The organism is Thalassotalea sp. PLHSN55 (genome assembly GCF_052030545.1).
In the GTDB taxonomy this organism is placed as follows: Bacteria; Pseudomonadota; Gammaproteobacteria; order Enterobacterales; family Alteromonadaceae; genus CANMXU01.
This window is the reverse complement of record NZ_JBPDIH010000005.1, coordinates 57,672-115,342: the sequence shown is the minus strand read 5'-3', so window position 1 is coordinate 115,342 and position 57,671 is coordinate 57,672. Positions and strand designations below refer to the sequence as shown.

General features: G+C 39.7%; 47 protein-coding genes (2 of these 47 cut by a window edge). 32 read left to right on the top strand and 15 right to left on the bottom strand.

All coding sequences use genetic code 11. From position 1 onward, the window contains the following. On the bottom strand, positions 1 to 363 hold the start of the coding sequence (gene rlmA / locus ACRRSQ_RS11475; protein ID WP_440875883.1) for a 23S rRNA (guanine(745)-N(1))-methyltransferase. The gene continues 450 nt to the left of window position 1, outside the view; 363 of the gene's 813 nt are visible here — the first part of the coding sequence; it begins with the start codon at positions 361 to 363; its stop codon lies off the left edge, out of view. A gap of 287 nt (positions 364 to 650) precedes the next feature. On the opposite strand from rlmA, the gene ACRRSQ_RS11470 reads away from it, so the two are divergent. After that, complete coding sequence (locus ACRRSQ_RS11470) at positions 651 to 1,796, top strand: methyl-accepting chemotaxis protein (RefSeq protein ID WP_440875882.1); 1,146 nt, start codon at positions 651 to 653, stop codon at positions 1,794 to 1,796. A gap of 18 nt (positions 1,797 to 1,814) precedes the next feature. Beyond that, complete coding sequence (locus ACRRSQ_RS11465) at positions 1,815 to 2,651, top strand: nitrate- and nitrite sensing domain-containing protein (RefSeq protein WP_440875881.1); 837 nt, start codon at positions 1,815 to 1,817, stop codon at positions 2,649 to 2,651. Positions 2,652 to 2,775: 124 nt separating this feature from the next. Here ACRRSQ_RS11465 and ACRRSQ_RS11460 read toward each other — a convergent pair whose 3' ends face one another. The 3 genes from ACRRSQ_RS11460 to ACRRSQ_RS11450 all read right to left on the bottom strand — a co-directional run bounded on the left by ACRRSQ_RS11460 (position 2,776) and on the right by ACRRSQ_RS11450 (position 5,286). Beyond that, the gene (locus tag ACRRSQ_RS11460) at positions 2,776 to 3,207 is read right to left on the bottom strand and encodes a GNAT family N-acetyltransferase (protein WP_440875880.1); all 432 of its coding nucleotides are present in this window, start codon (positions 3,205 to 3,207) and stop codon (positions 2,776 to 2,778) included. Between the two features lie 638 nt (positions 3,208 to 3,845). Continuing rightward, on the bottom strand, positions 3,846 to 4,439 hold the full coding sequence (locus ACRRSQ_RS11455; protein ID WP_440875879.1) for an isochorismatase family protein: 594 nt from the start codon (positions 4,437 to 4,439) through the stop codon (positions 3,846 to 3,848). A gap of 13 nt (positions 4,440 to 4,452) precedes the next feature. Next, entirely contained in the window at positions 4,453 to 5,286 is an 834-nt protein-coding gene (locus ACRRSQ_RS11450) for a pirin family protein (protein WP_440876101.1), read from the bottom strand. Between the two features lie 105 nt (positions 5,287 to 5,391). Between ACRRSQ_RS11450 and ACRRSQ_RS11445 the strand changes: the two genes are divergently transcribed. Then, the gene (locus tag ACRRSQ_RS11445) at positions 5,392 to 6,288 is read left to right on the top strand and encodes a LysR family transcriptional regulator (protein WP_440875878.1); all 897 of its coding nucleotides are present in this window, start codon (positions 5,392 to 5,394) and stop codon (positions 6,286 to 6,288) included. Between the two features lie 211 nt (positions 6,289 to 6,499). Here the strand turns inward: ACRRSQ_RS11445 and ACRRSQ_RS11440 are convergent, their stop codons facing one another. From ACRRSQ_RS11440 to asnB, 8 genes are all read right to left on the bottom strand, one after another. Then, on the bottom strand, positions 6,500 to 7,144 hold the full coding sequence (locus ACRRSQ_RS11440) for a DsbA family oxidoreductase (RefSeq protein ID WP_440875877.1): 645 nt from the start codon (positions 7,142 to 7,144) through the stop codon (positions 6,500 to 6,502). Positions 7,145 to 7,265: 121 nt separating this feature from the next. Then, entirely contained in the window at positions 7,266 to 7,577 is a 312-nt protein-coding gene (locus ACRRSQ_RS11435; protein WP_440875876.1) for an EthD family reductase, read from the bottom strand. A 42-nt stretch (positions 7,578 to 7,619) separates the two neighbouring features. Beyond that, positions 7,620 to 8,420, bottom strand: a complete 801-nt coding sequence (locus ACRRSQ_RS11430) for an SDR family NAD(P)-dependent oxidoreductase (RefSeq protein WP_440875875.1) — start codon at positions 8,418 to 8,420, stop codon at positions 7,620 to 7,622. Positions 8,421 to 8,564: 144 nt separating this feature from the next. Further along, positions 8,565 to 9,386, bottom strand: coding sequence for a helix-turn-helix domain-containing protein (locus ACRRSQ_RS11425; protein WP_440875874.1), 822 nt, complete (start codon positions 9,384 to 9,386; stop codon positions 8,565 to 8,567). Between the two features lie 868 nt (positions 9,387 to 10,254). Next, the gene (locus ACRRSQ_RS11420; RefSeq protein ID WP_440875873.1) at positions 10,255 to 10,440 is read right to left on the bottom strand and encodes a hypothetical protein; all 186 of its coding nucleotides are present in this window, start codon (positions 10,438 to 10,440) and stop codon (positions 10,255 to 10,257) included. Between the two features lie 30 nt (positions 10,441 to 10,470). Further along, positions 10,471 to 11,337 (bottom strand): alpha/beta fold hydrolase, encoded by an 867-nt coding sequence (locus ACRRSQ_RS11415; RefSeq protein ID WP_440875872.1) that lies wholly within the window; start codon positions 11,335 to 11,337, stop codon positions 10,471 to 10,473. Between the two features lie 74 nt (positions 11,338 to 11,411). Then, complete coding sequence (locus ACRRSQ_RS11410) at positions 11,412 to 12,581, bottom strand: MerR family transcriptional regulator (protein WP_440875871.1); 1,170 nt, start codon at positions 12,579 to 12,581, stop codon at positions 11,412 to 11,414. Between the two features lie 260 nt (positions 12,582 to 12,841). Then, positions 12,842 to 14,515: an asparagine synthase B gene (asnB, locus tag ACRRSQ_RS11405; RefSeq protein ID WP_440875870.1), complete on the bottom strand. Its 1,674-nt coding sequence runs from the start codon at positions 14,513 to 14,515 to the stop codon at positions 12,842 to 12,844. Positions 14,516 to 14,942: 427 nt separating this feature from the next. On the opposite strand from asnB, the gene ACRRSQ_RS11400 reads away from it, so the two are divergent. From ACRRSQ_RS11400 to ACRRSQ_RS11380, 5 genes are all read left to right on the top strand, one after another. Beyond that, the gene (locus ACRRSQ_RS11400; RefSeq protein ID WP_440875869.1) at positions 14,943 to 15,743 is read left to right on the top strand and encodes an ABC transporter ATP-binding protein; all 801 of its coding nucleotides are present in this window, start codon (positions 14,943 to 14,945) and stop codon (positions 15,741 to 15,743) included. After that, positions 15,736 to 16,938, top strand: coding sequence for an ABC transporter permease (locus ACRRSQ_RS11395; protein ID WP_440875868.1), 1,203 nt, complete (start codon positions 15,736 to 15,738; stop codon positions 16,936 to 16,938). The genes ACRRSQ_RS11400 and ACRRSQ_RS11395 overlap by 8 nt, the downstream gene beginning before the upstream one ends. Positions 16,939 to 16,973: 35 nt before the next feature. Next, entirely contained in the window at positions 16,974 to 18,200 is a 1,227-nt protein-coding gene (locus tag ACRRSQ_RS11390) for a hypothetical protein (protein ID WP_440875867.1), read from the top strand. Positions 18,201 to 18,324: 124 nt separating this feature from the next. After that, positions 18,325 to 19,617 (top strand): guanine deaminase, encoded by a 1,293-nt coding sequence (gene guaD, locus ACRRSQ_RS11385; RefSeq protein WP_440875866.1) that lies wholly within the window; start codon positions 18,325 to 18,327, stop codon positions 19,615 to 19,617. A 144-nt stretch (positions 19,618 to 19,761) separates the two neighbouring features. After that, on the top strand, positions 19,762 to 20,388 hold the full coding sequence (locus ACRRSQ_RS11380) for a TetR/AcrR family transcriptional regulator (RefSeq protein WP_440875865.1): 627 nt from the start codon (positions 19,762 to 19,764) through the stop codon (positions 20,386 to 20,388). A 116-nt stretch (positions 20,389 to 20,504) separates the two neighbouring features. On the opposite strand, the gene ACRRSQ_RS11375 is transcribed toward ACRRSQ_RS11380, so the two are convergent. Continuing rightward, positions 20,505 to 21,626, bottom strand: coding sequence for a pyridoxal-phosphate-dependent aminotransferase family protein (locus ACRRSQ_RS11375; RefSeq protein WP_440875864.1), 1,122 nt, complete (start codon positions 21,624 to 21,626; stop codon positions 20,505 to 20,507). A gap of 186 nt (positions 21,627 to 21,812) precedes the next feature. On the opposite strand from ACRRSQ_RS11375, the gene ACRRSQ_RS11370 reads away from it, so the two are divergent. Together ACRRSQ_RS11370 and ACRRSQ_RS11365 are read left to right on the top strand one after the other, a co-directional pair. Beyond that, complete coding sequence (locus ACRRSQ_RS11370) at positions 21,813 to 22,625, top strand: hypothetical protein (RefSeq protein WP_440875863.1); 813 nt, start codon at positions 21,813 to 21,815, stop codon at positions 22,623 to 22,625. 135 nt (positions 22,626 to 22,760) lie between these two features. Next, positions 22,761 to 24,308 carry a hypothetical protein gene (locus ACRRSQ_RS11365; protein WP_440875862.1) on the top strand — a complete coding sequence of 516 codons (1,548 nt, stop codon included), beginning with the start codon at positions 22,761 to 22,763 and terminating at the stop codon, positions 24,306 to 24,308. Positions 24,309 to 24,597: 289 nt separating this feature from the next. On the opposite strand, the gene ACRRSQ_RS11360 is transcribed toward ACRRSQ_RS11365, so the two are convergent. Next, entirely contained in the window at positions 24,598 to 25,743 is a 1,146-nt protein-coding gene (locus ACRRSQ_RS11360) for an OprO/OprP family phosphate-selective porin (protein ID WP_440875861.1), read from the bottom strand. Positions 25,744 to 26,117: 374 nt separating this feature from the next. Here ACRRSQ_RS11360 and bluB point away from each other — a divergent pair, with 374 nt between their 5' ends. From bluB to ACRRSQ_RS11255, 21 genes are all read left to right on the top strand, one after another. Next, positions 26,118 to 26,789, top strand: a complete 672-nt coding sequence (bluB, locus tag ACRRSQ_RS11355) for a 5,6-dimethylbenzimidazole synthase (RefSeq protein ID WP_440875860.1) — start codon at positions 26,118 to 26,120, stop codon at positions 26,787 to 26,789. A 165-nt stretch (positions 26,790 to 26,954) separates the two neighbouring features. Further along, the gene (locus ACRRSQ_RS11350; RefSeq protein ID WP_440875859.1) at positions 26,955 to 28,427 is read left to right on the top strand and encodes a sulfatase-like hydrolase/transferase; all 1,473 of its coding nucleotides are present in this window, start codon (positions 26,955 to 26,957) and stop codon (positions 28,425 to 28,427) included. A gap of 602 nt (positions 28,428 to 29,029) precedes the next feature. Further along, positions 29,030 to 32,089, top strand: a complete 3,060-nt coding sequence (locus tag ACRRSQ_RS11345; protein ID WP_440875858.1) for a TonB-dependent receptor — start codon at positions 29,030 to 29,032, stop codon at positions 32,087 to 32,089. Between the two features lie 738 nt (positions 32,090 to 32,827). Beyond that, entirely contained in the window at positions 32,828 to 33,526 is a 699-nt protein-coding gene (locus tag ACRRSQ_RS11340; protein ID WP_440875857.1) for a HupE/UreJ family protein, read from the top strand. A gap of 20 nt (positions 33,527 to 33,546) precedes the next feature. After that, a complete protein-coding gene (locus ACRRSQ_RS11335; RefSeq protein WP_440876100.1) occupies positions 33,547 to 34,062 on the top strand; it encodes a hypothetical protein in 516 nt (171 codons plus the stop codon). Between the two features lie 15 nt (positions 34,063 to 34,077). After that, the gene (locus ACRRSQ_RS11330; protein ID WP_440875856.1) at positions 34,078 to 34,428 is read left to right on the top strand and encodes a DUF6488 family protein; all 351 of its coding nucleotides are present in this window, start codon (positions 34,078 to 34,080) and stop codon (positions 34,426 to 34,428) included. Positions 34,429 to 34,604: 176 nt separating this feature from the next. Then, on the top strand, positions 34,605 to 35,531 hold the full coding sequence (locus tag ACRRSQ_RS11325) for a DNA polymerase III subunit delta' (RefSeq protein ID WP_440875855.1): 927 nt from the start codon (positions 34,605 to 34,607) through the stop codon (positions 35,529 to 35,531). Between the two features lie 53 nt (positions 35,532 to 35,584). Beyond that, positions 35,585 to 35,911, top strand: coding sequence for a PilZ domain-containing protein (locus tag ACRRSQ_RS11320; RefSeq protein ID WP_440875854.1), 327 nt, complete (start codon positions 35,585 to 35,587; stop codon positions 35,909 to 35,911). Positions 35,912 to 35,983: 72 nt separating this feature from the next. Further along, positions 35,984 to 36,751: a TatD family hydrolase gene (locus ACRRSQ_RS11315; RefSeq protein WP_440875853.1), complete on the top strand. Its 768-nt coding sequence runs from the start codon at positions 35,984 to 35,986 to the stop codon at positions 36,749 to 36,751. 687 nt (positions 36,752 to 37,438) lie between these two features. Next, positions 37,439 to 38,668, top strand: a complete 1,230-nt coding sequence (locus ACRRSQ_RS11310; protein ID WP_440875852.1) for a nucleoside recognition domain-containing protein — start codon at positions 37,439 to 37,441, stop codon at positions 38,666 to 38,668. A gap of 186 nt (positions 38,669 to 38,854) precedes the next feature. Further along, entirely contained in the window at positions 38,855 to 39,535 is a 681-nt protein-coding gene (locus ACRRSQ_RS11305; RefSeq protein WP_440875851.1) for a GntR family transcriptional regulator, read from the top strand. A gap of 83 nt (positions 39,536 to 39,618) precedes the next feature. Continuing rightward, entirely contained in the window at positions 39,619 to 40,506 is an 888-nt protein-coding gene (prpB, locus tag ACRRSQ_RS11300; RefSeq protein WP_440875850.1) for a methylisocitrate lyase, read from the top strand. A 148-nt stretch (positions 40,507 to 40,654) separates the two neighbouring features. Next, positions 40,655 to 41,779 carry a bifunctional 2-methylcitrate synthase/citrate synthase gene (gene prpC / locus ACRRSQ_RS11295; protein WP_440875849.1) on the top strand — a complete coding sequence of 375 codons (1,125 nt, stop codon included), beginning with the start codon at positions 40,655 to 40,657 and terminating at the stop codon, positions 41,777 to 41,779. Positions 41,780 to 41,929: 150 nt separating this feature from the next. Then, on the top strand, positions 41,930 to 44,548 hold the full coding sequence (gene acnD, locus ACRRSQ_RS11290) for a Fe/S-dependent 2-methylisocitrate dehydratase AcnD (protein WP_440875848.1): 2,619 nt from the start codon (positions 41,930 to 41,932) through the stop codon (positions 44,546 to 44,548). A gap of 417 nt (positions 44,549 to 44,965) precedes the next feature. After that, positions 44,966 to 46,147, top strand: coding sequence for a 2-methylaconitate cis-trans isomerase PrpF (gene prpF, locus ACRRSQ_RS11285; protein WP_440876099.1), 1,182 nt, complete (start codon positions 44,966 to 44,968; stop codon positions 46,145 to 46,147). A gap of 132 nt (positions 46,148 to 46,279) precedes the next feature. Continuing rightward, positions 46,280 to 46,903, top strand: coding sequence for a hypothetical protein (locus tag ACRRSQ_RS11280; protein ID WP_440875847.1), 624 nt, complete (start codon positions 46,280 to 46,282; stop codon positions 46,901 to 46,903). Between the two features lie 91 nt (positions 46,904 to 46,994). Next, a complete protein-coding gene (locus tag ACRRSQ_RS11275; RefSeq protein WP_440875846.1) occupies positions 46,995 to 51,170 on the top strand; it encodes a thrombospondin type 3 repeat-containing protein in 4,176 nt (1,391 codons plus the stop codon). A 154-nt stretch (positions 51,171 to 51,324) separates the two neighbouring features. Further along, the gene (locus ACRRSQ_RS11270; protein ID WP_440875845.1) at positions 51,325 to 51,897 is read left to right on the top strand and encodes a tRNA-(ms[2]io[6]A)-hydroxylase; all 573 of its coding nucleotides are present in this window, start codon (positions 51,325 to 51,327) and stop codon (positions 51,895 to 51,897) included. A gap of 14 nt (positions 51,898 to 51,911) precedes the next feature. Continuing rightward, on the top strand, positions 51,912 to 53,144 hold the full coding sequence (locus ACRRSQ_RS11265; protein WP_440875844.1) for a hypothetical protein: 1,233 nt from the start codon (positions 51,912 to 51,914) through the stop codon (positions 53,142 to 53,144). Positions 53,145 to 53,767: 623 nt separating this feature from the next. After that, a complete protein-coding gene (locus ACRRSQ_RS11260; RefSeq protein ID WP_440875843.1) occupies positions 53,768 to 54,607 on the top strand; it encodes a peptidyl-prolyl cis-trans isomerase in 840 nt (279 codons plus the stop codon). A gap of 4 nt (positions 54,608 to 54,611) precedes the next feature. Continuing rightward, the gene (locus tag ACRRSQ_RS11255; protein WP_440875842.1) at positions 54,612 to 55,583 is read left to right on the top strand and encodes a HupE/UreJ family protein; all 972 of its coding nucleotides are present in this window, start codon (positions 54,612 to 54,614) and stop codon (positions 55,581 to 55,583) included. Between the two features lie 359 nt (positions 55,584 to 55,942). Here ACRRSQ_RS11255 and ACRRSQ_RS11250 read toward each other — a convergent pair whose 3' ends face one another. Then, positions 55,943 to 56,509 carry a bacteriohemerythrin gene (locus tag ACRRSQ_RS11250; protein WP_440875841.1) on the bottom strand — a complete coding sequence of 189 codons (567 nt, stop codon included), beginning with the start codon at positions 56,507 to 56,509 and terminating at the stop codon, positions 55,943 to 55,945. A 392-nt stretch (positions 56,510 to 56,901) separates the two neighbouring features. On the opposite strand from ACRRSQ_RS11250, the gene ACRRSQ_RS11245 reads away from it, so the two are divergent. Continuing rightward, on the top strand, positions 56,902 to 57,671 hold the 5' end (the start) of the coding sequence (locus tag ACRRSQ_RS11245) for a cytochrome D1 domain-containing protein (RefSeq protein ID WP_440875840.1). It continues 859 nt past the right edge of the window; 770 of the gene's 1,629 nt are visible here — the first part of the coding sequence; the start codon lies at positions 56,902 to 56,904; its stop codon lies beyond the right edge, outside the window.

The window sequence follows — 57,671 nt, the reverse complement described above, 5'->3', positions numbered from 1 at the left end:
TGCATTTTTTGCTATATCGACGCCATATACTGAATTTTCATCACTTTTGTGTTGATGAGTATAATAACCTTCACCACAGCCAGCATCTAAGATATTTGCACTTGGCAAACCAAACTCTTGGTAAAGCTCAACCAGTTTGTTTACCAGTGGTTGGTAAAACTGTTTTTCTAAAAATGCGCGACGGGCATTAACCATGGCTTTATTATCGCCCGGATCTTTTGAGTGTTTAAATTGCACCGGCAGTAAATTTACATAACCTTCTTTGGCTTTATCAAAGCAATGATTATTTTCACAGCGGAAACTAGGTGCTGCCAGTTGCAAAGGGGAACGACAAATAGGGCAAATATAATCAGGGTTTGGCATAGTATTCTCAATACAAAATAAACAAGGCTTAAATGTGGTCATGCCTTTAAGGCGCGCATTTTACCGTTTAATTTTAGTCACACCAAGTAAATCTTTTTATTCGCTGATGTGAATAGGTTTTAGTGGCTTTTGTACAATTCACCAAAGCAATGCAAGTTGTGCCTTTTTCCTTAATTTAGTGCAATTATTTTTAGAATGATAATTAATATTCATTATTTTACAATGAGTTATGGTTTTGGTTTGGCTTTTGCATTCTAGTTAGTAAATGGCGATTGAGGAATGTAAAAATGTTGACCTTGTTTTTTTCACCTGTTTATAGTTTGACTAAGTGGCTTGGGCTAAAAGTGACCAGCTTTTCAGCGCTTAGCCTATTGTTAATACTTATCGTGGCTAACTTTTATATTGATGCGCTTACTTTATTACCTTTATATGTGCTGCTTTGTTATTTTTTAATTGGAATTTTTTATACAGTTTCCGAGCAAATAAATAAAATTAACCAAGTGCTTACTAAAATTGATGTGCAAAACTTTGATCACCGAGAAGTGCATTTTAATCAAGTGATTAATACTAAGTTACTCAATCAATTATTAATTACTTTTCGTGAGTTAGGGCGAATTAATAACCAGCATGATGAAAAAAATAAAGAAGTAGAATACAGCGCACTGCAAGTGATCGAAATTTCAGAAAGCGTAAAAAATAATGTGCAAAAACAATCCGATGCTACAAACTCTACTGCAGCGGCAATCACACAAATGAGCCAGTCGTTAGTTGAAGTTAATCGTGAAATTAATAACGCTCATCAATCATCTACTCAAGCAGCTGATATCGCTAGCCAAGGTAAACAAACACTGACCTTACTTAATCAAGCTGTTGCTGATGTAAGTACGCTAGCAGAAGATACTCAACAGCGAATGGTGTCGTTAAATGGGCTGATCAAGGAAGTTGAAAACATCACCGAATCGATTCAACAAATATCGTCGCAAACCAATTTACTGGCGTTAAATGCCTCTATTGAAGCGGCGCGAGCCGGGCAATATGGCCGCGGTTTTGCCGTAGTTGCTGAAGAGGTTAGGGCACTAGCGGAACGAACCCATTCATCCACTAATTTAATTGTTAATAATATTGGTGACGTACTGACTGAAAGCGATGCTATTGTGCAGGCGATGAGCGATGTGGTTGAACAATCAAATTTGTCTCAACAAAAAGCCCACGAAGTTGATAATGGCTTTAATCATATCGCACAAGCAACGCAACAAGTGCAAGATCAAATGCACATTATTCGGGAAGTTTCTAAGCAGCAAACCATTGCCACGAATGAAATATCTGAACACATTGCTAAGGTAGTGATTGGCGCACAAGATAATGCCGAAATTGCCAAACAGTCAGAGTCGGTTGCTAAACACTTACGTCATTTAACGCAAATAAATGCTTAATAGAAGAGAGGGCTTGAAATGGAATTACTGATTATTTTCGTGGTGTTCGTTTTATTATGTGCGAGCTTTTATTTACTTTTTCACAAACCTAACAAAATAAAAAAACAGCAAAAATCGGGACTCGCTTTTATTATTTTGCTCAAAAAACTTATCGGCGCTGCTCAGCAACATCGTGGTTATACCGCTGCTTGGTTAAATGGCGACAAGCAGGTAACCAGTCAATTAAATCAATGTAAACAACAAATCGCGGCAGTGACCGCTCAGCTTTCTCAGTCGGATATAAAAAAGGGCGATCGCTGGATTGGTTTTTGTGATCACTGGCAACGGCTATTAAAATTTAATGAAAATACCTCGCCAGAAAACAGTTTTGAACAGCACAATATGATGATCCGAAATCTTGCCTATTTTTTGGAAGATACCGCTGAACAATATTACCTAACCGCTGACTATATTGAAGGCTTTGAACATATTGGTTATGTCTGGAATGAATTGTTGCTAGCCACTGAAAGCATTGGTCAGTCGAGAGCCTTAGGCGCAGGCGTTGCAGTAAAGAAGCATTGTTCAAGTGTTGAAAAAATTAGGCTTAATTTTTTAAGTCAAAATATTGAACAAGTGACAAACAATATATTGCAGCAATTATCCTATAAAGAAGAGAGCAAGGTGGCTCATCAGCAACTCGTCACTAATGCGAGTACACAAATGAATACCTTGGTATCGACCATAGTTACGCAGTTAGTATCAGCGCCAGATATCACTATTGAGCAACAAAGCTATTTTAATTTGGCAACCGACACCTTACAGCAGCTAAACCTAATATTTGAGCATCAGATTGAGCAAATAGACAGTATGTTGTGATAGGTCAAAGGTTTAGGTTAAGTGGCATAGACGAGAATAGCTTAGCGGAAAAAATATCGGAAATGCTTAAGATTATTAGCCTTGAGCATTTCTTCTGTCAGGATGGTTTATGTTAAACCGAGCCTTAAAGGCTCATATGCAGAATTGGAAATGGTTTACCCATATCATCAAGTGGTGACCTAGCGGTTACTGAAAATCCCATATGCTTATAAAAATCTACAGCCAGTGGGTTTTGTTCATTAACATCAACCTTAGTTACCGCGAGATTGTTTATAGCAAAGTTCAATAGCACCTTGCCAATACCTTTCCCTCGTTCAGCATTTAGAATGAAAAGCATTTCTACTTTATCTTCGTGAGTGCCAATAAAACCAAGTATTAAGCCATTATCGCTCTTAATACATTTTAAAGTCACCGCTGGAAAAGCTTGTTCCATGATAATGGGTTTAAAAAACTCAATATCTTCTTCTGTTATGAAGCTATGTGTAGCTCGCACTGAATCTTCCCAAACATTGAGCATTTCAGCATAATCTTTAGGAAACACATTTTCTACATTCATACTTTATTCTCAACAAATTGAATTAATATAATTGGATACAATGTGCAGTCGCGAATCGTCATTATAACGTAACATTGCCAAGATAATTGTAATTAACATCAATGATGAAATAATGCGAGGCAGAACTTAGCTCACTCACATTTCGGCTGCTGACATAGAACAGGCTATAGTCGGATCAAACTGAACTGCAGCAATGAGCTTTTAGGATATTAAGTTTGTATTTGCCCTAACTGGCAGTATAGCCATCAATGCGGTCATTGATATAAATCTGTTACTATGAATTCTTTGCGCCAAACAAGACACTTACTGGAATAGCTTTATTTAGTTCAGGTGCGCTTGTAGACGCATTACTTTTCAACTAAATTTCATGGCTTAATGTGCCTTAATCCTTTAACAACACATGGCAATATAAGATAAGAGATTATTGGCACTATAATAGCAAGGAGCACCATTAGCCTAGCTAGTTCATTCTCTGGCAAATATGGATTTAAAAGCTTTGGTAGAAAAAACACTAAAGGTAATAAAGAAAAGTAGGTAGCGATAGCCAATATATGCTTATTCGGAGTAACAGTATGCATTCATTTTTCCTGTATAAAAAAGTGCTGAGGTGAAAAATAGTTACCTCAACACCTATCGTCTTAATGTAATTTAGAAAGGATTTCTTCAAATAAAACCTGAATCAATTTACCACCGTTTTCACTGCTCCAGTCTTGCGCTAACTCCGCAATGAGCTGATTTGTAGAAGTTAGTGTGACACCATGACTTTCCATTCGTCTTAATGCCGTTTCATCTGCAAGTGTTGTTGGAGAACCAGAGCCATCTACAACAACTTGTACATTGTAACCTTCGCTAATAGCTGTTATTGCGGGATAGACAACACAAACGTCCGTGGTGATACCTGCGATAATAATGTTTTTACGACCTGTCGCTTTAACTGCGGCGGCAAAATTTTCATCCTTCATGCTATCTACCACACCTGCTCGAAGAATTCGGTTTTCATAAGCTTCAGGTACGGCTTGAATTAACTCTTCAAAAAGTGGCCCTTGAGCTTGGTCTTCCATGCTAGAAGTAAGTATTAATGGCATGCATGTTTCCTTTGCTGCACGCGCTAAAGCAACCGTATTTTTCTTTATTTCATCTAGTTCCAGTGAGCCAACCCAGCCCATTGTGCCGACCTGATGATCGATTAATAACATCACTGAGTTTTCTGGTGTAAAAGTAGTTGTTTTCATATTGATCTCTCTATTAAGATATTTGGCGAATGCCATTTGTATGCAGTTGTCTTATTTTTTGAACACCTGCGATTAAATTTGTATTACTGCTGTGAACTGACGCACCATTGCTGATAATGGGTTGTTTTAGTGGCGCACCTGTTACAACTAAAAATTCAGCATTTTGGTTTAATGCATTAACCGATATAAGTTCAGATCGGTTTTCATAGATGCCAAGCTCACCTACTGACAAGCGCACGCCGCCTGTTTCTATCACTCCTTTTCTGACATAAATAAATGCTGTGGTGTGTAATTCTTGGCTTGAATGAGACCATGTACTATCGGCCTCTAGCTTGATATGAAAATACGACATATCAACTGGCGGTTGAGCAGCACTCTTTTGTCCTTGATACTCTCCTGCAAGAACTTTGACGCTTGCACCATTCGTTTGAACTACTGGAATATCTTGTTCCTGTAATGTTGAATAGGTCACAGGACCCATTTCTAAGTCTTTTTCGGGTAATGCAACCCAAAGTTGAAATGCATCAGCATGTTTTTTATCAGGAAACACGGTTTCTTTGTGCAAAACTCCAGCCCCTGAGGACATTATTTGAATGCCACCAGCTTTTAATAGCCCACTATGGCCGCCAGTATCTTCATGCGCTATATCACCAACTTGAGGGTAGCTAATGGTGGCAACTCCTGAGTGACCGTGAAAGTCAAATCCAGCAGTACCTTCTACTTGAGGTAAATAAAAGTGGTCCCACAACACAAAAGGATTAAGCTCTTCTATATTTGTTGCTGCAACAAAGCTACTAACAGGGCCATGCTTTTTGCCATTTCTAATTTCTTTAATTTGTCTTGCCATCACATTTCATCCGTTTCAATTTCTATTGAAAAAGATTAACTCAAGACTTATTATTTAATTAGATGGTTTATTCGGGTTTGTTAATCCCATTTTTGAAGGTAAATTGTGAACCTTAATGATATCAAGGTCTTTGTAAGTGTTGTCGAAGCAGGTAGCTTTGCTGGGGCGAGCAATATATTAGCTATGCCATCAACAACGGTCAGTCGGAAGGTCGTTCAATTAGAAGCTAATCTAGGAGTAAAGTTACTCCATCGAAGCACACGAAAATTATCATTAACGGAAGAAGGTCAACACTATTTTCACTTATGTCAACAGCATCTCGTAGCGCTTGAGCAAGCAAACGAACTAATTATGCAAGCGCAAGCTGAACCAAAAGGAAAGGTTCGAATTTCATCACCTTTTGACTTTGCTATGCAATATGCACAGCCTTGGATTGCAGAGTTTTTAAAAAAATATCCAGAAATTAGCATTGAGTTGGATACCTCCGATAGCTATGTCAATATGGTGGAAGACAGAATTGATGTTGCGTTTCGCTCAGGCCAGTTGCAAGATTCTTCATTAATTGCAAGGCGAATAGGGCCAAAGCATAGCGTTTGCTGTGCAAGTCCAGAATTCTTGAATACAGTGGGACAAATCAAAGTTCCTGATGATTTGTCAAAACTTAACTGTCTAATTATGGGAAAATCACTACAGTCTAGTGACTGGCAATTTTTAAAGGGAGAAAAAAATTATCAAGTTAAGGTTTCTGGAAGGTATGCAACAATTAGTATGCATTTGGTTATCGAATCGGCTTTGAGCGGACTAGGTGTGGCTTACTTACCTATTGCGTTAGTTAAAAGTCACTTGGAAAGCGGCAGACTCGTACAAGTTTTGAATGACTATGAAACACCACAGTCCAATATGTTCATCATTTATCAATCTCATAAATACATGACCAAACCTATTAGACTTTTCATTGACCATATAATTGAAAAAGTCAGCCCTAAGGCTCCATGGAGTTAGTCATTAGCGTATTCTCTATTAATTTGGGCAAGTACAAATAGCCTGCTCGTTACTATATTTATGTCTCATTAATCTATCCTTCAAGCTCTCAGCAAGCTAAAGTTACATTAAATTCAACGGCAGCAATGAGCTGGAACGGACAGGCAGTTCAAGCTGGTTGTCATTTCTGAGCATTAAAATATAGAAAGTTTGATTAAAAGGGATGTAAGAATTACATCCCAGCTAATTCAGTTAATATTTGCTTATACGTATCCACTGATTGGGTTCCTGAGATAGCACTCTCACGATTGAATACAATCATTGGTACGCCGGATATTCCCGCTTGTTTCCATTGTTGCTCTTGAACAAGAACATTATTACGGGTTTTATTGTCATCCAGCCACTTCATTGCTTCTTCTGCTTCTAGACCAACACTGAGTAATTCTTGCTTAAGGATTTGTTGGTCAGAGATATCTTTTTGCTCACTATAGAATGCAGAAAACAGACGATTTTTAAGCTCAGTTTGCTTCCCGGCATGTTTTGCGTATTCTAGAAGAACATGAGCATCAAGAGTGTTTACCGCTTTTAGTCCGTCAAAATAGTCGAATTTAAATCCAACTTCTTCTCCAAGTTCTGTCATCTCTTTTCTGAAACGAATGCTATCTTCCAATGTGGTGCCGTACTTTCTTTTAAGGTGAGCACGCAGGTCTTCACCTTCAGGCGGCATATCTGGATTTAGCTGAAACGGTTGCCACTCAATCTCAATAATATCTTCCATACCTAGCTCTTTTATAGCACCTTCTAAACGCTTATAACCGATAATGCACCAAGGGCAAACTACATCTGAGACAATATCTATTTTGATTTTATTACTCATATTTTTCCTAATACTCCTATGAGATTAGCCTTTAATTTATGTTCTAAAATAACATTAAGCAGAACACAAACTTATTGGCCATTTGTATCCTGCACATTTTCACAGTAGATCACTGGCGGTTTTATAATTTTTGATCGCAAAGCTGCATTATAGGAATAGCATTGGTGAAATTTGGCACATCGGCTTTAATTTTTTCTGCATGTGGGCCAAAAGCTGTTTGAAATGACTCTATAGAATCAAATGAAATGGTACTGATTGCCACATAGAGCGCAGGTTCACCGGGAACAACACTGGCAACCCCTGCATCGACAGTTGCCCCTTTTACTGCGTCTCCCAAAAGTCCTTCTATCATAGGAACATGTTTGTTGCAGTAGTAATCAAAGTCAAAAGTGACATCAGCTTTATTTGGGTACAGTACGTATACTTTAATCATGAGTTTTCCATTATATTTGATCTGAATTTTAAGATATAGAATCTACTTTTTGCTCGCTGGCATTGCTTTACCGATCATAGATTCGCCCATGATGGCCTGCTTTTGGTGGGAAATTAATCCAGAAAGAATCGCGGCCATTCGATTGCGTTTACCGGGAACCACAACCGCTTTTTTACCTAAACCGTTGATAGCAATTTCAGCTACTTCCGCAGGATCTTTTGCAACCATTGGCAATTTAGACCAGTCAATACCATTGTCCGCAGTCATCGGTGTGTTTGTTAGCCCCGGAGAAAGAACGGTTACATCAATACCCTTGGGTTTAAGCTCGCCATGAAGAGAAGCACCTAGTTGTAGAACATAGGCTTTGGTACCTGCATAATTTGAAAAATATGGAGAAACCATATGACCAGAAAGGCTTGAAACCATTAGAATGCCACCGCGTTTTCTTTCCACCATAGCGGGTGTGAAGTGGTGAGTCAGTTGTAATACCGAGGTAACATTAAGCTGCACCATCTGTAATTCTTTAGCTAACGATGTATTAGCAAATGAACCATTTATTTCAACACCTGCTGCTAGTACCAACAAACCTATTTCTTGCTTCACCTTCTTAACTTTTTCAACCCCTTCAGTCGTAGCTAAATCTGCTGAAACAATCATTGTTTTAATTCCATAACGATCCGCAAGCAATGCTGCGTGCTCTTCAAGTTCTTTTTCTCGACGAGCTACCAAAACAATATTCAATCCTTTTGCTGCAATTTGGCTCGCCATTTCAGCACCGATGCCAGACGTTGCACCTGTGATAAGAGCCCAATCACCATACTTTTCTTTAAAGCTGATACCCATAATTCGTTACCTTTATCTGTGTTTAATTGATGGAGTAATTATATGGAAATCAGAGAAGGTAGGCTCTTCAGAAAAGTTCAAATATTGCTCAAATTAGCTCAAACGAGCCAATCAGAATCTGAATAGAAGGAATAAGTGTGGTTGTCAGGCTGAACGAAATTCTGAAGGAGATAGGCCTGTTTGTCCTTTGAAGGTGCGGTTAAAGGTGGAAATCGATTCAAAACCCGTTTCAAAAACAATGTCTGAGATACGTAAGTTATTATCTTTCAACAACACCTTAGCTTTGTTGATTTTCAATTTGGTAATGTATTTCATTGGTGGTTCTGAATACACCTCTTTAAATTTACGCTTGAAGGTAGAAACACTCATATGACACAACGCCGCCAATTCATTCACACTCAGATCCGCATACAGATTACTTTGGATGATATCTTCAAATTTGGCAAAGTTAGGTTTAAACATGGAAGCAATAAAATCGAGCTCAGACGGGGCATTGGTTCTTTTCGCCATAAGAATGACAAATTCACGTAGCTTACTCTCGATAAGCAAATCATCCGCCAACTCTGGAGAGTCTAGCAATATGCTAATGCTGTCGCGATAGTGTTCAAGCAATCTATCTACTTCAACCTGCATAATATTATAATCAACCCTGTAGTTTGACTGGCTAATATCAAAGTTAAACAGTGACTGAAATATTTCAGGGTAAAGAAAGATGCCAATCGCTTCACCTAGACCTTCATCATTAGGGTAGCTGGTATTATCATAAAAGTAGTTGGTGCATTTTGCTAGTACTCCGCAGTTTTTGTTCAATGAAACTGATTCGGTCTGCTCCCTGACGTTAAAATCGCCATTAGTAACAAAGGCAAAGCACGCTTCACTGTCTACAAATACACGCGGCATACGTTTGAAACTGGGTATATCTTGTTTTTGAAAAACAACACGCCCATTATATTTTATCGTTTTCACTTTAATCACACCAGTCAATAACATTAGGAAAAGGGTAGAACAAACTAAAGAGTTTGAGTCGCACAACTAACAAACTCCTTTTCGACTCAAGGCGGTGATTGGCATTTTAATGTTTGCTCATTTCCCTCGAGCAAGTACTTCTGAAATAACTGCCACGATGAAGAAAATGCCGCTAAATGCACCTACCAAAGTTTCTAAAGCCCACATTTTAGAAAACTATTAATGAAATCTTGGGGGTACTGCACTGCAATATGATCAAGTGTAGGGTAAAGTGCTGCACTCATAACCATCAGGCATATAAAATTCCACGCAAATAGAAATCCTCTTGCTCTATTGTTACCAAAAATGAGCACAATAAGTAATGCTCCCGTCAAAAAAACTTCGCCATACCAATCCATCTATCGATAATAATTGGCAAACGTTGTAGTACTCCATCTCCAAGCATTGTTGCATCGTAGCCGGAAAAGTTTCCCAATGCCGGATGAGCCAAGAACATGGTAAAAGTCTGTGTCATCCACATAAGGCTATCTATGATTTCGTAAACGGTAAATATAGCATGGTGTAAGAAAAGAAAACTCATTAATTAGCACAATGTCATTTGATAAGTTTTTTATTAAAAAGGTCATATCACACATGAGTTGAAGTTACTCTCAGCTTTTAAAATGTAGTATCACATATTTGACTTACAGTTTAGATGAATAGATTTTGACTGTAACAGTCAAATAAACTTAGAGACTTCTTTAGGCACTTTTTCTTAATTTCATCTCATATTTTGCTGTTGAGCTAGTAATGGTCATTGGTTTTAGCATTTGGTATGCAAAGCAACGCACATAATAAGTTGGTTTTATTCAAGCTAATTCATTAATTGCTAAATTAGCAGTGTCACTAACACAGAATTGTCCAAAAATGAGTTAAACCGACCGTCCGTTTCTCGCTCACAGCAGGTTACTATCATGCCAAGTTGAGCGGCAGCAATGAGCTTGTAGGAGACATAGGTGACAAACCCTAATTGCTCTTCAGTCCATACTGGCTCTTGCGTCAGCAAAGCGGTCATTCACTAATTGATTCAGGCATTCTATCTTAGCTACTTTACAGATTTAACCGCCTTTAAAAGAATTTGGTTAAATTCATTAGGCTTTTCTAGCATGGGAAAGTGACCCGTTTCTTCAATGAAATATATATGGTAATTTTTGATATGTTTTTTATTTTCTGCTGAGTCTGTCGGCCATAACTTGGCGTTCACTAATACCGTAGGCACATTGATATTTTCAAATACACGGTAGGATTCACCACTAACATACTGGCCTAAATAATGGCGAAACTGATTGATGGCAATATCTTTAGGTGCAGAAGCCATATCTTCGCTAATCCAATAAAGTGTATCTTCCTCTTCGTTTTTTGGAAAAGCGTCTTTTACAAAGGCTCTCATTGCCTTTTGAAAGTTCTCTTCAAACGGCTTAGTCATTTCGTCTAGCGCTTCTTGCGTGAAATTAAGCGCAACATTTTGTGAAGTATCAATACCGATAATGCCAATGACCCTCTCTGGCATAAGCTTTGCCGCTTCAGCAATCACGCCACCGCCCATAGAGTGACCAATTAATATGGCCGAGTTTATGCCTTCTTTTTCAATCACCGCTTTAATATCATGGGCAAAAGAAACCATGGTGTAATCTTTTCGATTATATGATGAGTTGCCATGGCCCGCTAAATCGATAGTGATCATTTGATATTCTTTTGAAAAGTATTGTGTTTGATTGTGCCAAAGCCTGCTATCTAAACTCCAACCATGAATAAATATAAGTGCTGTTTTGCCACCACCAGTAACACTATACGCAATTTGCGCTTTGTCGTTTGATATGGCGACACCAAACCTCGTCACAGGACTGTGCTCGCTAGCATTGACGCTATTGATCAGCGCAAAAAAGACTATTGCTAGAAGATACGGTTTCATATTTTTATGCTCCTTAGTTATCACCAAGTGATAACACACTTGGCAATGATGACATTAACAGCGCTTTAAAGGCATTACACTTTTGCTAAAACAAACATGTGATAACCAAACTCATCGGCAAATTTTGTACAAATATTGACTTCATTTGTCATATCTTTAAATGCGCTAGAGTCAGACATTTCAGGCTCAAGTTCGTTTAACCGTTCAGCTAACGGGTTATAATAATTTAGCCATGCCGCTTTGCTTTGAGGAAAATTAGCGATAACTTGATAGCCGGCCTTTTTTATTTGTTTAATTCTGGTTTCAACTGATTGAATATCAGGGTATTGATGACTCCAATATTCAATGGACTGGTCACTGGGCGAATTTGTCTTCCATACCAAGTCGCTTATCATTAAATAACCTTGGTTTTTAATGATAGGCCGCCATAGCGTTAATGCTGTCTCGACACCTATGATATAAGCACTGCCTTCAGACCAAATAAGATCAAAACTCTCAGGGGAGAAGGGCAGTTCAGCCATATTTGAACAACAGGTTTCTAGTCGGGTTGATAACCCTTGTGTTGCAAACCTTTGTATTAGCCTATCAAGCGCTGGCTGTTCGTTATCTATAGCGGTAATTTGTGCTTGGCTACACTGTGCTAGTACTGTAGTTGCCAAACCTTTCCCACAGCCAATTTCTAAAATTTTACTCGGAGGTTTAGGGATTAAAGACAATGCATGTTTGGTATCATCTTCACTGCCTGGGCCCCAACGCTCTAGTGTTTGAAAAACTTTCATAAAATCTTGCATATAAAGTTCGTGATCATTCATATCTTTTGATAACCATTTTAATCGCAAAGCTTCTTTATCACTAAAACCTTGCGTTCTTAACCAATCTAGATGCATATCTGGAGCAAGCTTATCTAAGCGTTCATGCCATGATTTTAGATCGCCTTCTCCGACAATAGCCGCAAGTAAGTTTCGCGCTTGCTGCTTTTGTGCGATTTCTTCATCCAGAGCTAATAAGCGCTGTTTAACCAGCGCTTTATCAATTTTTGATTCAAGGCACACTTTACACTCTTTTAAGGTTAAGCCACCTAACTGGAGTTGCTGAATCAAACGAACACGTTGTAGATCCAATTCACTGTATACTCGATAACCATTTGCAAGCCTGCGGCCAATAATAAGCTTTAACTTTTCATAGTAAAGTAATGCCGTTCTTGATAAGCCAACTTCTTTTGCAAGTTCAGAAATTTTATACACAATGTGAACCTATGTTCTTTTACTGGATATGAACTTTAAACTATAAAGCAGTAGACAGGTCAAGAATAACCTTTAGATTTTTTATGATAAATACAAGGGGGAGAACGCGGTTTTATTGACTAGCAATATTCTCTTTGAGTTTATGGCTGTCTATCAGGTCTTGATTAACAGTAAAAATAACAAGCAATAAAAAAACGCTGATTGAATACTCTGCAATCAGCGTTTTTATTTTATCGTTCAATTAAAACAAGGTGGTTGTTTTATTTCTCGTCATAACCGTCGTTATGCACACTCATTACCGCACGGCCTGAAGGATCAGCATTGTTGGTAAAGCTTTCGTCCCAAGCAAGCGCTTCTTGTGTACTACATGCGACTGACTTACCGCCAATCACACAATCTGCCGCAGTTGCTAGTGGGTATTTTTCTTCAAAAATACAACGGTAGAAGTAAGCTTCTTTACTGTCTGGCGTGTTTACTGGGAATTTAAACTCAGCACTGGCCAGTTGTTGGTCGGTCACTTGGGTTTCTATATGGGCTTTTAAGCCGTCGATCCAAGAGTAACCTACGCCGTCAGAAAACTGTTCTTTTTGACGCCATAAAATTTCTTTTGGTAAGTAACCTTCAAACGATTCACGTAAAATCGCTTTTTCCATTTTGCCGTTACCACACATTTTATCTTCAGGGTTGATGCGCATGGCAACATCCATAAAGTTTTTGTCTAAAAACGGTACACGCGCTTCAATGCCCCAAGCCGACATCGACTTATTAGCACGTAAACAGTCAAACTTGTGTAAACGGTCAAGTTTACGGTTTAACTCTTCATGAAATTCTTGTGCGTTTGGCGCTTTGTGGAAATATAAATAACCACCAAATATTTCATCAGCACCTTCACCTGAAAGTACCATTTTAATGCCCATAGCTTTAATTTTACGCGCCATTAAGTACATTGGGGTCGATGCACGAATAGTGGTTACATCGTAGGTTTCTAGGTGATAAATCACTTCTCTTAGTGCGTCAATACCTTCTTGCTCGGTAAAAACAACGCTGTGATGAATCGTCCCTATGCTATCAGCAACCGTTTGTGCGGCGACTAAGTCAGGCGAACCTGCTAAACCACAAGCAAACGAGTGAACTTTTGGCCACCACGCTTCAGCTAAGTCGTTATCTTCAATACGACGGGCAGCAAATTTTTGTGTAATTGCTGAAATAAGTGAAGAGTCTAAACCACCTGATAACAATACGCCGTATGGTACGTCGGTCATTAAGTGACTTTTTACTGAGTCTTCTAAAGCTTCACGAATTTTAGTTTTGCTGGTGGTATTGTCTTTAATTGCTGAATACTTGTGCCAGTTGCGCTTGTAGTATTTTTCAACTTTACCGACGCGGCTATCAAGAATGTGGCCCGGAGGAAATTCTTCAACCGTAACACAAATAGGCATTAAGGCTTTCATTTCTGACGCTACATAGAAATTACCATCGGCGTCACGACCGGTGTAAAGAGGGATAATACCGATGTGGTCGCGAGCAATTAAATAAGAGTTGTCGGTTTCGTTGTATAAACAAAAAGCAAACATGCCTTGTAATTTATCAACAAACTCAACACCAAATTCTTTATAAAGCGGCAGGATAACTTCGCAGTCAGACGCCGTTTTAAAATCGTAATCAACAGTAAGGTTTTGTTTAAGGGTTTTATGGTTATAAATTTCACCATTTACCGCTAAAACGTGGCTTTTATCTTCATTGTATAAAGGTTGTGCACCATGCTCGGTGTCAACAATTGAAAGACGTTCGTGAACTAAAATAGCTTTGTCGTTATTGTAAATACCCGACCAATCTGGGCCACGATGACGTAATAAGCGAGAACATTCTAGGGCTTTTGGGCGTAATGCCTCTGCACCTGTTTTAATATCTAATATACCAAAGATCGAACACATTGAAGCGCTACTCCTATAAATATGCTGTTAACCGTTAGATATGCAATTAGCAGCTAGTACAATGAAGAATTTAAAAATTCTTGTGATTTTGAGCCATTGTTTATTTTGTAAATAATGGTAGTCAAAAAGATTATTTTGATTGAAAGTTCAAAAACTAAGCAAAATAAAACGGTTAAAGATAACCGCCAAGCCACTGTGCCACTTCTACAGGAAAAATCAATATGTTTTTACATAGTTTATACATAAATGGTTATAAGGGATTTGTGTGCTAAATAGGGGCTGTAGGTAAATTACTCGATTTTACAGTCGCTTGTTGTGAGTTTTTACTCTAAATACCAAGGTACACATAGAATAAAATAACGCTTGGCGCAGTTTTTTAACCTAGTTACAATGGCTTAATTCTATAGTAAGGACAACATCTTCGTACATGATCACCGTTACCGAACTCAGTAAGTCTTTTCGCTTAAGCAAGGAAGCAAAAAAGCAGGCTAAACAAGGCAAGCAAGATATTCGTCAGCAAGGGCAAGACTTTCAAGCGCTAAAAAATGTTAGTTTTAGCTGTGAAAAAGGACAAGTGCTCGGTTTGCTTGGTCCAAATGGTGCAGGAAAAACCACTACCTTACGCATTCTTGCCTCAGCGTTAAAGCCAGATAGTGGCGCTATTTACATTAATGATGAAAATATTATTGAAAAGCCACAATTAGCCAAGAAAAAAATCGGTTTTTTATCAACTAAAACTGGGCTGTATAACCGTTTAACCGCGCTTGAAAATATTGAATACTTTGCCAATTTACATGGCATGAGCAAAGATAAAATGCAGCAATATGGCGAAGTGTTATATCAACAATTAGCGATAGAGCCTTACTTACATCGCCGTGTTGATACGTTATCTTCGGGCATGTTGCAAAAAGTCTCTATTGCGCGTGCGGTTATTCATCAACCTGATGTATTGATATTAGATGAACCCACCACAGGGCTAGATATTATGGCCACCGAAACAATTTTGGAATTTATTGAACATCAAAAAGAGCAGGGACGTCCGGTAATTTTCTCAACCCATCATCTTGACGAAGTGTCGATGCTCGCCGATAAGTTAGCGATTATTAATCAGGGCGAAACATGTTTTGACGGCAGTATCGCACAGCTGCAAGAGCAAACCGGTCATCAAGATTTACGCAAAGCCTTTATGCAGGCAGTTAATGTCAAAAGGGAAGTTGAAAATGTTTAACGTGTATTTAAAAGAACTTATCGAATTATTACGCGATAAAAAAACGTTATTTTTTATTATTGCACTGCCGCTCATTGTTTTTCCGGTATTGTTTGCCTTAATGGGCGTATTAGTTGCTAACGTTGCGCACGACGAGCAACAAAAAGTGTTAAATTACGTATTAATTAATGAAGCGCAAGCGCCTAAATTTGCTGAAGGTTTGTTTTATCATCGTGACTTTAAAAAACAAACACTTGAACTAAGTGATGAGGCAGATATTAAAGCCGCGATCACCAGCGGTAAAGTCGATGTGGTGATTAAAGTTAGTGAAAATCATTTAAGTACTATTGAGCAGCAGCAACAAGATAATTGGCAAGTGTATTTTAACAATGCCTCACAAATTAACTTTGTTAAGCAAAAAATCAATAAAGTTTTTGAACAGTACAATGAAGAGCTTAGAGCGCAGCGCTTAACTGCCGTTAACCTAAGCAAAGCGCAATTTAGTGCTATCGATAATCCGGTAGTGCTTGCTACGGTTAATACCGCTGACGAACGCGAAAGCCTAGGCGAGCAAGTGGGCGGCTTTTTACCGTATTTGCTTATCGTACTTTGTTTAACTGGAGCTATGTATCCGGCGATAGATATTGGCGCGGGCGAAAAAGAACGCGGCACCTTAGAAACCTTGCTATTAACGCCGATCCCACGGGTATCAATTGTGTTAGGTAAGTTTTTCACCATTATGACCACGGGTATTATTACCGCACTTATCACCGTATTTAGTTTGGTTTTTTGGAGCTTTGTTATTGGCGAAATAGCTGATGTTGCCGTGGTTAGGCGAATTATGGCGTCGGTAGGTACCTCAGATTTATTATTGGTGCTGTTAATGCTTATTCCTATTTCGTCGATATTTGCCGCCTTGTTATTGGCGATTTCAATTTATGCGCGCAGCTTTAAAGAAGCGCAAAATTACATGGGACCTATGTCGATGTTAGGTTTTTTTCCAGTGATGGTGGCGATGTTGCCGGGCATAAAGCTTGATGCATTTTGGTCACTCGTGCCAATTTCAAATGTGGCGCTGGCGATAAAAGAAATACTCAAAGGCACGATTGATTACACCATGCTATTTTCTATACTTGCGTCAACGACCTTTTTTGCGGTGGCATCGATTGCCTTTTGTGTATACTGGTTTAACAAAGAGTCTGTTTTATTTAGGTAAATGAGCTGATTAAACAAGCCAAGATGAGAATTTATATGAAAATAATCCACACGCTTTCAATTGCTGCCGTTACCAGCGTTATTGCTGCTGCGTTTGCTTTTAATGCCAATGCTGCTCAAGCTAATGACAGTGCGCAAAACAATAAAGTGGCGATAATCGATCATAGCCAACTTAATGTTGAAGAGTTGCGCTTAGACAAAGCCAGTAAGGCGTTTCCTCGGGTATTTTCTCGACATCAAAAACGTGTCGGAATCTTTGAGACACAAATACACCAAGCGCGAAACTTTACCACACTGACTCAGCTGATATTGCGCCACGGTAAAGCAATTTGGCAAGAAGCGGTAGTCGCGTTTGATCAAGATAATAACTTTGACGACAGACCTCTATACTGGGCGCGTTTACAAATGTCGGCAGCGTTAAAATCTTCAGCGGCTTTTCAGCGTTTGCTTGATATGCAACAAGCCGAATTATTGTGGAAGTTTGAACTGCTCACTCGTGGCCAAGCAGATATTAAATTTGATAAAAATGCTGATAAAAAAATATTACTGACAGGTTTCGACCCGTTCTTTTTAGATAAAAATATTAAGCAAAGTAACCCGTCGGGGATTACCGCATTAGCGTTAGATGATTTTTATATTAGCGTCGATGGTCAGTCCGTTGAAATTGAAACCTTAATGATCCCGGTGCGTTTTAAAGACTTTGATCAAGGCATGATTGAAACCTTGCTAACACCTTATATGAAAAACACGCCAGTCGATATGGTGGTTACGGTTAGCATGGGGCGAAAAGACTTTGACTTAGAACGTTTTCCCGCCTTAAGAAGAAGTGCGAATGCACCTGATAATTTGAATGTCTATACCGGCGCAACGGCAACTAATCCGCTAGTGCCAATGCTAGGTGAACAAGCGCTTAAAGGCGATGAATTTGTGGAATTTTCATTGCCTGTTCAGACGATGCAATCTGCCCAAGGGGCATTTAAAATTAACGACAATCATCAAGTTTCAACCTTAACTCGTCAGAAATTTAACGCCAGTAGTTTAGCGCAACTACAAGGGCAAACCTCAGTTGAAGGCTCGGGCGGTGGTTATTTGTCGAATGAGATCTCTTATCGCAGTATTTTACTGCGCAATCATTATCAACCGATTATGCCTGTTGGTCATATTCATACCCCTAGAATAAAAGGTTTCGACGCCGCAACAAGTGCGAAAATTGTTAAACAAATTAAAAACATGCTCGCTAAAGCATCAACCAGTTTGCATTAATGCTTTTAAGTTTTGCCGTGCGAGCAAAGCAAGCAGTTACAACAATTAACTGTTTGCCGTTAAGCGCTCAGTGCTAAAATAATCGTTAACAGCAAATAACGTAACGTATGAAAAACCGTAATTTATGAAAAAAGCATATCGAGGCGAGTTGCTTCACTTTATCGCCGATCCTGCCAAAGTGGCATTAATTGACAGCTATCAGTATTTTGAAGATGGCTTATTAGTGATTGAAAATGGCTTGGTTGTGCAGGTGGGCGAAGCCGATCTTTTGCTGAAAAAATTATCTAATGATACTGAGCTTATTCATTATCCTCATGGTTTAATCATGCCCGGGTTTATCGATACCCATGTACATTACCCACAAACTGAAATGATCGCCTCTTACGGAGAGCAATTATTACAGTGGTTAGAAAACTATACGTTTCCCGCAGAAAGAGAGTTTTCAGATCTTGAACACGGCAAACGCGTTGCTGAATTTTTCTTAACGCAATTATTGGCGGCAGGTACTACCACGGCACTTGTTTTTGGCACCGTGCATAAAGCCTCAGTCGATGCGTTTTTCACCATCGCTCAGCAAAAAAAATTACGCATGATCTGCGGTAAAGTGTTAATGGATCAAAACTGCCCCGATTATTTGTCGGATACCGCAGCATCAGGTTACGCTGACAGCAAAGCCTTAATCGAAAAATGGCATCAAGTTGATCGCTTGCAATATGCGATAACGCCGCGTTTTGCGCCGACGTGTTCAAAAGCACAGTTAGATAAGGCGGGTGAGTTATTAGCACAATATCCTGATGTTTATTTGCATACCCATTTATGTGAAAACAAAGATGAAATTGCCTGGGTTGCGGAACTTTTTCCTGAAAATACCGGCTATTTAGATGTTTATGATAAAAGCAAGTTACTTGGCAGGCGCAGTGTTTTTGCCCATGGTGTTCACTTGCACGACAGTGAATGCCAACGCTTAGGCGAAACAAATTCTGCCATTGCTTTTTGCCCAAGCTCTAATTTATTTTTAGGCAGTGGTTTATTTAACCTTCAACAAGCACAACAATTTGATGTTAACGTGGGCTTTGGTTCAGACATAGGTGCAGGCACAACGTTTTCAATGCTTAGTACGCTGAATGAGGGCTATAAAACTCAGCAATTGCGTGGTGACAAATTAAGCCCGTTTCAATCATTTTATCTGGCGACACTTGGCGGGGCGATTGCGTTAGATTTAGAAGGCACTATTGGTAATTTCACCAAAGGCGCCGAGGCAGACTTTATTGTGCTTGATTATACTGCAACACCTTTAATGGCAAGACGCATGCAACACTGTAAAACTTTGACTGAAAAGCTATTTATTTTAAGCATGCTTGGCGACGAGCGTCATGTGTTAGCTACGCATATTATGGGTGAAAAAGTCACCGAATAAGCTTTAGCATTTCAATAGGAATAAACGCTGTTGTTTCACAGGCTAAGAGTCTTTACACTATGGCGAAATGCGAATACCCATTTAATAAATACAAAAATTTAACGCATTTTTACCTACATTTTACCCATAAATAGGGAATAAGCAGTGCCTGCATTAAAACACGGTGACGGCAATATTCGTCAACGTAATAAACAACTTATATTTTCAGCTGCTCGCCAAGAGTTTGTTCAACATGGCTTTAAAGGAGCATCGATTAAACGCATCGCCGAAGTTGCACAAATTCCACGTACAAATGTTCATTATTATTTCAACGATAAAACCGATTTATACCAACAATTGCTAGCGGATATTCTAGACAGCTGGAATGTTCATTGTGATTCATTAGTGGCAACCGTTTCGCCAAAAGAAGCATTAACGCGTTATATTCGCGACAAGGTGATGTTTTCGTATCAAGATCCAGATGGCTCAAAAATATTTGCCAGTGAAATTATTCATGGCGCCCCTATTTTAAAAGACTACCTAGATAGCGACTTTAAAATATGGTTGCAAAGTAAAGTTGAAGTTATTGAGGCTTGGGTAGCAAAAGGGCAGATGGATAATATTAATGCTCACCATTTATTGTTTTTGATTTGGAGTGCAACGCAACATTATGCCGACTTTAGTGTTCAAGTATGCGCAGGCTTAAATAAAGACGAGTTGCAAGAGCAAGACTTTGAAGATGTGGTAGCAACGCTAACGACGATTATTTTAAAAGGTTGTGGTATTACATAAAAAAAGCGTTGTTATCATAAATAACAACGCTTAAGCTTTTTCTAGCTTCTAGCTTCTAGCTTCTAGCTTCTAGCTTCTAGCTTCTAGCTTCTAGCTTCTAGCTTCTAGCTTCTAGCTTATTGCGCTAGCGCATCTTCTAAGGCACTTAAACACAGCGCAACATTTTCATTTCTTGCAGCATAACCCATTAAACCAATGCGCCACGCTTTGCCAGCAAAACCACCTAAGCCAGCACCAATTTCAAGGTTATAATGGTTAAGTAAATAACCTCGTACTTTGGCATCATCTGCGCCTTCGGGAATATAAACTGCATTAAGTTGTGGCAGGCGTTCATCTTCCGGCACAATAAATTCAATACCTAATTTAGCAAGCCCTTTGGCTAATACTTGATGTTGCGCTTTGTGGCGTGCCCATGCGTTTTCTAAACCTTCATTATGTAAATGCACTAACGATTCATGTAATGCATACAATGAATTAACAGGGGCGGTGTGATGATAACTACGCTTGCCTTCGCCAGACCAATAACTCATCACTAGAGATTGATCTAAAAACCAACTTTGAATTGGCGTTTTGCGATTTTTAACCACCTCTACGGCATTTGCGCTAAAAGAAATAGGCGATAGTCCCGGCACGCACGACAAACACTTTTGCGAACCTGAATAAATGGCATCTATGCCCCAGTCGTCAACACGAAGTTCTACACCCCCTAAAGACGTTACCGCATCAACTATGGTTAAACAGTTATGCTGTTTTGCTAAGGCGCAAAGTGTTTTGGCGTCTGATACGGCGCCAGTGGATGTTTCCGCATGCACAAAAGCGACAAATTTTGCTTCTGGGTGATCAACTAATGCTTGTGCTACTTTGTTGGTTTCAACCGCGCGTCCCCAAGGTGAATCAACAATAATCGCGGTGGCGCCAATACGCTCGACATTTTGCACCATGCGATCGCCAAATACGCCATTGCGACACACAATAACTTGATCGCCCGCTTCAACAAGGTTGACAAAACATGCTTCCATACCGGCAGAACCGGGCGCTGATAATGCGATAGTGAATTCATTTTTAGTTTGAAATGCATATTGCAGTAGCGCTTTTACTTCATCCATCATGCCAACAAAAAGCGGATCTAAATGACCAATTACCGGACGCGACATCGCTGATAACACTTGCGGACTAATATCGGAAGGACCAGGGCCCATTAATGTGCGTCTTGGCGGTGTAAATGAAGAATATGACATAGTTAATAATTCCTTGTTAGCGGTGTAAATTTGATCAAAATACAATTTACTGACACTTGTGTCAGGTTTTTCTTGTGTGCTTTGCCAAATTCATTTATGTTCTTGCGCAACTCGCAATCGAATACTGTCATTATTACAAAATATGAGAAAATATGGTTAATTTTGATGGTGAATATAGGAAATAACATGGGCGTTACAAAAACAACTTATGCATTAATTTTAGCAACTTCACTCTTATCAGCAGCAAGTACTGCTGAAACATGGAGTAATACTGAGGTACAACTTCAACTGGGCGGTGATTTAGAAGTTGTTGGCGCAGGCGATACCTCACAAGCAGATATTATTACTTTTCAACACGCAGGCGGTTGGGAGTATGGTGATAACTTTTTCTTTGTAGACCACACGCGTTGGTCGGGCGGCCCAGCTGATAACACCAGTGAATTTTATGGAGAGTGGTATTCAAACTTCAGCCTAGGAAAAATTACTGGCAACGAGATTAAGTTTGGCCCAGTAAAAGATATCGGCATTGTTGCTGGTTTTAACTTTGCGCCTGAAGTAGACAGCACTTGGGTGCTACCAGGTGTTAGGTTTGCACTTGATTTACCAGGGTTTGCTTTTGCACAAATCGACGTAACTGCCTATATTCATCAAGGTGGCGGCAGTGCAGACTCGGCAAATTTTACCGTTTTAGATGAAGAAACAAGTTATATGGTTGATTTTGCTTGGGCATACCCATTTAGCATCGGCAATACCAACTGGAGCATTGAAGGGCACTTAGAATACATCAATGGTCGCACACAAACCAACAACTTCGGCACGACTGAATTAGAGTCTTGGATTTTATTCCAACCACAAATTCGTTTAGATGCTGGCGAACTGATGGGCATGAATGCCGGAAAAATGTTTGTTGGCATTGAATACCAGTACTTTAAAAACAAACTAGGTGAAAAAGGTACTGACGACAATGCGGTGCAACTGCTTGCAGTTTGGCGTTTTTAATCTGTTTTAAGTAACAAATCCACACACAATGTAGCCCTAAACAACGGCGGTTTAGGGCAAAATATTCACTTACATTAATAAGGTGAACTTGGTATTAATTTTGTTTCATAAAACAATACCATTTAACGAGATATTATGACTGAAAAATCAAACTATCAACTAACCAATCGTGGTGATCTGAGTGCGTTTTGGGCACTGTTTACAGATAACTTAACTAACTTAATAGTACTTAGTGGCATTTGTAAATTTGTCTTTAACATGCCGACAGAAATTGTTTTCGGTCGTATTGTTCCCGGTGCGGCAATTGCTATTTTAGCTGGTGTGCTTGTTTATACCTTTATGGCGAAACGCTTAGCAGAAAAAACAGGGCGCAATGATGTTACTGCATTGCCTTATGGTATTAGTACGCCAGTTATGTTTGTTTATTTATTTGGTGTGATCGGGCCAATTTATTGGGCCACCAACGATGCAGAACTTGCTTGGCAAGTGGGTATTGGTGCTGGTTTTATTGGTGGTATTGTTGCAGCATTAGGCGCTGTAGTGGGGCCATTTTTAAAACGTGTTACGCCACGCGCCGGTATGTTAGGTACGCTTTGTGGTATCGCACTGGTGTTTATTGGCAGCGATTCGTTTGCCAGTATTATTGAAAACCCTATTATTGGTTTTGCTTCGTTAATGATCATTATTTGGGGCTTAGTCGGTAATTTTCGTTTGCCATTTAATATGCCAGCAGGATTAGCTGCACTGATTGTTGGTACGGTAATCGCGCTTATATTAGGTGAAACGTCAATTAGCTTTGAAGGCGTTGCCTTTAATCCACCAATTCCTTATTTTGGTGATTTAATTGTCGGTATTCAGCACTTATTTAATCATTCAGAATTGTTCTTGGTATTAATTCCTGTGCAAGTGTATAACTTCATCGAAACCATGAATAATGTTGAATCAGCTGATTCAGCCGGTGATAGCTACTCGGTTGGTGCTTGTCAGGTAACTGATGGCGCGGGCACTATGGTTGGCGCATTATTTGGTTCACCATTTCCAACAACAGTTTATATTGGACACCCAGTATATAGTGCGATGAATGCTCGTTGTGGTTATATTTTAGCGGTGGGCTTGATATTTTTCTTAGCAGCAACGTTTGGTTTATTGGCCTTTTTAAATAACCTAGTGCCCTTATCAGCGGCAGCGCCAATTCTTGTCTTTTTAGCGATCACGCTTATTTCTCATAGCGCAGCAAGTGTCAAGAAAAGCCATGTAATTGCTATTATTATTTCAATGATCCCACATGTATCAGGTTTTGTGATGGTGAAGTGGACAGCGATGCTTAATGCCTTAAGAAATATGGGCACAGAAAACCTACCCAACTTAACTGATGCCGAAATGATCGCTGCTATGTCACAGCAGGGCGCACATTTAATTGGCCATCAAGCCTTGTCTCAAGGTGCCATTATTACCGGACTATTTTGGGGGGCGATTGTTGCTAACGTGATTGATGCGAAATTTAAATACGCAGGTTGGTTCTCGATTGTCGCAGCGCTAATGACGTCGATAGGCATCGTGCATTCTGCATCGCTTCATTTACCAGCATTTAATGGCATTGTGATCGGTTACACCATTATGGGCTTGTTCTTACTTATCTACCCAAGATTTGTTGATGTGAAAAAGCTAGACTTAACTTTCTAATCGTTTTACTAAAATAATTACATCAAAAGCTGAATAGTGATATTCAGCTTTTTTTTTGTGAAAATTTAACAGCCGCAGCTTAAACGTTATTTTAGATTTACCCTGTGTAAAATCTAAAATAAATAATCAAATTATTAAGTTGAATGACTAATCTTGGTTATAGGATGTTAGTGCGCAAATGAAAGTGTGGATAGAGTGAGTGTGGGTAGAGTGAGTGTGGTGAGACTGGTTAGCAAAGAGTGCTAACCACAGAAGGCATAAGAAATATTACAGGGGCATTAGTTAACAACTAAAATACGTACTGAGCTCTTAATGAAAAACGTTGATTGTCATTTTCTTCAACATAGTTCTCATTGTATTTGGTTTTCATGTAGTTAAGCATGATTTTAGTATTGCTACTTAAATGATAGTTAATGCCAAAAGTGAGGGTTTCGGTTTCTAGCTCTTCAATAATTAAATTCATTTGGCTCCAGCGCATACTTAATTCCCATTCATTATCTGTCGCAAGTTTACGCAAAAGCCCTTTGGCGTAGTCTCGATTTAACCCTGACAATAAATAGCTAAGTTGTACATAACCACCTTGGTATTCGTACAAATCGTTGGCGACATCTGTAATGGAAGCCTGTTGCCATTCAGCAAGGCTGGTAAAGCCCTTTTTTTGCCACATCATTTCTAAACCAGTTAACGATACACTTTCTGCGGTAACTGAACCATAGTCGACAATGGAGTCGTCTATTGTAATATCGAGCACTTCGCTGATACTGTACTGTTTACCGTCGTAGTCGCGTTCGCTAAAGGCCATGCCTAAATGAAAGGTAGATTCAGGTTGTTGCCAGCCAGTCCATGTTAAACGCCCAGTTACGGCATTGGTATCGCTATTATCGTTTTCTAAATAATAGCCAAGCTGCCAGTTAAACTTGTGTTTTTCACCTGAAAAATTAACCCCCGGTTTACGCCCTGGCACAATAGCTGATGTAATTAAGCTACGCTCCATTAACGTCATGTCGCGTGCGCTCATGATATTTTCAAAACCAAAAAACTCTTTTTGCTTGCCAATGGTGACATTAAACGCATCTAAGCCGTTATAACGAATATAGGAGTCGAGAAGTCGATATTCACCGCGATCATAAGCTGAATGAAGACGAATACGCCAGCTCCCGTTTAATTGTGACTCAAGGTTGAGTCGAGAACGACGAATTTGTGATTCACCTTCGGCAGTATCTTCACCAGTAAAAATGTTGGGTTGGTCAACAACATGATCAAACATCAAAAAACCGTTAAGGTAATTCTGTGGGCTAAAGTTATCGCTTGCTTGAACATTTATAGACACAAGCAAAGGTAATATCGCCAGTGTATAAGGCAACGGTTTAACAACGGCTTTAGCATTTGAGGTTGAGCAATGCTCTAATTGATAACGTTTTGTTTGCTTGTTCATCTTAAAATACTGCGGTAGATAACGAATTTGGTCTTTGAATATAGTACCGACTTTGCTGGTGACTATTTGTTGTCTAACGTTTCAGAGTGTAACTGGCGCAACTTGCGTGTTAGCCAGCAAAATTGAAAATAAGGTAAGTGAATTAAAGGAATAAAAGCACTCGAGTTACGCCGTTTGATTTTGTATTTTAGCGCTCAAGTAATGGTTAAATTGTAACTCAAGGTAATTTCCGTTCTTTAAACTTTTGCTTTAACGTCGAGCGCAAACAGCTGAAATTTAATTTCAATGTGTAGATGGGGAAAGTCTACAACTAGTAACAGCGCTATTCTGATAAACTGTTACCATATTCTTTCTTCTTTTTTGACTATTACACTATGCAAATTACCTCTTCAGAGCGCGATGCGGTTTACAAAACCATTTTTTCACGACGTGACGTTCGCGGACAATTTTTATCAGATGAAATTCCTTCAGAAGTACTCACCCGTATCTTAACCGCTGCGCATCATGCGCCAAGTGTTGGCTTTATGCAGCCGTGGGATTTTATTGTTGTAAAAAATCAAACAACAAAACAAAAAATTAAAACCGGATTTGAGCAAGCGCATCAACAATCAGCAAAAATGTTTAACGATGAGCAAGCGCAAAAATATCAGCAATTCAAACTCGAAGGCATTATTGAGTCACCAGTAGGAATTTGTGTTACCTGTGACAGAAGTCGAAATGGCCCCGTTGTGATAGGGCGAACAATAAAACCTGAAATGGATTTATACAGCGCGGTATGCGCGGTGCAAAATTTATGGCTTGCGGCGCGTGCTGAAAACTTAGGCTTAGGTTGGGTTAGCATTATTCATGACGATGTCTTAAGAGCAGCACTCAATATTCCACAGGACATTAGTATTATCGGTTATTTGTGTTTGGGGTATGTATCTAAGTTTAAAGACAAACCTGAATTAGAAAGTGCAGGGTGGCTACCAAGACGAGAGATTGACGACGCAGTGCATTTTGAATCGTGGCAAGGTAACACTGCTGACTCATTGGCGAAAGCGTAATAATTAGCCAAAATTATTAACAGTTATGCATGAAGTCAGTTAAAAGCAAAGCAAGTGAAAATGAAAAGAAACGTAATTTCTTGGATTATGTAATATTTATAGTATATATTCGAGCGAGTATATTAAATGTTAATTCATTTGTTGTTAACCAAGTAGAAGAGAGTTATGAAAAAATCTTTTAAATTGTTCACTTCATTAATCAGTTTAGCCATTATGTCTGGCTGTGCTGATTCTTCTAGTCACGCCAGTTTACAAACGAGCGATAAAACAAGTAGCAGTAAACCTAACGTGATTGTGATGATCGTTGATGATGCCGGCTACAATGACTTTAGTTTTATGGACAGTCAAGAAATGCAAACGCCGCATATCGACCAATTAGCAAGTCAAGGTGTGGTTTTTACTGATGCTCATACTAGCGGCACTGTTTGTGCACCGTCTCGAGCTGGCTTAATGGCAGGACGTTATCAACATCGTTTTGGGTTTAGTGGCAATTTACCCGGTAAAACCATGTCTAACCCGAACTTAGGCATTCCGGCGTCTGAGTACACGTTGGCGAACTTATTCCAAGACAATGACTATAATACCTTTGCCATTGGTAAATGGCATTTAGGCGCACACGAAACTTTGCGTCCCAATGTACGTGGTTTTGATGAATTTTATGGCTTTCTTGCCGGCCATCGTTCTTATTTCCCAACCTATGATCCGAGTGAAGGAATACACGAACGCGTCGTGGTGGAAAATAATCAGCCTGTTGAGTTTGAAGGCTACTTAACCGATGTATTAGCGGATAAAGCAATTGACTACATCGAGCAAAGTAAAGACGAGCCATTTTTTATGTATTATGCGCCGCTAGCAGTTCATGGCCCTATGCATGCAAAAAAAGAAATGATCGCCAAATATAAAAAGCAAAATCACCCAAGACCAATATTAGCGGCAATGACTGAATCGTTAGATGACAGTGTTGGTCGCATCAGTCAAAAATTACGTGAAGAGAATTTAATGGATAATACCGTTATAATCTTTTTAAGTGATAATGGTGGCGGTAACTACAACAATACTAATAACTTTCCATTAAATGGCTATAAAGGTTTGAAGTTTGAAGGCGGACATCGCGTACCGTTTTTTATTAGCTGGCCTGAAAAAGTAAACGGCGGAGAAATCTTTAATGGTTTAACGTCTGCGCTTGATATCTATGCAACAAGCGAAGCAATTTTAGGTTTTGATCCACAAGCAACAAAAGCACACGATGGGGTAAACCTTTTACCTTTTATTCGTTCAACGGATGTAAATGCTAGCAACCAAACTCCTCATGAAAAACTATTTTGGCAAAAAGATAATAATGCGTCGATGCGTGATGGCGATAACAAACTGGTGGTTGTCGGTGAACGTATTGCATTATTTGACTTAAGTGTTGATATTGGCGAAAGCAACGACATTAGTAAGCAGCACCCAGCACGGGTTGCACGTATGTTGAAAGAGTTACAAAACTGGTACCTGCAATTTCCTCAGCCTCGTTGGAAAGAAAGTAACGAGTGGGCGCAAGTTACGGTTGAAAAACATTTAGCCATTTTGGAAACGCGAAAAGCAAAATTCAAAACCCCAGAGCAATTAAGGAAGTATTTAAGTACACGAAAATAATGCTCGAATACTTATTGTGAACAAGGAAGGCTTCTACTATGTGTCAATGTGTAGAAGCCTTTTTTATATGCCATCGTAAAACTTCATCACCTATAGTGCCTTATCAATCTTTATCTTATTTTGCGTTTGTTTAGCACCAAAGGGCTCTTTCAAATTCTATTTTAGTTTCCTTTCTTACTTATAATCATATTTATATAGAAAAACATATCGTTTACACACGCGCTTTTTTGTACATAAGTTCATGTCTTTAATGGTCGATATTGTACTTAAAACTAATATTAATCTTGTGGATTGATAATTTAATCATGTCCACCACTTAATGGCTTTTATTCAAGCTATTGATATTTATACCTTAATTTTAGCTATTGTTTGCAGGTGTATTGAATTTGTAATTTGTGTCGAATTGCGTGTATTAAGTTTGCTGTTTGTTGTTATTTTTTGTAATATAAATAATATTAGTATGTTGTGTAGTGGTTAGGAATAGCATTGTTTATTCGGATCATGAAGCAGGTTATTAACAACAAGATTTAGTAAAAGCTGTAGCAAATTCAAAATATAAAAATGCTAAAGCGCTATATAAACACTATTAGGGGGAGTTTATTATGCAAGAAAACGTCCGTAAGCAGTTCGCGTTAACCACGTTAAGTAAAGCTTGTGTCATGGCTATTGGCGTAAGTGCTATGCCTGCATTAGCAGAAGATGATGCAAAAGCAGCAATAAAAAAAGCGCAAGAAGAACAAATTGAAGTGATCACCGTTTCAGGTGTTCGCGGTAGTATTCAAAAGTCGATGAATGATAAGCGTTTTTCGACAGAAATTATGGATGGCATTTCAGCAGAAGATATCGGCCAGTTACCTGATGAAAACATTGCAGAAGCGCTGCAACGTGTTACAGGTATTCAAATGACCCGTGACGCTGACGGCGAAGGCTCAACCATTCAAATTCGTGGTATCTCAAGTAATAATGTTGAAATTAATGGTCAAACGGCTTCAGGTACAGGTTCAGAACGCACCGTTAATTTCCAAGATTTACCTTCAGAGCTGTTCTCTGGCATCGAAGTGTTAAAAGCAACCACTGCCGACCGAATTGAAGGCGCTTTAGGTGGCACTATTAACCTTAAAACGCGTCGACCATTAAATATTCAAAAAGATCAAATATTTTCAGTTACCGCTAAAGGCAAACACTCAGATTTAGCAGAAAAATCGTCGCCTGATTTTAGCGTCTTTGGTGGTAAAAATTGGCGCGATACAGCCATTGGTGACTTCGGTTTTGTCGCCACAGTTGCACACAAAGAATCATTTAAGCGCACCGAAGCTTTTGGTGGAGCAGACAGTGGTAGCTGGGCGGAAGCAACCGGTAACTGGCGCAGAATAGATCAGCATGAAGAAGCTAAAACACCTTTTGACGGCACTATTTACGATACTCACCGTATGGATACTGCCCCCATTGATGTTAACAAAGATGGTGTAATCGACTCAAACGACAGTTACTACATGTCTAATGGTTTTACCGCCAACGTGCGAGATACCGAAGATATTCGTGATTCATTTAATGCGACGTTGCAATGGCAGCCAAATGATATAACTAACTTCTTTTTAGACACAACGATAACCAACGCTAAAGCAGAAACGTTTGGCTCTTCGTTTGGCACGCAATTTAATCATGCGATGCCAACTATGGGCTACGCGCAAAACTTTTCATCAATTGGTACCAGTGGTGATGGCGTAGAACGTTATGTTTACGATGCCGGTACTATTTCAGGTGCTAATATACGTATGGGCGGTGGTCCGTCACATAAATTGACTTACTCAAAATCGAAAAAGTTTACGTTGGGCGGCGATGTACAAGTCACTGACGAGCTAAATATTGCGGCAGAATATTCGTATTCCGAAGGGTCAAGTTATACCAAACAAGGCTCTTTAAACATGGGCTATGACTACGATCAAAGTGGTAAGTTTGATAAAAATGATTTTGCCGGTATTGCAACATTCGACTTACGTGGTAGCGACTTAGGTACTTATACCTTGTATAACGCGCCATATGGTAATGGACCTTTAACAGAAGCGGGCGATATTACCGGTATCGATCAACAGTACTTAAACTTTCATCAATTACAACGTAACGGAAATGACGTTGACCAAGATGAGCAATCGTTCAAAGTTGACGCGGTGTTAGAGCTTGACGGCGACTTCTTTACCCAAGTTAAAACCGGTGTTCGTTTTGCCGAGCGTAATTATGGTCGTGTTAGTTATGAAAATAAAAATACTGGCGGCACAACTAAATATACCTATAAAGATGAAAACGGTAATAATGTTCCCTATTTAGATGCCGATGGTAATGAGCTATATAAAAATGTGCCAATTCAAGGAATCTCAGTAAGCCCAGAGGGTAATGGCGATAAGTTTTTTGGTAGTACAGGATATACCGAAGCGGAACTTGCGTATAAATTACAAACAGATTGTTTTGCTCCCGAAAGTGCTGCCTTCGATAACTTCTCTGGCGATGTGCCGCAAGAGTGGACCACAATAAACTGCAGTATGGATTATCATACCGATTTATTTAACCTCGTAGCGTTACGCGCAATGGGCGAGAATAACGTACCGGTTTATGAAATATTAGCAGAGCGTTTTGATGTAACTGAACAAACTTATGCCAGCTATGCGCGTGCTGATTTTTACGGTGAAGTTTTTGGCGATATGAACTTGTTTGGTAACTTTGGTGGTCGTTTTATTAAAACTAAAACCAAGTCATCAGGTTATGTACCCAGTGATGCCGGATTAGTTTGGGGTGAATTTGAAAATGAATACAACAATTTTTTACCAAGCTTAAACGTTAATTTAGGCTTAAATAGTGACATGGTACTAAGGTTCGCTGCAGCTAAAGTGATGTCGCGACCAGGTTTATCTTCGCTGTCACCTTCTTTAGAATTACTAAGTAATGATGATTTACCTGAAGGTTATGCTGGTGTTGCCCAAGGCGGCGACCCGTATTTAGAGCCGGTACTTGCCACCAATGTTGATTTATCGTTTGAATGGTATTATTCAAAATCGAGCATGTTCTCAGCCGCGGTATTTTATAAAGATATTGAGTCTACAATTACTTTAGATATTGAAAAAGCGGGTGACGTTTGGGTAGGTGATAGCAAGTATAAACATTACGTTTTAGTTAATGGCGCAGGTACCAAACTAAAAGGGGCAGAGTTTAGCTTAACGCATACCTTTGACGAATTACCAAGTTTATTAAGTTATACAGGCTTTAGCACTAACTATACTTATACCACCGAGCCTAGCCAAGAGCTTGACCAAGAAGGCGACCCAATGGGCCGTAAAGGTTTATCGGAAAACAGTGCCAACCTAGTATTGTTTTATGATGATAAAACACTCAACGTGCGCCTAGCATATAACTGGCGTTCAGAATTTTTCAAACGCCATATTACGCCACTAGGGTGGGCTGAAACTAACTCGTTACCTGAAATTGAAGCAGCACGTGGCCAATTAGATTTATCGGCTAACTACACGTTAAATAAAAACTTAAAGGTTAATTTCTCAATTGTTAACTTAAATGACTCAGTAACCGAGCGTTACTTAAAGTATGAAGAGTTAACGAACTACCTTTCTGAATCAGGTCGTCGCTATAATTTAGGTATTGTCTACCGTTTTTAATTAACGACAACGTCACCGCATTTGGTGACGAGCAACAGCAAAATCGAGCACAGTACGTGCTCGATTTTTTTTGTACTAAATAAATAAAAAAGTTGAATCTTTTCGACTTGTCTTACTCTAACTCTAGAGCGTATTGGTCTTTGTGGTATGAATTTTGTCCAATTTAAACGCTTTCTGATCGCGGCACTAACTTGAAGGCATAGTGGCTCTAGGCTTTGGTTCCAAACGTCGCCCTACCTCCTCAATCCCTTGAGTCGTACGTCTAAAGTTAGTAACAAAGAGCAGGAAGCGTTTAAATAGATCCTTCGGACAGCGTTTGTTTGCCATTTCAACTGCGTTGCCCCACATGGATGTGGGGTAAGGTGACTTTGCAGGAGCATAAAGTCTTTATCACTCATTTATGTAGACTAACTACACGACAATCGCTCTGCCTTGTATAAATGGCAAACAATTCGCTGCAAAAACATACACCAAAGGTCAACACGCTCTAGTCGCCTGAAATTTCATTTTGTAAAATCTTAGTTACAAACTCGGCGCATCGCCTACAATTGGCTACAAATCTTGTTAACTTTGTTGGTTATTTTTCCTGTCTATTCCGTGCTAACATCTCGCCATTACTAACAATTAGTATGTGTGTCGCGCAAATTTACTTAATAATTTTGATGTAATCACCTTGATTTTATTTGGTTACAAGCTGCGATTAAACGTAATCCTCTATAGTAGTTAAGGATGAGATATATGTTAGATAGGCTGAAAGCTTCTTATCTGTTTTACCCAGTACTTATTGTGCTTGCGTTGTTTTCTGTCGATAGTTTCGCTCATGGCGTCGACGATACAACACGCGATTATTTACAAAGCATTTCGGGTATTGAAATAATCCCTTTTATGTATATTGGCGCCAAACACATGGTGACCGGTTACGATCACCTGCTATTTCTAGTCGGTGTGTTATTTTTTCTTCATAGAACACGAGATGTGTTGTTATACGTCAGCATGTTTACGGTAGGTCATAGTATTACGTTGATGACTGGCGTATTGGCTGACATTCAAGTTAATGCCTACTTAATTGATGCCATTATCGGTCTCAGCGTTGTTTATAAAGGCTTTGACAATCTAGGTGGTTTTAAAAAGCTTTGCGGCTTTCAACCCAATCCAAAAGCTGCCGTGCTTATTTTTGGTTTATTTCACGGCTTTGGCTTAGCAACTAAAATTCAAGAATTTGGTTTGCCAAGTGAAGGATTAGCGGCCAATTTACTTGCCTTTAATTTTGGTGTCGAACTTGGCCAATTTTTAGCGCTGATGTTTATCTTACTCGTGATTAATATTTGGCGACGTCATGCAAGTTTTCAACGTTTTTCATCGGTCACCAACGCTGCGCTAATGAGTGCCGGTTTTATGCTGATCGGTTATCAATTAACAGGTTATTTCGTTAACTAAGGAATAAGAGAGTTATGAATATGCAAACTGAACAATCTTCAACATCAATCATCAAAGCGAGTATTATTGCGTTAGTGATTGCGCTAACCACCTTAGTGCTATTTATTTTACCGGCAGAATACAATGTTGACCCTACCGGTATGGGCGAAAAATTAGGCTTAACGGTATTTAACCAACCGGCAGAAAACAACCAAGTTGAATCGCAATCTAGCGACGGACAACAAGACTCGGTAATCGTCACTGTTCCTGCGGGCAAAGGCATTGAATATAAATTAGCAATGGCGCAATACGAAAAAGTTAACTACGAATGGATGACCGACGGTGGCCCATTGTATGTTGATCTTCACGGCGAGCCAAAAGGTGATACTACCGGTTATTTTGAATCGTATACCATAGCGACGGCTGAGCAAATGAAAGGCAGCTTTACTGCACCATTTGAAGGTTCACATGGCTGGTATTGGAAAAATGAATCAGATAAAGAAATGCAAGTTCAAGTTATTTTCAGTGGTGAATATACCATTGAAGGTCTTAAATAAGAGGAAGTCAATCGTATGAAATTTTTAGTTAATATTGCGTTAACCATCAGCTTAGTTTTTTCTGCATCAGTATTTGCGCATTCAGGCGCGCATGGCAGTATTGATAACAGTAAAGCGTTATCTGTTGCACAAACGGCGGCAAAGTCATTAACGTTTAGAGCGATGCCAACGCAAATAGAAGGTCAAGCTAAAACAATTGCGAAAATTGATAAAAGCTGGTCAGCAGTGCCTGCTGAAAACTTTACTGTAGCAAGTGAACATCACGGCACATATACGGTAAAAGCGGTTAATGAAACGCTTAATGAAACCTTATATTTTCATGTTAATGGTGAAGGCTTATTAGTGGCGGTATCACCACAAAGCTAGTTGCTAATCGTTTCTATATCATGATTAAAATGGCTGTAATTTTACAGCCATTTTTTATTATGCTTGCTTAATTAAATACTTGCTGGGTAAGGTCATATTTTCGTGATATTATTTTCCATCTTGTTCGCAGTTACGGCTGCGGTTTGTTAACTCTTACTCATTGAAACCCTTAATACATGAAAGCTTGGTTAACTGCTACTCAACAACAATTAAGTACACAAATTCAACAGGGAATTTTACCGCATGCGCTGTTAATTTCAGGCATGGCTAATGCGGGTAAACAAACCTTGTCTCAGTGGTTGATCAAGACCATTGCCTGTCAGCAACCTCTAGCTAACAATGATAACTTTCTAGCGCCTTGTCAGCAGTGTAAAACTTGCCAACTTATTTCAAGCCAAACCTATCCAGATCATCAAGTGGTTCAAGCCAGCACCAGCACTATAGGGGTTGACGATATTCGCCAGGCAACGCAGTTTTTTGAAAAAACCGCACAAATTGGTCAAGTAAAAACTTTAATTATTGAAAGTGCAGAAAAAATGACCATCGCTGCGGCTAATGCGTTACTTAAGACATTGGAAGAGCCAAGTGGTGATAGTGTCATTGTGTTATTAACACAAGATATTGAGTCGCTGCTTGCTACTATCATTAGTCGCTGTCGATTAATTTCATTAAGACCGCCGATGGGACAGGCCCTGTCTGAGCAGCTAAATTGTCAATTAGAAGGTGACTTTACTAATTTAACTCATATGCCTGAACTTGTTGATGAACAAGTAAAAGCGCAATATCAACAGTTTAGTCAAAGTTTCATTCATTATCTTCTGCACCAACAAGATAGAGCTGAGCTATTAAGTCAACTTAATTCCAGCCCATATGCATTACGCTGGTTAGAAAAAATTGTGGTAAACTTTGCTAGAGAGCAAGTTGGTTGGTTAAAAAGTAGTGAAACTGACAACAATGCCTTGCTAGAGCCTCAAGTCTTGTGGCAAGTTCATCGTTTATTTATTAGCATGAACAAACGTATTAAAACACTGTCGCAAAGTAACCTGAGCTTTGAATTTGAAAAGTTTTTAGTGGACGTTAAGCAATTAACCGCTAGTAAATAAGTATAAGCCGTTAAGTAAACGCAATTAAGCACAAGTAAATTAGGAGTGTCGTTTTGGAAAATGTATATTTGGAGTTTGTTTCCGATAAAGACTTATATCAGTCGTTCATGCCGTTTCTAAAACAAGGTGGCTTATTTGTACGCACCACGGAATTTTATGAACTGGGCACTGAAATTGAAATGGAAATTTCACTGCCTGATGCCTTAGAAAGCTCTAAAGTTATTGGCAAAGTATGTTGGTTAACGCCTATTGGTGTGCAAAATGGTACACCGCCAGGTTTAGGCATTAGTTTTATTCAAGATCCAGACAATATTCGCAATCAAATCGAAAAAGCGATAGGGCGTTTTTTAAATTCATCTGAACCAACATTAACGATGTAATTTCCCCAACACTGTCTGCTATTTAAAGATTCAAACCCTTATTCCAATTAATATTATTCAAGGAGCAAAGAGTTGTTTATAGACTCTCATTGTCATTTAGATCGTTTAAAGTTAGCTGAATTTGACGACAATTTAGATAACGTGGTTGAAAAAGCCAAACAAGCCAAAGTGAGTGGCATGCTTTGCGTGAGCGTTAAACTTGCTGAATTTGAGCAAATGGCCCAAAAAACTGAGCATTACGATAATGTTTGGTTATCTTGTGGCGCACATCCGCTAAATCAAGAAGAGTCGATTGATGAAAACCAGCTACTGCAATTGTCACAAAACGACAGAGTTATTGCCGTTGGCGAAACTGGCTTAGATTATTTCTACGCGCCTGAAACTAAAGAGTTGCAGCTTGATTCCTTTAAAAAACATGTGCGTGTTGCTCGACAAATTAACAAACCACTCATTATTCATACCCGCGATGCGCAACAAGATACCCTAGATATTTTGGTTAACGAAAAAGCTGACCAAGTGGGCGGGGTATTACACTGCTTTACTGAGACTTGGGAAATGGCAAAACAAGCATTAGATCTTGGCTTGTATATTTCTTTATCAGGCATTGTCACCTTTAAAAATGCCAGCGCCTTAAGAGAAGTCGCGAAAAAAATACCCGATGATCGCCTACTGATTGAAACCGATGCGCCTTATTTAGCGCCGGTGCCACATCGAGGCCAGCAAAATCAACCGGCTTATGTCGTCGATGTAGCTAAACATCTAGCCAGTGTTCGTGGTCAGTCGGTTGAAGAAATTGCCCAAATAACGCGAGATAATTTTTACCGCTTGTTTAAGTTGTAATACCAATTACATTAATAAATTAGTCAACTTAGAACTCGATTAACGACCTTAGAACAAACAAAATTACTGAAACATAGTTATTCTATATTTCTTTAATTTTGAGCCGTTATCAGTTCGCTAACCAGTTCCCAAAGGGCGATTTTAAAAGGCTTATATCCATCGTTATTGATTTTGACAAGGTTATTACTTAGGTTATGCACGGAGCATATAACCTGTGCCTATAAGCCTTTTAATTATCGCTAAGTGATCAATTAATTAATGCACTTGGTATAATACCTAACTGAGCTTAGGTTACCTAGGTTAATGCTTTTTATTTAGGGCAAAAAAATGGCCCGAAACCTGTGAAAGTTTCGGGCTCAGGGGAATGGCTCATGCAAAGAGCCGTGCGCTAATAAAGGTAACTACACAATAAAAGGAGCGAGCATTTATCGAGTTCTTTATCCTACAGCTACTAAGTGTAGTGTAAACTTTATTAATTGCTAATTTAATTTTAATTTTTTCCTAATCCATTGTTTTATTTATAGATATAATAACCTCTTTGTTTGATTGTTAAGTTGGTTTCCACCACTTACTCAGTCCTTTAACACAAGTTAATAACATCTTTTCCACAGTGTGGTTGTATTTGTTTTTGTCTGTTTTTATGTCATGATTCGTTTTGCCTAAGCTCTTAAAAAGAAAAATATTTTTGTGTTAAATCGAATTTGGATTGGTTTTTTTGTCATTGCCTTTATCGCTAGCCTTTATCAATGGCTAGTGCTTGATAATGTTTTGATCTTTGAGCAGTTGGTCAATGCCATTTTCGACATGTCAAAAGTGACTGTTGATATCGCCATCGGCTTAATTGGTATCTTAAGTTTTTGGCTTGGCATGATGAAAGTTGCTGAATATGCAGGCATCATCGAAAAAATCTCAGTCTTTATTTCACCATTATTTACCCGCTTAATGCCTGAAGTGCCAAAAGGGCACCCGGCAATAGGTTCGATGACCATGAACCTTTCGGCTAACTTTTTAGGTTTAGATAACGCTGCAACCCCACTTGGGTTAAAAGCGATGCAAGACCTGCAAACTTTAAATCCACAAAAAGATACCGCCACTAACGCGCAAATTTTATTTCTGGTGTTAAACACATCTTCTGTCACCTTGTTTCCGATGGCGGTATTTGTTTACCGAGCGCAGCAAGGGGCTGCAAACCCTACCGACGTTTTTATTCCTATATTACTCGCAACCTTTGCCTCTACCTTAGCAGGTTTGCTGGTGGTGGCCTTTGTGCAAAAAATACAGCTGTTTAATAAAGTGGTGTTGTTATATTTATCTGCAGCGATGGCACTAATTACGGCGCTTGTTGTTTATTTTGTTAGCTTGTCGGCCGATGCGTTAGCGCAACAATCGTCGCTTTTTGGCAACTTACTTATTTTCTCTGTTTTGTTAGCCTTTATCCTTATTGCCATGTATCGAAAGGTGGTCGTTTACGATGCGTTTATTGAAGGCGCTAAACAGGGCTTTGAAACCAGTATTAAGCTTATTCCTTATTTATTGGCGATGTTATGTGCCATTGGTGTATTTCGAGCAAGTGGCGCCTTAGAGCTTATTGTCGACAGTTTTCGTTTGTTAGTGGCAAGCTTAGGAGGGGATACTCGTTTTGTAGATGCTATGCCAACAGCGATTATTAAGCCATTAAGTGGTTCTGGCGCCAGAGCGATGATGATAGATACCATGAATACTTATGGCGCTGATTCGTTTGCCGGTCGTCTTGCTTCTATTGTGCAAGGTTCAACGGAAACGACTTTCTATGTACTTGCGGTGTATTTTGGCTCTGTTGGTATTCGCCACTCTAGGCATGCCATAGGCTGCGGCCTAGTTGCTGATTTAGCCGGTGTCTGTGCTGCGATTGGTGTTTGTTATTGGTTCTTTGGCTGATCTCACTATTTTCCGTTCGTAAAAATTACTGCTTTTTCAGTTAACTTTTATCTTTAATCCCTACGACTTTAGTCTGTTTTTTTGCTTAAATCGACGAATTGTCGACAATTTAGTCTGTTCTTGCTTGACTATTAAATTTCATCCGCTATTATTTTGATCAAACTTTAAAAGTGTCGACAATAATAGATGCCATTAAACAATCCAACCAGACAACCTTTAGTAACGACCGCTGACAAAGTCTTTGATCAAATGCAGCGTGCCATTGTTGAAGGGGAAATAAAGCCAGGTAGTAAAATTAGTGAACCTGAGCTAGCCAAGCAATTTGAAATTAGTCGCTCTACCTTGCGAGAAGCCTTAAATCGTTTGGAAAAGTGCCATTTAGTCGAGCGTAAACCGAATGTTGGTTCGCGTGTTGTAGAATGTACTATTGAAGGCCTATTGGAAATTTATGTCGTTCGTGAAGCATTAGAAGGTATGGCGTGTCGGCAAGCGGCGCAAAATATGACCGACCAAGAAATTGTCGACATGCAGGATATGTTAAAACAACATGCCAGCGCACAAGAGCTTAAAGACGGCATTTCATATTATCAAGAAGAAGGGGATTTAGACTTTCACTATAAAGTGATCCTCGGCAGTCATAATCAACAATTGATCAATATTTTGTGCGGTCAGTTGTATCACCTAGTACGCATGTATCGTATTCAATTTGGTATGAATAGCCCCAGAGCGACGCGCGCTTTTGCTGAGCATTCCAATATTATTCAGGCCATTGCTGATCGCGATGGTGAGCTTGCCGAATTATTAATGCGTCGACACATTGGCGCGTCACGCAAAAATATTGAAAAGAAAATTGCCGAGCTCGGCTAACAATATAAAGGCAATCAATAACAAGGTGCAGAATTTGTGTAGTCCTGCACGTAAAAGAATACATTTAACTTGAGGAAGCGAATATGTCAGCAACACTATCACCAGGCGCTAAATTCCGTTTAGCCCTTGAAAACAACAAACCACTGCAAGTTGTCGGCACTATCAACGCCTATTGCGCAATGATGGCAGAGCAATTAGGACATCAGGCGATTTATTTATCCGGTGGTGGCGTAGCAAACGCATCTTACGGTTTACCTGATTTAGGCATGACGTCACTTAATGATGTTATTGCTGATGTGCAACGTATTACTGCTGCATCAAGTTTACCATTACTAGTAGATATTGATACCGGCTGGGGCGGCGCATTTAATATTGCCAAAACTATTCGTGATATGGAAAAAGCCGGCGCTGCTGCGGTTCATATTGAAGATCAAGTGGCGCAAAAACGTTGTGGTCATCGCCCGAATAAAGAAATTGTCTCAACTGACGAAATGGTTGATCGCATTAAAGCGGCGGTTGATGCAAGAACAGATAAAGACTTTTTTATTATGGCGCGTACCGACGCCTTTGCTCAAGAAGGTTTAGAAGCCGCAATCGAGCGAGCTAAAGCGTATGTTGCAGCAGGTGCTGACGGTATTTTTGCTGAAGCGGTAAAAACTGAAGAACATTATCGTGCATTTTCGCAGGCGCTTGATGTGCCTATTCTTGCCAACATCACTGAATTTGGTCAAACCGAACTGTGGAATAAAGAGCAGCTCGGGCAGTGGGGCTGCGCTATGGTGTTGTACCCATTATCAGCATTTCGTGCTATGAACAAAGCGGCTGAGCTTGTTTATAAAACCTTATTAAAAGATGGCGACCAAAAGGCTGTTGTCGACACGATGCAAACTCGCATGGACTTGTATGACTACCTTGGCTATCACGATTACGAACAAAAATTAGATGCGCTTTTTCAAGAAGGCAAAGGTTAATAGCGGCAAGAGGCCAAGCGCCAAGCTCCAAGGGAAAAAATAAAAGCTATAAGTGGCAAGTTACAAGCTGCAAGAGAAAAGCTTAAAAAGAAAATAAAAACAACTTGCCAAAGAGCAGGTTCAATATACAAATTATGAGGATATAACAATGGTTGATAAAAAATTAGGCGGAGCAGGTTTACGTGGTCAAAGTGCAGGTGAAACTTCATTGTGTACTGTGGGGAAATCGGGTAGTGGTTTAACCTATTGTGGCTATGATGTTGCTGATTTGGCGGAAAACGCTACTTTTGAAGAAGTCGCCTATTTGTTGTTTAACGGTGAGTTACCAAATGCGGCTCAGCTAGATAATTATAAAACTGAATTAATGACCATGCGTGATTTACCGAAAGCATTAAAAGAAGTGTTACAACATATTCCTAAAGATGCTCACCCAATGGACGTAATGCGCACCGGTTGTTCATTTTTAGGCAATATTGAGCCAGAAAATGATTTTTCAGAGCAAAATAAAGCTGCTAATCGATTGTTAGCCGCGTTTCCTGCCATTATGTGTTATTGGTACCGTTATTCACACGAAGGTGTTGAGATTGACTGTACAACAGATGAAGACTCTATCGGCGGACATTTCTTAAAATTACTTCGTGGTGAAACGCCGTCTGAGCAACATCGTCGCGTTATGGATGTTTCGCTAATTTTATATGCAGAGCATGAATTTAATGCGTCAACCTTTAGTGCCCGAGTGTGTGCGTCAACCCTATCTGATATGTTCTCATGTATCACTGGCGCGATTGGAACGTTGCGTGGACCACTTCATGGCGGTGCCAATGAAGCGGCGATGGATATGATTGAAAAATTCAATTCTCCTGAAGATGCCAAAATTCAAATGGCCGGTATGCTTGAGCGCAAAGAAAAAATTATGGGCTTTGGTCATGCGATTTACCGCACGTCAGATCCGCGTAACGTTATTATCAAGGCGTGGTCAGAAAAGCTTGCTCAAGAAAACGGTAATACCTCACTTTATGATATTTCTGTCGCGTGTGAAGAATACATGTGGGATACCAAAAAGCTATTTTGTAATGCTGATTTTTTCCATGCGTCAACCTATAACTACATGGGAATTCCAACAAAACTGTTCACGCCAATTTTTGTTTGCTCACGCCTAACAGGTTGGGCAGCACATGTTATGGAGCAGCGCGCTAACAACCGTATTATTCGCCCAAGTGCTGATTATACCGGTTCAGAGCCAAGAAAAGTGACACCTATCGCCCAGCGATAATCTCCGGTTAACTTTTCATTTGGTCAGTAGGTGATAATTTTCATCTGCTGATCAAATGATAAAAACGTTAATCATGCCCATTTTTTGATAAAAGCAGTTGTGTTGAGCAATGTAATGACTGCTTTTTAAACTATATTTGTGGACCCTGTTATGAACTACGAACACCGCAAACCGCTTCCAGATTATAAACTTGCCGGCGTTAATGTCGATTATTACGATACCCGCGGCGCCGTGGAAGCCATAAGCCAAGGGGCTTATGCAAAACTCCCTTATACCTCTCGCGTATTGGCGGAACAACTGGTGCGTCGCTGCGAACCAGAACAGTTAACTGACGCATTAAAACAGCTGATCGAACGAAAGCAAGACCTAGATTTTCCTTGGTATCCTGCGCGTGTTGTTTGTCATGATATTTTAGGGCAAACCGCATTAGTCGATTTAGCAGGTTTGCGTGATGCCATTGCTGACCAAGGTGGCGATCCTGCTAAAGTAAACCCGGTTGTGCCAACTCAACTTATTGTTGACCATTCATTAGCAGTTGAACATGGCGGTTTTGAAGCGGATGCTTTTGATAAAAACCGCGCCATTGAAGATAGACGTAATGAGGACAGGTTTCACTTTATCGAATGGACTAAAACGGCCTTTAAAAATGTCGATGTGATCCCCGCGGGTAACGGCATTATGCACCAAATTAATTTGGAGAAAATGTCGCCGGTGATTCAACTGCGTGACGGTGTTGCTTTCCCTGATACTTGTGTTGGCACCGACAGCCATACGCCACATGTTGACGCCCTAGGCGTAATCGCCATTGGTGTTGGCGGTCTAGAAGCAGAAACAGTTATGTTAGGTCGCCCGTCTATGATGCGTTTACCTGATATTGTTGGCGTAAAGTTAGTGGGCAAACGTCAGCCGGGTATTACCGCAACTGATATGGTTTTGGCGATCACCGAGTTTTTACGTGCCGAGAAAGTTGTTTCAAGTTATTTAGAGTTTTTTGGCGAAGGCACTAAAGATTTAACCATAGGTGATAGAGCCACTATTTCTAATATGACGCCAGAGTATGGCGCATCTGCCGGCATGTTCTATATTGATCAGCAAACCATTGATTATTTAAAACTAACCGGTCGTGAACCTGAACAAGTTGAACTGGTTGAAAAATACGCCAAACATACCGGACTTTGGGCGGATGATTTAGTTGACGCCCAATACGAGCGCGTATTAACTTTTGATTTATCAACCGTATCACGCAATATGGCAGGTCCTTCAAATCCACACCGCCGCTTGCCGACATCAGCGCTGAGCGAAAAAGGTATTGCCAAAGATTTAGCTAACTGTAAACAGCAAGAAACCGATGGTCAAATGCCAGATGGTGCGGTCATTATTGCTGCCATTACCAGTTGTACCAATACCTCGAATCCTAGAAACGTTGTTGCTGCTGGCTTAGTGGCAAAACGTGCCAATGAATTAGGTTTAATTAGAAAACCTTGGGTTAAATCGTCATTTGCACCGGGTTCTAAAGTGGCCAAGCTTTATTTAGAAGAAGCTGGCTTGCTATCAGAAATGGAAAAACTAGGTTTTGGCATTGTAGCTTATGCTTGTACTACATGTAACGGTATGAGTGGCGCACTAGACCCAGTAATTCAGCAAGAAGTGATTGACCGCGATTTATACGCAACAGCAGTGCTTTCAGGTAACCGAAACTTTGATGGTCGTATTCATCCTTATGCTAAACAAGCCTTTTTAGCCTCTCCGCCTTTAGTTGTTGCTTATGCCATTGCTGGTACGATGCGCTTTGACATTGAAAAAGATGTGCTAGGGCAAGACCAACAAGGCAATGATATTACGCTGAAAGATATTTGGCCAAGCGATGAAGAAATCGATGCCATTGTAAATTCATGTGTTAAACCTGAACAATTTAAAAAGGTTTACACACCCATGTTTGACTTAGGTGCGTTTGAGCCTGCTGAAAGTCCACTATACGATTGGCGTGAAATGAGTACCTATATTCGCAGGCCGCCTTATTGGGAAGGGGCATTAGCGGGTGAACGTACCATGAAAGGCATGAGGCCACTCGCGGTACTTGGCGATAATATCACCACAGATCACCTTTCACCGTCTAACGCGATAATGCTAGACAGTGCAGCAGGCGCTTACCTAGATAAAATGGGTCTGCCTGAGGAAGATTTTAATTCATACGCAACCCATCGAGGTGATCATTTAACCGCGCAACGGGCAACGTTTGCTAATCCAAAACTGTTTAACGAAATGTGTAAAGATCAGCACGGTGAAGTTAAGCAGGGCTCACTTGCGCGTATTGAACCTGAAGGTGTCGAAAGTCGGATGTGGGAAGCGATTGAAACGTATATGAAGCGCAAACAGCCACTTATTATTATTGCCGGCGCTGATTACGGTCAAGGTTCATCCCGTGACTGGGCAGCTAAAGGTGTACGCTTAGCGGGTGTTGAAGTGATCGTCTCTGAAGGTTTTGAGCGCATTCACCGTACCAACTTAGTGGGCATGGGAGTTTTACCACTAGAGTTTACTCAAGGTAATAATCGCCATACCTATCAAATAGACGGCAGCGAAACTTACGACGTTTTAGGAGAAACCGCACCGGGCACTATGATGACAGTTGTGATGACCCGTGCGAATGGGGAAGTAGTAGAAATTCCTGTTAAGTGTCGTTTAGATACCGCAGAAGAAGTTTCTGTGCATGCGTCAGGTGGGGTATTGCAAAAGTTTGCTCAAGACTTCTTGGAGTCTAACGCTTAAATGGTTTTTTAGCTTTATTTCTGTGTTGGGAGTGCTCACCTAGTAAACTAGGCTCTGCGCTCCCGCCTTGAAATAAAACTAAAACCCTGCTTTAAGCTTATTGAATTTTATTAACTAACCTGAACTCGGTTTAAGAGATATTTAACTGGTTGAAATATAAAATTATATTTTTCATGTTAACCTCTAGCTTGCTGGTTTTGCTTACTTCAAGGCAAATTTACGCGTCAATAGCTGGTCTATTGCAAGTGAATTTAACGCGGAAGTTAGTAAAAGTAGCGGCTAGAGAAGTATTTATTAAGCCGAGCTCGGGTTAACTATATTTCAGAAAGTGAGAACATTAATTTAATGTTCAATAACGAGAAAGGTTTACTTGGATTATTCCAGTAAATCATAATCTTAGAGGGCATTGAAATGTCGATGACGCACAAACCACAAATAAAAATTCCCGCCACTTATATTCGGGGTGGCACCAGTAAAGGTGTCTTTTTTAGCTTAACTGATTTACCTGAAGCGGCGCAGGTTGCCGGCAAGGTACGCGATAATATTTTATTGCGCGTCATTGGCAGTCCAGATCCGTACGGTAAACAAACCGATGGCATGGGCGGTGCAACCTCAAGCACCAGTAAAACCGTTATCGTGGCAAAAAGTGAAAAAGCTGAACACGATGTCGACTATTTATTTGGTCAAGTGGCTATTGATAAAGCCTTTGTTGATTGGAGTGGTAATTGCGGAAACTTAACAGCTGCCGTGGGCGCTTTTGCCATTAGCCAAGGTTTAGTCGATACAAAGCGTATTCCGGAAAATGGCATTGCCACCGTGCGCATTTGGCAGGCTAACATTGAAAAAACCATAATTGCTCATGTGCCTATCACGAATGGTGAAGTGCAAGAAACTGGCGACTTTGAATTAGACGGTGTTACCTTTCCAGCGGCAGAAGTTGCTGTTGAGTTTATTGCGCCAGTCGACCCGAGAGAGCCGATGTTTCCAACGGGTAATCTTGTTGATGATTTAGAAGTACCTGATATTGGCAGCTTTAAAGCTACGATGATCAACGCTGGCATTCCAACCATCTTTTTAAACGCCGAAGATATTGGTTATGTTGGTAATGAACTACAAGACGATATTAATAATGATGACGCGGCACTAAAACGCTTTGAAACGATACGTGCCTATGGCGCAATTAAAATGGGACTAATTGATAACGTTGAACAAGCAGCAGCTCGCCAACATACGCCAAAAATAGCGTTTGTTGCTAAGCCGAGTAATTACACATCGTCTTCGGGCAAAGCGATTAGTCAAGATGATATTGATTTGCAAGTTAGAGCGCTTTCAATGGGGAAATTACATCATGCCATGATGGGCACTGCGGCAGTAGCTATTGGCACTGCGGCAGCAATTCCTAATACGCTGGTTAATTTGGCGGCCGGCGGTAGTGAGCGGCAAGATGTTACCTTTGGTCATCCGTCTGGTACCTTAAAAGTGGGGGCAGAGGCTAGCGAAGTTGATGGCAATTGGCGTGTAGATAAAGCCATAATGAGCAGAAGTGCACGTGTTCTAATGGAAGGTTGGGTAAGAGTTCCAGCACAAGTACTTGATTAACCATTAACTTTTATTTTAGCTAAAATACCTGAGGTTTTTACTTCGGGTATTTTTTTGCATTTCTATTTTCACAGGTACGATTCTTGCTTTTAATTGTTCTTAAAAAATAACGACAAATAATTGGCGAAAATTATGACAACTTATTTAAAACGAATCGACACGCGTATGACACTTAGCACTATCAAAAATTTAACGGCGTCTTTGAAAGCGTTATGCCTTTTTTGTGCCTTATCCTTACCTGCATTCTATAGCCAAGCACTTGAAGGAAATTTACAAATTCACAAAGGCGAAGAGTCAGGTGCCATTGGCTATAACTTAAGCCTTGCTGACCGATTTTCGCCAGGCTCAGGCTTTGGCTGGAATGTTTCATACAATCATTTATCCGATTTAGCGGTAACTTGGAATAATGACGATTTATTTTTTGACAGTAATAGTGTTGAACTATTAGCGACTTATCAACACACGCCAAAAAGCTACAATCAATTTTTGAATAAATTAATTTTTGAATTTCAAGCGGGTGCATCAGTACAACTGACGGAAAATAAATTTGTTTGGGAAGAGCTAAATGAAGAAAAGTACTTTTCAGAGCAGGGTGATGTTAACGGCGTGTTAGCGTTTTTAACCCACTATAAAGTTTCTCGTAAAATGCAAATGCATGTCGGTGTAAAGTACTACCCAACATTTTCTGAATTTGACGGACAAGGAACAGTTTTTGCCGGTTTTACTTATCGTTTTGGTAACCAATTTGGTTATTAGTGACTAGGGTTAGTAATATGGCATGTCACTTTGTTGATGTTAACTTGCCCTAACGGGCTCAAGTCAAATAGTAGGTTTTAAGAGGTTGTTTATGTTACGTAGTTATAAAGTAACCCTTTTTTGTTGTTTGTGGCTTTCATTTGCTGCAGAAGCTGTTGATACCGATGGAGATGGTTTCGATGATTTGGTGGATAGGTTTCCCAATGATCCCACGGAGTGGTACGACACCGATAACGACGGTATAGGTAATAATGCTGACCCAGATGACGACAATGATGGCTTAAGTGATATTGCCGATCCTGATGATGACAATGACCTTGTAGCCGACCTTTATGACGAATTTCCAGAAGATCCGAACGAGCAATTTGATACCGATGGCGATGGCATAGGTAACAATGCTGATACGGATGATGACAATGATTTAGTGCCTGACGCGGCAGATGTTTTTCCTTTAGACCCTTTCGAAAGTGTTGATACCGACTTTGACGGCATTGGCAATAATACTGATACCGACGATGACGGCGATGGTGTAATTGATTTTTACGACGCTTTTCCACTTGATCCTACCGAAACCACAGACACAGATAACAATGGTATTGGTAATAACGCCGATGATGATGACGATGGTGACGGCATATTAGACGAGGACGATTTATTTCCGCTAGATAACGGTGAAAGTACCGACCTTGACGGCGATGGCATTGGCGATAATGCTGATAGCGATCGAGATGGTGACGGTGTACCTAATGGACTTGATTTCTTACCTGATGATCCAACTGAATGGGTCGATACCGATGGTGATGGTTTAGCGGATAATACCCAAGATGACGACGACGATAACGATGGTTATTTAGATGTAGATGATGATTTGCCACTAGATGATACTGAGCATATCGATACCGACAATGACAATATTGGTAATACCGTTGACGATGATGATGACGGTGACGGTGTTCAAGACCATTTAGATCCATGTCCGCAAGACTTTTTAGAACGTGTCGATACTGATGGCGATGTGGCACTTGACGCTGATGGATATGTTGTTGGCGGTGCATGTGACAATAATGACAATGATATTGATGGTGACGGCGTATTAAATGACGATGATGATTTTCCTTTTGATAGCACTGAAACCAACGATTTAGACAATGATAATATTGGCGATAATACCGACCCTGATATTGATGGTGATGGCGTTAATAATGGTAATGATGCATTTCCTTTAGATGCGAGCGAAAGCGGTGATCTTGATAATGATGGTGTCGGAGATAACAGTGATACTGATATCGACGGTGATGGCGCAAGTAACGGTAACGACGCTTTTCCATTCGATCCTAATGAAAGTTTAGATTTAGATAATGACGGTATTGCGGACGGTGTCGATAACGATATTGATGGCGATGGCATTTTAAATGTTGATGATGCTTTCCCTTATTATGCCGCTGAAAATGCTGATAATGACGGTGATGGTATTGGTAATGTTGCCGATCCAGATGACGATAATGATGGTGTACTCGACAGTTTTGATGCTTTCCCTTTTAATGCCAGTGAAACAACCGATTCAGATGGCGATGGCATAGGCAATAACAGCGATGCTGACGATGATAATGATGGTTTTGCTGACACTATCGACGTATTCGATTTAGATGATGAAGAATGGTTTGATTTTGATGGTGACGGTACAGGCGATAATGCTGATAGCGATGATGATAATGATGGCGTAGTTGATAATGAAGATGCCTTCCCATTTAATGACAATGAAACGTTAGATACCGATGGCGATGGTGTTGGTAATAATACTGACAGTGACGACGACAACGATGGTTTTACCGACAACAATGACCCTTTCCCTCTAGACTCGTTAGAATGGCTAGATACCGATAGTGACGGTGTCGGCAACAATACAGATAACGATGATGACAATGACGGCTTTGTTGATAACAACGACCCGTTTCCGCTTGATCCATTGGAATGGTTAGACACTGACGGCGACGGTCTCGGTAATAACGCGGATGCCGATGATGATGGTGACGGCATTGTTGATAATGACGATGATTTGCCGCTTGATCAAAATGAAGTCGAAGATTTAGACGGCGACGGCATTGGTAATATTTCCGATACCGATGATGATGGTGACGGGGTCTTAGATGCCGACGATTTATTTCCGCTAAACCCTAATGAATTTGAAGATACAGATTTTGATGGTTTAGGTAACAATGAAGACGCTGATGATGATGGCGATGGTGTTACTGATCTAGAAGATGATTTTCCATTAGATGCTGCAGAATATCGAGATACCGATGGCGATGGCCTAGGTAACGTTTATGATTTAGACGATGATGGCGATGGTGTGCAAGATCACCTTGATGAAATGCCCCTTGATGCCACTGAAATTTTTGATACCGATGGTGATGGTGTTGGTAATAATCGAGATCCCGATGATGACGGCGATGGCATGGAAGACGTGTTTGAAACTGAATATGGTTTTGATCCGCTAAACCCATTTGATGCGCCATTTGATAGTGATGCCGATGGCGTTAGTAATGGTGATGAAGCACTTGCAGAGTCCAATCCGCTATTAGATGACTATGCGCCTATTATTACGCCGCTAAATTCATTAGAGGTGAATGCGTCGCATACTTTTACCACGGTGACGTTAGATAGTTTAAAATCACTGGCACAAATACAGGTAGAAGATGGTCGTGACGGACTTGGCTGTTGTAACTTAACAATTTTAAATTTTGAGCAAGGTTATAACAATATTGCCTCAGGTTTATCGCCAGTATTATGGCGAGCAACCGACATTGCAGGCAATGTTGCAGAACTTGAACAAGTTTTAAGCATTCATCCTTTGGTTAATTTAACGGATGATAACTTTGTTGCTGAAGGCAGCAGTTTTACCGTAGACGTTGTGCTTTCTGGTCAAGCGCCGCAGTACCCACTAGTTATTCCATTTTCAGTGAGTGGTAGCGCCGATGGACTAGATGCAATCGTTTCAGACACTAAGTTTATAATCGACTCAGGCACAACCGCCTCTGTTGAGGTTACTATCAATAGTGATTTTGCCGTTGAAGGCGATGAAACTTTAATATTTACCTTAGATCCTAGTGTTAATGCTGGTCAGCAAGCTCAGCAAATCATTACCATTACAGAAGAAAATATAGCGCCAGTGCTTAGCGCGTCGATTGTGCAAAACGATACCACAGTAAGTGTTATTGCTATAGACGGCGGCGAAGCAAAAATTGTGCTTGATATTACTGATTACAATGTTGATGACCGACATATTATAGATTGGGATCTTCCTGACTATTTATCGGCCGAGATTAGTGCCAGCCAGCTAGAAGTTTATATTCAGCCAGCAAGCATTGTTTTTCCACAAGAGAACGAAAATGTCGTCACAGTAAGTGTCAATGTGACCGATAGCGGCACGGGCGAGTTATCTCAAACCGAATTTATTAGCTTACCTTTTGTCACGACCGTGCCAAGATTATCAAGTAGCGATCTTGATTATGACGGCATAAGTGATGAAGTTGAAGGTTATGCCGATGATGACTTAGATGGGTTACCTGCGTTTTTAGATAACTTAACTATACCGTATTTGCAGCCGCTACATGTTAATGCTGCGCAAGTACAGTTAATGGAAACCGAGCAAAGTTTAACGCTTAAATTAGGTAAGTATGCCCGCCAGCAATTTGCTGATGGTGTGCAACTGTCACAAGTTGAGTTAGATAATACCAATACGGTTACGACAGATAGTTTGACTCATACTAACGAATATTTTGATTTTGAGATTACCAATATTCGTCCAGTTGGGCGCTCGGCTTATGTTGTTATTCCGTTAAGTCGTGTTATTCCTGAACATGCGGTTTATCGCAAATATACTACAGCAACCCTGTGGCAAGACTTTGTGATTAATGCCAATAATGCCGTTGCATCAACGCAAACGGTTAACGATGTTTGTCCGCCACCGCATAGCACTTTATACACAAGTGGCTTAACCCAAGGGGACAATTGTTTACGTTTATTGATTGAAGATGGCGGTGCTAATGACGCTGATGGCTTAGCAAATGGCACCATTGACGATCCAGGCGGAATTGCCATTATTTCCAATAAAGAATTAACCGAAGAAAGTACGCCAAACACCGAAAGTAGCGGTAGTTTCTCGGCGGGTCTTATGTGGTTATTAGGCGGCATTGTTTTATTTAGACAAGGTAATTTATTTGCTAAGCGAGTGATTAACAAAAGGTCATCTAAAAAGAGCAATTAGCGCAAAACATTCTAGTTGATCCTACACTGGCTCAAAATGCACATTATCGATGTAGCATTTTGAGCCTTTTTACTTTTAAAGCACAAAATCAAGTTGTTGTTCGCTTGCACCAGTGTAAAATGTCGGGCAATAACACACTTACCATTTTTATCTTATGTTCGAATTAAAATACCAAACGCCAATTGAATGGGCGCATATTGCTGTTGAAGACTTTGACGCTTTTTTACAAGATCACGCCGCTGCCGAAAAGAAAGCCTCAGGCATGGCCATTTCAATGTTGTCACATTATCCCGATAGAAAGTCATTAGTCCGAGCAATGGCTGATCTTGCTATTGAAGAGCTAATTCATTTTAAACAAGTCTTGAAACTGATAACTGCTCGTGGCGGTATGTTAGGGCAAGACAGTAAAGATGCCTATATTCACGAAATAAGAAGCTTATTTCGTCGTGGCACCGATGTGTTTTTTCTAGATCGTTTACTTGTCGCTGGCGTTATTGAAGCGCGTGGTCACGAGCGTTTTAGTTTAATTGCACAGGTACTTCCAGAAGGCAAAGACAAAGACTTATACGTTAGTATCGCCAAATCAGAAGAAAAACATAAAAACTTATTTGTAGAACTAGCACTTGAATATTTTGACGAAAAAGTGGTGATGGACCGTCTTGAAGAAGTGTTAGATTTTGAAGCGAAAGTTTGTGAAAAACTGCCATTTCGCGCTGCCTTGCACTAATCACTGGTTTTTTAATGACCGCTAAACACCTTGATAAATATTTGCTTAATTATGCTGAAATAGAAACGGCGTCACTCGCGTCGTTTCCTCAGCATATTGGTATTGACCATGTTGTAGTTATTCCTGCCTATAAGGAAACGGTTGAATTTATTGATAGTTTCTTAGACTCGGCGCTTGCCAGTCAAAATTCATTGATGATAGTGGTGATTAATCAACCTCAAAGCTGCCAAAACGCTGCAATCAATAAACAACAACGACTGTTTGAGCAAATACATCTGTTAGCAGCGCCTATTTGGCAACAAGACAACTTGTATTTGTTAAAGCCAGCGAATAAAAACACCCATATATTGGTGGTTGATCGTTTCACAATACCAATTAATGATAAGCAAGGGGTAGGGCTGGCGCGAAAAATAGGAACAGACCTTGCCTTAGCTTTAAAAGCGAAGGGAAATATTTGCAGCGACTGGATTTGCTCAACAGATGCTGATGCCAGTTTACCTGATAATTACTTTTCTACGTTAAGTAACGTTAATCGTAATGCCGTAGCAGCCTGTTATGATTTTACCCACGTAAGTGATGACAAAGACATAGAGCAGGCCAACCGACTATACGAAACTGGGCTTCGCTATTATGTTAAAGGCTTGCAATACGCAGGTTCATCTTATGCATTTTTTACCATCGGCAGCACAATTGCGATCACAGCGAGTGCTTATGCAATGGTACGTGGCTTCCCAAAACGCAGTGCCGGTGAAGATTTTTATTTGTTAAATAAAGTGGCCAAACTGGGGGATATTGCCTTTATTGACGACTGCCAGCTAAGCATTCAAGCCAGAACATCAGACCGAGTGCCGTTTGGTACGGGCCCAGCCGTGAGTCAAATTATGGCGTTAATCAAGGATAATAAACCTTACTGCTACTACCATCCGCATTTGTTTCAATTGCTAAAGTTATGTTTGTCTGAATTTACTATGCTGTATCAACATAAAAACAATAGTGAAACTTGGTTTAATGATTTGCCAACGGATATCTGCGCGGCTTTAAAAACGGTGGGTTTTGACACTTTTATCAATAAAAACATTCACCACAGTGAACAGCAGTTTAATAAGCAATTGTTAGTGTGGTTTGATGCCTTTAAAACGCTTAAATTTTTACACGCACTTCGTGATCTCAATTACCCCAATATGCCGATAAACCAAGCGCTAGCGCAGGCAGATTTTTCGCTAGAAATAGACTCATCGCACTACTAAATTTGTTTTCGTCGGCATTTTTAATTTTCATCTCTGTAAAATTATGTACTAAGTAATTGTTGGTTATTTGTTGCATTTACATCGCTTGGGGATGTTGGTAATTCCAAGGTTTTTATTTTATTCTTTCGTGTCAGTGGTTTAGGTTGGTTGTGCTCAGTAACAACAAGCAGGATATTTAATAATTTAGTGATTAAATACCGTTATTTGTTAAAGCTTTGGTTACAACTAATGGCTAAACTCATCACAATTATTACGATATTGGCTGAGGGAATGGTCGTATAATTTAGGTCGATAGAACAAAGAATGAAGTACAAAAACTTAACGCCTGCCTTGCTTTGTTTTAGCTAATTAGGCGAGTTGTTTTAACTTCACTTAAATTGCTGTTGTCATTATGAAAATTTTAATGCTTATCGCAATAGATGAGCTAAGAATATTTGAAATAATTCTGACATGAATTGATGCAATTTAATGATAAATTTCTTGGGATGCGACAGAACATCCTGTTAACATTTGTAAGGTATTTGTAGTTGATAAGTTTAGCTGAGTGTTAGGGCTACTGCATATCGATAAAGTGACTGTCGTTTCTCAACTTTTTCAATCTTTTAGAGGTAAAAAGAGCTGTTATGTTAAAAAAATTTTTATTAGAGCCATTAGTACATTTTTTGCTGTTAGCAATATTGCTTTTTGTTGCATTTGATTTCTTAAACCCTGAAACATCAGAAGAAAATATTATCTCTGTTAGTGAAGGTAGGGTTGCGCAACTAAAACAAAATTTCACCAAAGTATGGCGCCGTTCTCCAACATCTGAAGAGATAAACGGTATGATTGATAGCTATGTTTTGGAAGAAATTTATACCCGTCAAGCATTAGCATTGGGCTTAGATGAGGGTGATTCAATTATTCGCCGTCGTTTACATCAAAAAATGGAGTTTATGCTTGAAGATATGTCATCGCTAGTTAACCCTTCAGACGAAGAGTTAAAAGTATACTTTGACGAAAACTCGAAAAATTACCTCAAAGAAGCACGTTATAGTTTTGAACAAATTTATTTTAGTTTAAACAGAGATAAGAACGAGCTTGATGCCCTTATTGCAGCGCAAGAAGAAAACATTGCCCAAGGTAAACAACCAGAAGGTGACAATACTTTATTGCCTTCGAGTGTTGAAGATTCAAGTGCATCAAATATTAGACGTCAATTTGGTGAAGAGTTCCTCGCGCAATTAGGTAAAGCAAAAGACGGTACATGGTTTGGTCCAGTAGAATCGGGTTTTGGTTTGCACTTTATCAAAATCTCTATGAGTGACGCGGAAGCAGTTAAAGACTTTGACCGTATTAAAAGTATCGTTATTGAAGATTGGCAAAAAGATAAGCATGAACTTGTTAAGAAGCAATATGAAAAAGAACTTTTAGAGCAATATCAAATTGATATTGCAGTATCTGGTACAAATCCAGCACAAGGATAATGTTATGAGAATATTAGTTGCTTTAGGATTATTATTTCTTAGTTTAACAACTTTTGCCGAAGATATGCGTCCTGCGTCGTTAAATATTACCGCGCTTGATAACATGCAATACGATGTTATTTGGAAAGTACCGGCGCAAGGTACTAAGCGCAAAAGTGTACACGTGGTATTTGATGAAGGTACCAAAGCGGTAACGGCTGTTAAACAAAACTTTGTTAATGGTGCTTTCATTGAAAATTGGGTTATTGAACGAGAAAATAACCTTGATGGCCTAACCATTAATATTGATGGCTTGTTGATGTCTAACAACGACGTATTATTGCGAATCGTCGATGAAAACGGCCAAACAATTACGCGCGTACTTAATGCAGAAAATCAAAGCTTTAAGGTTGAAGGTGAAATTGCGGCTGAAAATGTAATATCAACTTACACCATTTTGGGTATCGAACATATTTTAGTGGGCTTAGACCACTTATTATTTGTTGCGTGTTTGGTGTACATTTCGTCAACACGTCGAAAACTATTACTGACCATCAGTGGTTTTACCCTAGCTCACTCGGTAACCTTGATTATGGCGGCAACCGGTGTGTTTGCCTTAGATATTCCACCAGTAGAAGCGGTAATTGCATTGAGTATTATTTTCTTAGCAATAGAAATCGCTAAACAGAAGAAAGACAGCATAACGCTGCGCTATCCGGTATTGGTTTCGTCTAGTTTTGGTTTGTTGCATGGTTTTGGTTTTGCCTCAGTACTTGCCGAAATCGGTTTGCCAGCCCAAGAAAAAGTTACCGCCTTAATTTTCTTTAATGTGGGTGTTGAAATTGGTCAGTTGATGTTTTTAGCGGTATTACTGACGGTATTTAAGCTCATTTCTATGGTAAACATTCTTACCGAAAAACAGATTCGCTGGGCCGTTAGTTACTGTGCAGGTACTATTGCAATGATGTGGTTTTTAGAACGCCTATCGGTATTCTAATCACGCATTAGCGATTTAAAAGTCATTAAAATTATCAAAGCCGCTCTGAACAAAGAGCGGTTTTTTTTATCCTGATTTTTTAATTAGAGAATAATGGCTTTTAACGCGTTAATACCAAGCGCATTAATTACTCACCTAGCAATAATTCAAAGGTTTATAGGCACAGACTATAAGCTTAAAGCATAACTTAAGCCCCTACAGCCATACAGGTGATGCATTATAATGACTTGTTTTGTATCGCTTTAAATGCTGATGATTGAAGGTAAAAATACAATAAAGTAAAGAAAAAGGCTAACCTTATTACCTAAGTTAGCCTTTATATCGGGAAGCGTTTTGTATTCTCTGTCGCTAGTTTTCGTTTAAGCTACGCCGCGATCGTTTAAGTGTTTAGTGTATTGTTTGTCGGTACCGTTAATGTGATTGATTAACCATTTTGACAAGAAAGTGCTTACTTCATCGAGCGCGTCATGCCCTTTAATATTGTACAAGTCGACGAAGGTTTCGACTTGCGCGATCATTTTTTTGTGTTGCTCTTTGTGCGCCACTATATCTGGATAATCGTTTTCTTCCATTATTTTTTCTTCACGTGAAAAATGCGTTTTAGTGTAGTCAACTAAGTCTTCTAACGCTTGGCGCTCGAAACTTTCACTCATTGCATAATCGTATGCCGTGGTAAATTGGTTTAGCAATTGCACTAATTTTTTATGATCATCATCTAAAATTTGCACACCAACGCTGTACTCATCTTTCCATTGTATTTGATGACTATTTTTATTCTTTTTGTAAAGAACAGAAACTAAAACCAGCGCAATAATAAGTATCCAAGAAATTACATTGTCAAAGCCTGACAAGAATCCTAGAAAGATTGCCACAATAACAAGGCAAACAATTGCAGCGTAAATTAGGGCTTTGATACGACGTGTCATAAAGGTAATTCCAAAAGCTTTTAGTGTGTTAAGTGGGCTAATGTTAATACTAATAAACGTGAACAGTCATTAAAACACTGGTATTTATTGCGTTAGATCAAACTCTTTCTTTAATTCCAACTATTTTTTTCAAAACTTGATCTGCGTCAGGTTGTACGACCTCATTTTCTTAGATAGTGAACACATTCCAACGCACTTGGTAACATTTTTTAACAACTTTGTAAGAAGAGTGTATCGAAAGCGAAGGGAGCAGGTTTCTGTAAAGTTAGATTTATGCGGTTGAATTATAAAGTTTATTTCCGCATGTTTAGCGAAAAATTCTGCTGATAATTGTAATTGGTTATGTTGTCAGCAAATAAAAAAATGTAAATATAACATCTGGAGATTAACCGATGAAAACACTTAAGCATGGATTATCAGCACTTAGTTTAGCTATTGGTATTGCTGCTACTGGTCTTAGCATGAATGTGAGTGCTGCCGAGCCAACTTTATCTAAAGCTGATTTTGAAAAAGCTCAATTACACTACTTCCAACGTTGTGCTGGTTGTCACGGTGTACTACGTAAAGGTGCAACGGGTAAAAACCTTGAGCCAGAAAACATGTTGAAAAAAGGCCAAAAGCGTTTAGAGAAAATTATTGCTCTAGGTACTGAAGGCGGTATGAACAACTTTGACGATTTGTTCACAAAAGAAGAAATTGCTAATTTATCAACATTTATTCAAATGACTCCTCCGGTACCACCGGAAATGTCTTTAGAGCAAATGCGCTCTCACACTAAGCAGTATGTTGCTCCAAAAGATTACCCAACTAAACCTGTTCATGGTCGTAACTGGAAAAACTTCTTTGTCGTTATCGAACGTGACGCGGGTAAAGCGGCAATCGTTGATGGTGATACAAAAGAAATCATCGATCATATCGATACGGGTTATGCGGTACACGTAATTAAAGGTACTGAGCACCACAAGAAAGATCATGCTAAAGATGTAGGTCGTTTCTGGTACACCATCGGTCGTGACGGTAAAGTTAACAAGATCGATTTATGGCAAAAACCAGGCAAGATGTTAGTTGCTGAAACTAAGATGGCATATGATGCACGTGATATCGCTGTATCAGGTGACGGTAAATACGTAATCGCTGGTGGTTACTGGCCTGCTCACTTTGT

Excerpts from the sequence above, each read along its gene's own strand:
- ACRRSQ_RS11255 (WP_440875842.1), top strand. The coding sequence starts at position 54,612 with ATGAGAATATTAGTTGCTTTAGGATTATTATTTCTTAGTTTAACAACT.
- ACRRSQ_RS11400 (WP_440875869.1), top strand. The coding sequence starts at position 14,943 with ATGATCACCGTTACCGAACTCAGTAAGTCTTTTCGCTTAAGCAAGGAA.
- ACRRSQ_RS11275 (WP_440875846.1), top strand. The coding sequence starts at position 46,995 with ATGTTACGTAGTTATAAAGTAACCCTTTTTTGTTGTTTGTGGCTTTCA.
- ACRRSQ_RS11265 (WP_440875844.1), top strand. The coding sequence starts at position 51,912 with ATGACCGCTAAACACCTTGATAAATATTTGCTTAATTATGCTGAAATA.
- guaD (WP_440875866.1), top strand. The coding sequence starts at position 18,325 with ATGAAAAAAGCATATCGAGGCGAGTTGCTTCACTTTATCGCCGATCCT.
- ACRRSQ_RS11435 (WP_440875876.1), bottom strand. The coding sequence starts at position 7,577 with ATGATTAAAGTATACGTACTGTACCCAAATAAAGCTGATGTCACTTTT.
- bluB (WP_440875860.1), top strand. The coding sequence starts at position 26,118 with ATGCAAATTACCTCTTCAGAGCGCGATGCGGTTTACAAAACCATTTTT.
- asnB (WP_440875870.1), bottom strand. The coding sequence starts at position 14,515 with ATGTGTTCGATCTTTGGTATATTAGATATTAAAACAGGTGCAGAGGCA.
- ACRRSQ_RS11335 (WP_440876100.1), top strand. The coding sequence starts at position 33,547 with ATGCAAACTGAACAATCTTCAACATCAATCATCAAAGCGAGTATTATT.
- ACRRSQ_RS11415 (WP_440875872.1), bottom strand. The coding sequence starts at position 11,337 with ATGAAACCGTATCTTCTAGCAATAGTCTTTTTTGCGCTGATCAATAGC.
- ACRRSQ_RS11270 (WP_440875845.1), top strand. The coding sequence starts at position 51,325 with ATGTTCGAATTAAAATACCAAACGCCAATTGAATGGGCGCATATTGCT.
- ACRRSQ_RS11420 (WP_440875873.1), bottom strand. The coding sequence starts at position 10,440 with ATGACCGCTTTGCTGACGCAAGAGCCAGTATGGACTGAAGAGCAATTA.
- ACRRSQ_RS11280 (WP_440875847.1), top strand. The coding sequence starts at position 46,280 with ATGACAACTTATTTAAAACGAATCGACACGCGTATGACACTTAGCACT.
- ACRRSQ_RS11460 (WP_440875880.1), bottom strand. The coding sequence starts at position 3,207 with ATGAATGTAGAAAATGTGTTTCCTAAAGATTATGCTGAAATGCTCAAT.
- prpB (WP_440875850.1), top strand. The coding sequence starts at position 39,619 with ATGTCAGCAACACTATCACCAGGCGCTAAATTCCGTTTAGCCCTTGAA.
- acnD (WP_440875848.1), top strand. The coding sequence starts at position 41,930 with ATGAACTACGAACACCGCAAACCGCTTCCAGATTATAAACTTGCCGGC.
- ACRRSQ_RS11325 (WP_440875855.1), top strand. The coding sequence starts at position 34,605 with ATGAAAGCTTGGTTAACTGCTACTCAACAACAATTAAGTACACAAATT.
- prpC (WP_440875849.1), top strand. The coding sequence starts at position 40,655 with ATGGTTGATAAAAAATTAGGCGGAGCAGGTTTACGTGGTCAAAGTGCA.
- ACRRSQ_RS11390 (WP_440875867.1), top strand. The coding sequence starts at position 16,974 with ATGAAAATAATCCACACGCTTTCAATTGCTGCCGTTACCAGCGTTATT.
- prpF (WP_440876099.1), top strand. The coding sequence starts at position 44,966 with ATGACGCACAAACCACAAATAAAAATTCCCGCCACTTATATTCGGGGT.
- ACRRSQ_RS11465 (WP_440875881.1), top strand. The coding sequence starts at position 1,815 with ATGGAATTACTGATTATTTTCGTGGTGTTCGTTTTATTATGTGCGAGC.
- ACRRSQ_RS11330 (WP_440875856.1), top strand. The coding sequence starts at position 34,078 with ATGAAATTTTTAGTTAATATTGCGTTAACCATCAGCTTAGTTTTTTCT.
- ACRRSQ_RS11365 (WP_440875862.1), top strand. The coding sequence starts at position 22,761 with ATGACTGAAAAATCAAACTATCAACTAACCAATCGTGGTGATCTGAGT.
- ACRRSQ_RS11340 (WP_440875857.1), top strand. The coding sequence starts at position 32,828 with ATGTTAGATAGGCTGAAAGCTTCTTATCTGTTTTACCCAGTACTTATT.
- ACRRSQ_RS11305 (WP_440875851.1), top strand. The coding sequence starts at position 38,855 with ATGCCATTAAACAATCCAACCAGACAACCTTTAGTAACGACCGCTGAC.
- ACRRSQ_RS11430 (WP_440875875.1), bottom strand. The coding sequence starts at position 8,420 with ATGGGTATCAGCTTTAAAGAAAAGTATGGTGATTGGGCTCTTATCACA.
- ACRRSQ_RS11345 (WP_440875858.1), top strand. The coding sequence starts at position 29,030 with ATGCAAGAAAACGTCCGTAAGCAGTTCGCGTTAACCACGTTAAGTAAA.
- ACRRSQ_RS11360 (WP_440875861.1), bottom strand. The coding sequence starts at position 25,743 with ATGAACAAGCAAACAAAACGTTATCAATTAGAGCATTGCTCAACCTCA.
- ACRRSQ_RS11470 (WP_440875882.1), top strand. The coding sequence starts at position 651 with ATGTTGACCTTGTTTTTTTCACCTGTTTATAGTTTGACTAAGTGGCTT.
- ACRRSQ_RS11440 (WP_440875877.1), bottom strand. The coding sequence starts at position 7,144 with ATGAGTAATAAAATCAAAATAGATATTGTCTCAGATGTAGTTTGCCCT.
- ACRRSQ_RS11370 (WP_440875863.1), top strand. The coding sequence starts at position 21,813 with ATGGGCGTTACAAAAACAACTTATGCATTAATTTTAGCAACTTCACTC.
- ACRRSQ_RS11395 (WP_440875868.1), top strand. The coding sequence starts at position 15,736 with ATGTTTAACGTGTATTTAAAAGAACTTATCGAATTATTACGCGATAAA.
- ACRRSQ_RS11350 (WP_440875859.1), top strand. The coding sequence starts at position 26,955 with ATGAAAAAATCTTTTAAATTGTTCACTTCATTAATCAGTTTAGCCATT.
- ACRRSQ_RS11375 (WP_440875864.1), bottom strand. The coding sequence starts at position 21,626 with ATGTCATATTCTTCATTTACACCGCCAAGACGCACATTAATGGGCCCT.
- ACRRSQ_RS11250 (WP_440875841.1), bottom strand. The coding sequence starts at position 56,509 with ATGACACGTCGTATCAAAGCCCTAATTTACGCTGCAATTGTTTGCCTT.
- ACRRSQ_RS11450 (WP_440876101.1), bottom strand. The coding sequence starts at position 5,286 with ATGGCAAGACAAATTAAAGAAATTAGAAATGGCAAAAAGCATGGCCCT.
- ACRRSQ_RS11455 (WP_440875879.1), bottom strand. The coding sequence starts at position 4,439 with ATGAAAACAACTACTTTTACACCAGAAAACTCAGTGATGTTATTAATC.
- ACRRSQ_RS11260 (WP_440875843.1), top strand. The coding sequence starts at position 53,768 with ATGTTAAAAAAATTTTTATTAGAGCCATTAGTACATTTTTTGCTGTTA.